Origin of the sequence: Actinoplanes philippinensis, from assembly GCF_900113015.1 — a bacterium.
Lineage (GTDB): Bacteria > Actinomycetota > Actinomycetes > Mycobacteriales > Micromonosporaceae > Actinoplanes > Actinoplanes philippinensis.
This window is the reverse complement of the sequence record NZ_FONV01000029.1, coordinates 1-57,671: the sequence shown is the minus strand read 5'-3', so window position 1 is coordinate 57,671 and position 57,671 is coordinate 1. Positions and strand designations below refer to the sequence as shown.

The window sequence follows — 57,671 nt, the reverse complement described above, 5'->3', positions numbered from 1 at the left end:
CGGAGGCGCCGTCGTCGGCCCGCCCGGTCAGCTCTCCCACGGAGATCTGAAGTGCCCGGGCCAGCGCTTCCCGCGCGGACCGCCGTTCCAGCGGGGCGACCCCGTTCTCGATCTGCGCGACGTACCCCTGACTGAACCCGGCCAGATCCGCGAGCACCCGCTGACTGAGCCCACGCCGCAGCCGCCAGCGCCGCAGCCGTGCCCCCACATGCTCCATCCGTTGATCACCCACGCCCAGCAAACAGCGCCACCCCACCCCGCCGACGGACTCCATGTCCGTCAATCCGCGGCGCGAAGGGGGGCGAGCTGGTCGCCGTTGAGTGATCGCGGGCGGTTTTCCGGCGGATTCGGCCCGGCTCGGTGACTCTGGGATGCTGTGAGAAGATCACTCTGCGCGTTCGTCTGCGCGCTTCTGCTGGCCCCCGCGACGCCCGCCGACGCCGCGCCTCCGGCCGCTGCCTATGTCATCCGGCCCGGCGACACCCTGACGTCGATCTCCCGGAGGTACGACGTACGCGTAACCGATCTGCGCAGGTGGAACAGCCTGCCCCGGGGCGAGCCGCTGCGTGTGGACGGCCTGTTGCGCCTGACCGCCCCCGAGCAGCCTCTGCCGGAGTGGAGCACCCGGGTGCTGACGGTGACCGCCGCCGAGGCCAATGGGGATCCGGCCAAGGAGTGTCCGGTTCCGGCGACGGATCTGCGCAAGATCTGGGTGCGCTATCTGGGGTTCGACGGGAACGCCCACGACGGCTACGTGATCATGCACTACACGCTGGCGGAGGGGGTTCAGCGGGCGTTCGGCCGGCTGTACGAGTGGCGGTTCCCGATCATGGCGATGCAACCGATGGTCGTCGAGGACAAGTCGGTGCTGACGTCCGGTTACGAGTGCCGCTTCGTGGCGGGCACCACCCGGTGGTCGCAGCATTCGTACGGCCTGGCGATCGACATCAACCCGCGCCAGAATCCGATGATCCGCGGTGACTATCTGGACCCGCCGAACAGCCGTACGTGGCTGGCGCGGGAGCACTACTGGCCGGGGATGATGCACGAGGACGGGGCGGTGCCGGCGTTCACGGCGGAGGGCTTCTACTGGGGTGGCAAGTGGAAGACGCTCCTCGACTACATGCATTTCAGCACAAATGACCGGTGAAGAGCCGGTTCAAGATCTCGGATCGGAGGGTACGAGGACGGTGACCGTATCCGCCGGAAAGAGGAGATCAGATGAGTGCCGTCGCCAACCCGGCCACCGTCGCCGAGTGCCTGCGTGTCGGGGCCGGGTTCTCGCAGGGTGACCGTAACTGGATCGTGGAGCAGTTCGGCACGCTGGACGCCCGGCTGGCCGCCTTCCACGCCGACAGCACCGAACTCGAGGTCTCGGTGAAGGACCGGGAGGCCCGCGGCCAGAAGGTCACCCTGGAGTGCTGGGTCAGCGGAGGCGACAAGATCGTCACCACGTCGTCGGAGGAGGACCTGCACGCCGCGATCATGGACGTTCGCGACGATCTGCGCCGCCGGCTGAACGACGCCAAGACCAAGCAGGAGCCGCGCCACAACCGTCATCTGCGTGAGATCCCTCAGCCCGCCGACCTCGAGGTGTGAGCGTCGAGGTGTGAGATCGGCATGGCCCCCGGCCGTGGCCCGATGAGGCCCGGCCGGGGGTCGTCGCCATTTCGGAGAATGGCGTCGTGAATCCGGAGAGTGATGGTCGAACGTGCCGCCCCGAATCGGCCGTGCGCCCACCGCGAAGTTCCTGACTTTTGTTTCTCCGCGATTGCGAAAACGAATGGTAGGTGGTGCGGCGGATTCGTGAAGTGGCTGGTGACCAAGGCCACCTGACTCGACAGTCGTCGAGGTGCTCGTCGCGAAACCACCCCGAAATGGTCACCCAGGAACGATCCGCCGATCGTCGAGCAAATAGACGTGAAAAAGGTCCGCCCTCGCCGGTGAAAGGCGAGAGCGGACCGATCTGTCAGGAGACTGCGGGAGCCGGATCCGGCGGCGGCGTGGACGCGGCCGGCGCGGGAACGGAAGTCGGCGGCGTGGACGAGGGCGGCGGAGGCGCGTCCGGTCCCGGAGGCGCCGATGGCGACGCCGGCGGACTGTCCGACAGCTGCTCCCGGAGATAGATCCAGAGCACGGCGATCATCGCGGCGACCGGTACCGCCAGCAGAGCGCCGACGATGCCGTAGAGGCTGCTCCCGAGGGTGACCGCCAGCAGCACCACTCCGGCGTGCAGGCCGAGGCCCCGGCTCTGCACCATCGGCTGGAAGACGTTCCCCTCCAGCTGCTGAACCACGATGATGATGGCCAGCACGATCAGCGCGTCGGTCCAGCCGTCGGTGACGAAGGTGATGACGACGGCCACGAACCCGGCGAACAGGGCGCCGACGATCGGGACGAAGGCGGTCACGAAGGTGAGCACCGCCAGCGGCAGGGCGAGGTCGACGCCGAGGACCGCCAGGCCGATGCCGATGAGCACGGCGTCGAGCAGGCCCACCAGCGCCTGGGAGCGGACGAACGAGCCCAGCACCTCCCAGCAGCGGCCGGCGACGGTGGGCAGGTCGGTGGCGAGCCGGCCGGGCACCTGACGGCTGAGCCAGGGCAGGAAACGCGGCCCGTCCTTGAGGAAGAAGAACATCAGGAACAGCGCGAGCACGGTGTTGATCAGGCCGTTGAACACCGAGCTGACCCCGCTGAGGGTGGCCGTCGCGATGCTGCCGACGCTGGCCTGGAGTTTCTGAGTGGCGGTGTCGAGGTATCCGGTGATGTCCTCGTTGCTGATGTTCAGCGGTGGCCCGGCGGCCCAGCTCTGCAGCTCCCGGATGCCGGCGCTGACCTGGTCGGCCAGCTCGGGCGCCTTGGCGGCGACCGGGGCCGCGATGCCGATGAAGGTGCCGATCGCGACCACCAGGAAGAGGAGCGTCACCAGGCCTGCGGCGAGGGCGGGCGGCCACCTGTGCTTGCGCAGGAACCGGACCGGCGGCCAGGTCAGGGTGGTCAGCAGCAGCGCGATCACGACCGGCCAGATCACCGACCAGGCGCCGCCCAGCATCCGCCACGCGACCCAGCCGCCCAGCAGGACCAGGAGCAGCTGCAGCGAGATGCTCGCCGATGTCCGCAGCGCGCTCCGCGTCTTTCTCGAATTCAAGCCGGTGCCCATGTGATCACCCTAGAAGCACCGGTCGCGGGCTGCGCGCCGGGACGCGCAGCCCGTACCCCTCAAAGGTTGTGGGCGAACCTGATCAGATCGCCGGTCCGGAACTGACCGGTCGCCGCCGCGATCGGGGGTGCCGGGCGGAAGCCCGGGTTGACCGAGAGATGGCTGTTCTTGTCGGCGTCGAGGATGCCGAGGATCACCTCGGTGACGATCCGGCCGCCGACCGGTCCGAGGCGCTCGCCGGCGTGGGTCAGTTCGGCCTCCTTGAGGATGTAGAACCAGAGCGGCGCCTTGCCCGTCCAGCCGGGATCGGCCGGTTCGGGCAGCCCCAGCTGCGTGTTGGTGAGCGGGGTGATGCCCATCCGCGCGGCGACGTCCTGGCCGGCGGGCAGGCCGAGACGGCTGCCGCGGATCAGGTTGCGTTCGGCCAGTGACGGCGTGCCGTCGTCGACGACGGTCGTGGGCAGGTTGAAGAGCGGCAGCGAGAGCTTTCCGTCGATGCGGCGGGCGGCATTGCGCGCCGCGGAGGGCTTTCCGGGTACGTCGAAGAAGTGCCACCAGTCGATCTCGAGGCGAGCCGGCAGCGGCCGGTTGCCCCGCAGGTCGGCGCCGGGCTGACCGAAGATGGCGGCCACCGAGGGCCGCTGCTCCCGCTGGTTGAGCAGGTAGGCGGCGCGCACCATGCTGTGCCCGAACCGGTAGGCGGCGACCGAGTACTCGATCGGCATCATCGGCCGGTGCGGGTTCTTGGGCTTGTAGTGCTCCCGCTTGACCTTGCCCTTGTTGTCCAGGAACCGGCCGACCACCTCGGGCCCGGCGATCTTCTCCAGGAAGTCGTGCACGATGATCCACTGGAAGTGCCAGCGGGTGATCCGCTGCGCCTCGGCCAGGTTGCTCGCCAGACCGGTCGCGAGCACCCGGTTGTGGAACTTCGCGAACGCCAGGTGCAGCTGCGCGACGATCAGGTTCTCGTCGTTGCGGGCGTCGCCGATGATCGCGCTGCCGTCGTCCCGGCGCGGCAGGTCGTCGACGCCGTTCGCGTTGCGGACGATCTTCATCCGGGTACGGTCGGCCTCGTACAGCCCGGGGTCGGTGGCCGGCCCGCGCCCGTAGAGCGAGCCGAGGTCGAAGAGCGGCGTGTCGAAGTTGGTCAGCCCGTGCGGGTCGGCCTGGGCGTCCGGCAGGGGGGTGCGGTCCAGTGTCATGTCGTGGTCGATGAACTGGCCGAGGAACGTGAAACCGGCCGGGATCCGGGGGTTGTCGAGGTCGGCGGTGTTCGGTGTGGCGGGCTCGCCCATCTGCGCGGCGAGCGACTTGAGGAGCCGTTCCGGCGGCTGGTAGGCGTCCGCCTGTTTGAACATGACGCCGAAGCGGCCCTCCTTGTCGCGGCCCGCCTTGACCGCGATGTCGCTGCCCCGGTTGCCGGCGACGGCGTGCTTCCAGTCGGCGGGCGCGGCGGCGTCCGGGGCGGCGTGTGCCGGCGTGGCGATCCCGGCACCGGCCGTGCCCACGGTCGCCGCGACCGCCGCGGTGCCGGCGAGCAGGGTACGGCGTTCGATGTTCATGTCAGCCATGCATCCGGAAGTTAGCCAGATGTCCGGATCAATGCGACATCCTTCGACCCGATCGGATGGCGGGTTCCCACCGTCGCGGGAGCCACCCGAATCCGCCGCCGCCCCCGCGCGTTGAGAGGGGTGAGCCCCGCTCAGGACGCCTTCGGCGTGATCTTCCCGACCGTGATGTCCCGGGTGCACAGCCGTACGCCAGGGTCGTGGATGGTGAGCTGGACGGCGTCGCCCGCGCCCTGCAGCTTGAAGTAGATCTGGTTGAGCCCGCGCCGTACCTCGAACTCGTGCGCTCCCTCGCCCAGCCGCAGCGTCACCGTCGAGTCGCCGGAGCTCAGGTATCCGACGTAGACCCACCACTCCCAGTCGGGAGCGGGCGCCCGCAGCGGGATCCGGGTGCCGGCGCCGAACCCGGCCTGGTGACCGCATCCGTCGTCGGGCCCCTCGACGATGTCGATGCCCTGCACGGTCGCCGGCCGGATCCGGCCGGCCTCGTCGAACATGGACGGCGTCTCGGCCTCGGTCACGAAGACCGGTTGCAACGGCGCCGCCCGGAAGAAGTGCGATTGGAGGTTGTCCGGGTGGAAATAGCCGGCGACCACCTGGTACGGCACGGTGTCCTCGACCAGCCGGGTGCCCGGAGGGGCGGTGACGAGGGCGGCCTGCGCCGTCTCCAGGTAGTTCTTCGCGTGCTTGGTCTGCCAGTTGTCGTTGAACCGGGCGATGCTGGTCAGCGTGCCCATCGACACGGTCACCGCGGCGATGACCGCGACGACCAGCCCGACCGCGTAGGCGCCCGGCTCCCGCAGCGGCGGCGGCACCGTCCACGTCGCGTCGTCGGGCCGAGCCCGGTCGCGCAGCCCCAGCAGCGCCACGCCGACACACAGCGCCGCGAGCACCACCACCTCCGCCACATACCGCGGGACGAGGGCGCCGAGAGTGCCGAGCGCGCCGCCGAGCCGGGTCACCACGAACAGGGTGGTGACCATGGCGACGTACGTGAACAGCAGCAGCCACGCCCGGCCGGCCGACGCGCGGGCCCGGACCGTCACCACGATCAGGGCCACCAGCGCCGCCCAGGCCAGCCACACCCCCACGTCCGGCGGGTCGACCAGGGGCGGGCCGTCGCCGGCGTACTCCCACACCCACGGTCCGCCGAACAGCCCGGGCACGAGAGTGGCGCCGATCAGGTCGACCACGAAGGTCACCACACCGGTCGGCGAGCCGGGCTGCTGCAACTCCGCGCGGGGCAGCGAGACGTAGTACGGCACGTACGCGCCGGCCACCGCGGCCAGGGCCAGCCAGCCGGGCCAGAACCGGCGGATCGCCGACCGGATGCTCGCCCAGGCCGGCCCGCTGCTCAGCAGGAAGACGGTCAGCAGGAAGACGAGCGGGATGATCAGCAGCGCCTTGGTGTCGAAGGCCAGGCCGAACAGCACCGCCAGCACCAGGCTGATCACGTGCCGATGACGGCCGGTCCGCGCATACCGCACCTGCGCGCCGATGGCGAGCACCATGGCCAGCTGCACCGGCAGCATCAGCAGCCCGACCATCCACAGTGAGCTGACCTCCAGGGTCAGCGGGCTGAACAGGAGCATGCAGAGCGGCACCAGCAGGGCCCACCCGGGGCGCAGCAGGGTCCGCAGCAGACGGTAGAACGCCACACTGAGCGTGGCCTGGGCGGCGACGAGCATCAGCAGCCACGGCCAGCCCTCCAGTCCGTCGACCCGGACGAGCAGCCAGGCCACCAGCAGGCCGCCGGGCATCAGGTGGTCGTTGAAGACGCCGAGCAGGAAGTCCGGGGTGAGTCCGGTGTCGATGGCGCGGTTCGCGATCACGAACTCGTCCTGCGAGAACCAGCCCCGGTCGGCGATCGCGGCCCGCCACGCCACCGACGCCAGGATCAGGGCGATCGCCACCGCCCGGACCGGGTCGGACCGGACCCAGCGCCCGAGCCGGCCGGGCTCCTCCGCCACCGGCGCCTCGGGGGAACGTTCAGCCACTTCGGGCTCTGCCTTCGACATGATCGATAGAGTGCCACACGTCGATGACCAGCAGTGACCCGATCAGGTGGCCGTTCGGATGATGCCCAGAGAGGCGGAACGGCCGACCGTCGCCACCCGGATTGTCCACAGTCGATCCGGCGGAAAGACCGAGGGCCCGCATTCCCCTCACTAGGGAATGCGGGCCCTCGGGCGATCGGAATCGATCAGCCGGCGGACTTCTCCACGCTGACCGGCTCGGTGATCTCCTCGTGCTTGCCACCCGCCGCGTGCTTCGCCGGCACGGGCTTGCGGGCGGTGGTGACCATCCACAGGCCGATGATCAGCAGGAGCGCGCCGAACACGGCGGCGCCGATCGGCAGGTAACGGCTGATCAGCAGCACCTGGGACTTGTTGGCGCCCGCCGACTCGACACTGTTGGTCACGGTCTCGTCGGTGTACGAGAAGTCACCCTCGAGCAGCGCGGTGGGCTGGCCGACGTTCGGCACCAGCTTCTTGCTCTGCTGCTCCTGGACCTTGACGAACGTGCCGCTGACCGGCTCCACCCAGATGGTGCGGGTGTTGGAGTAGACGACCTGGCCGCTGGTGGCGTCCGGGGTCGCGAACGCGCCGAGCAGCGACTTGATCCGGTCCGCCGAGAACGCCAGCGGAGTCTCCGGGATGACCTGCACGAACTTGTACGTCTCCAGGCCCTGGATGTCCTCGGTGCCCTTGTACTCGATCGGGAACGCCTTCTTCACGTCACGGTCGAAGTACTGGTACGTGGTCTGCTCGGTCCCGAACGGGAACTTGTAGAGCTGACCGGTGAAGGTCACGGGATCGGGCGTCGAAGCGGTGCTGCCCTGGACCTTCGCGACATCGTCGAGCTGCTGGCCGGGCCAGTTGACGGCGGCCGCGGTCTTCCGGTCGACGGCGAGACGTGCCTCGTACGCGGTGAGGACCTTGTTCTGCTCGACCCAGGTCCCGGTGCCGTACGCCTTCCAGATGACGGTGTTGTCATCGATGGTGCCGCCGTCGAGCTCTTTGTCGGTGGTGTCCGCCAGCGGCTGGATCTCCGTGGTGGAGCGGACCGTGCCCGTCTCGATCTTGACGACCGGGTTGGCGCCACCCTCGGTGTAGAGGAACCGCGCGTTCTTGGCCTCGGCCACACTGGGCTTGAGGCAGTCCTCGGTGACCTGCGGCGTGCACAGCTTGAGGTCATAGGGCAGCCGGGCCGCCGACGGCGCCACGTAGAACGCCACCCCCGCGGCCACCACCACCGCGAAGAAGCCGATGCCGAACAGCACGGCACCCAGACGAGCTTTCACTGATCCTCCCATTCAGACGGCCGACTGCTATCCCTTAAGAGTGAGCCCGTCGCCGATAATGACCGGAGGTTACTCGTCGGTTACATGGTTACGGAACCCTTGGACGGCACATGTCTGCACCGATTTCAACGCCCACCCTGCACCGTGTCCCGGCTCTCGACGCGGTGCGCGTCATCGGCTCGGTGGCCGTTGTCGGGCACCATGTCGGGTTCGCCACCGGCATCAACACCGGGGGTGGAGTCTGGGGCGGCTGGCTCTCCCGTCTGGACGCGGGTGTGGCGGTGTTCTTCGTGCTCTCCGGCTTCCTGCTCTTCCGTCCCTGGGTCCATGCGAAAGCGGCCGGCAAGGCGGCTCCGGACCCCCTGCGGTACCTGTGGCGCCGGGCCATGCGGATCCTCCCGGCCTACTGGGTGACCGTGGTGGTCTGCCTGCTCGTGCTGCCCCGCAACGCGAACGCCACCAACGCCGACTGGATCCGGCACTTCACGCTCACCCAGATCTATGAGGCCGGCAACCTCCGGCACGGCCTCAGCCAGACCTGGAGCCTCGCCACCGAGGTGGTCTTCTACCTGCTGCTCCCGGTCTTCGGGGTGTACCTGACGTCCGGCCGGCACCGGTCCGGCCGGCCCTGGACGATCGTCGCCGGCTCGGTGCTGGTCACCGGGGCATGGGTCGGGCTGATCGCGGGCGGGGTGCTCGCCCCGACGCCGCACACCATGTGGCTGCCCGCCTACGGCCTGTGGTTCGGCGCCGGCATGCTGCTCGCCGCCGTGCACGTCGGCCTGCGGGACGGCCGGATGGCCCGGTGGGGCTTCCTCGACGGCATGGCCGCCGCCCCGCTGGCCTGCTGGACGGCGGCGTTCGCGGTCTTCGCCATCGCCACCACCCCGGTCGCCGGCCCGCACGACCTGGCCGAGCCGACCCCCGGTGAGTTCGCCGTCAAGCTGGTGCTCTACATGCTGCTCGCGGTCCTGATCGTGGTGCCGCTCGCGTTCGGCCCGCAGACCCGCACCAAGCAGGCTCTCAGCGGCGGCACCGTCAAGTGGCTCGGCGCGGTCTCCTACGGCCTGTTCCTGTGGCACCCCTTCGTCATCGAGTCGATCTACTGGGTCACCGGCCGCCCGGAGTTCTCCGGGTCGTTCGCCGGCACCCTCGCCCTCACCCTCGCCGGTGGGCTGCTGCTCGCCGCCCTCTGCTATTACCTGGTGGAGAGCCCCTGTCAGCGCTTGAGCCACCGCTGGCCGCGGAAGCCCGGGCCGACCAGCACCGAGAGCCAGAGGAGCACCGCGGAGGCCAGCGCGGTCAGCTGAGGCAGCGCCGCGGTGTGCCCGCCGATGGTCAGCGCCAGCCAGCCGGCCAGCGCGAAGAGGGCCACCGGCAGCAGCCGGCCGGCGAGCAGGCTCAGCCGGCTGAGCCGCCTGCGGTCGTGCGTTCCGAAGTACGGCCGCAGCACCCTCAGCATCAGCACGGCGGCTCCGATGATCAGCGCCAGACCGGCCGCCGCGGTGCCGCCGACCAGCAGCAGCGCCACCCCGCCGAAGAGCGCGGGCACGACCCGATGGCGCCGCCGGCCAGGCACCCCGGCCGGCGTCGTCGCGGCGGGCGCGCGGGAGCCGGGCAGCCGGCCGGAGCCGGCCAGCGCCGCCACCACGACCACGCCGAGCAGCAGCAGCGCGCCGCCGCTCATCGTGGCCGTGTAGATCCGGTCCGGACCGAACCGGAGGACCACCTCGCCGGACGCGCCGGCCGGGACCAGCCACGCCTGCTGCCAGCCGTCGACCTTGATCACCGGCAGCTCCTCGCCGTCGATGCTGGCCGACCAGCCGGCGTTGGCGTTCTCCCGCAGCGCCAGCACCCGCTCGCCCACATACATGCCCAGATGCAGCCGCCGCAGGGTGGCGCCCCACGCGTCGATCCGGACCGGCGTCCTCACCGACGTGGTGGTGGCGAAGCCGACCGGCTTGATCTGCTGTTTCGCGGCCGGGCCGGCGCTGTGCGGGGTGAGAGCCACCTGCGTCGGCACGGCCACCGCCGACGCGGTCGCCAGCACCCGGGTCTCGCCGGCGTCGATCCGCAGCGTCTTCTTGGCGTCGGGGCCGCAGACCAGGGCGTCCACCTCGCGCAGCTGGACCAGGTCACGCCGGCTGGCGATCAGCGAGGTCTGCCGGATCGACCCGGCGACGGTGACCCGCGGCCCGCTGCCGCAGCCGAGGTCGACCTTGGCGGTCGCCACGTTCAGGTCCGGCGCGGTGTCCGGCAGGGCGGTGAGCTCGCTGACCGCGACCGGCAGGTTGTGCTGGGAGTTGCGGTACGGGTCGTAGCTCGCCGCCGACACCGAGTCGGAGATCAGCACGGTGAGCTCGTCGGTGGTCATCGGCGGCGCGAAGGCCAGGACGCCCTCCGCGTTGAGGAATCCGGTCCGGATGTCGCCGTCCCCGATCGCCGTCACCTTCCACGGCTGGGCCGCGGCCGTGCCCGCGGTGAGCGTGAGCCGCACCCCGGAGACCTCCCGCCGGGCCGGCCAGACCAGCCGCAGCCAGGGCTCCCGGTCCTCGTCGGCGGCATACCACGCGGTGCCGGGATCACCGTCGGCCACCGCTCCCGGCCTGGCGGCGGGCTCCGGCACGCCGATGCTGGACGCGGTGACGGCCGGCCGGATCCGGCGCGCGACGGCGGCCTTCCCGCCCGCGTCGAGCAGCGCGTCGAGCGCCGCTCCCGGGCGCGGCCGGGCCTGGACGGCCAGGTCGTAGTCGGCCGCGACCGGCTGGGTGGTGGCGCGGTTGATCTCGGTGCCGTCCTCGGACGCGCGGGCCAGGTCGGGGTTGCAGGCGGCCTGGCCGCTGTCGGAGAAGTAGCACGCGGGCACGCTCGGCGCCGCGGTGAACACCATGCCCGGCGCCGTGCCGGTGACCGGGGAGCCGGGGACCCGCAGGGTCCGTTCCGCGGTCACCCCGGGGAACGCCAGCTCGGTGATGCCGACCCCGCCGAAGCCGATCCGCCGGTCCAGCACCTCGTCGAAGGTGATCCGGACCCGGTCGGTGGGCAGGGTGGCGCCCAGTGGCACGGTGGTCGTGATGCTGGTGTCGACGGCCCGGCTGACCGGCGGATGGTCACCGGAGGTCACGGTGATCCGGGTCGGCACCGAGTCGGTGCCCTCGTCGAAGCGCAGGCTCACCGAGCTGATCACCCGCGGGGCGTTGAACCGCACCTCGAACCACTGCTCGGTGGCGATCGTGCCGGGCGCGGACCGCCAGGAGGTGGCCGGGTCGCCGTCCATCGCCGCGTACGGCTGATAGCCCGGCCGTGCCCCGCTCAGCGGCTGGGCGTCCGAGAAGGCGCTGGAGGCGGTGATCGACTTGACGCCCCGGTACTCGGCGACGGTCTCGTGGCCCTCGGCCCATTCCGGCAGGTAGTCACGGGCCGGTGTGCCCAGCCGCGCCTGATCGGAGGCCCGCATGGTGGCCGAGGCGCTGTCGTGCGAGCGGCCGAAAGCGATCTCCCGCCGGCGCAGGCCGTCGGTGACGATCACCGGGCCGTCCGGGGTCGCCTCGGTGCGGTCCCCGGCGAGCACCGTCGGGCCCTCCGGAAGCACCCCGGCGGTGGCCGCGTCCAGGACCGACTCCGGGCCGCCGACCAGGGTGGTCAGGCCGGCCGCGTCGTACGCCACCACGGGCTCGGCCGGCTCGTCGACGGCCCAGATCTCCAGGGTCCGCACCTTCACGTCGAGCCCGTTGTCGATGTAGATGCCCGGCAACTGGCCACCGCCCACGTACGGCCCGAAGGACGTGACCGGGCGCAGGCCCGGTGATCGGGAGAGCGCCTGCTTGACGATGACCGGCTGGGTGGCGCCGGACCGGCCGTACGCCAGGTCCGATCGCAGCAGCAGGTAGCGCACCCCGGAGCGGCGCAGGTACTCGGCCAGGCCTGCCGAGCCGGCGCCGCTGGTGAGGGTCTGCTCGATGGTGTCCAGCACCCGGATGGTCTCCGGCGGGGTCAGCGGGATCGAGCTGCGCACACCCCACCGCTTGTCCATCAGCGGCTGGGTGATCTCGTCGCTCGGGCTGCCCCACAGGTATCGGGGGAACCGGGACCCGGGCACCACCAGCACGTGCTCCTGGTCGAGGTTGTTGTCGAGCCAGTCGGTCGCCTCCCGCCAGTAGCCGGGGACCTCCTTGAAGCTGCCCTGCGCGGCCAGCCCGCCGCCGAGCGCCGGCGCGGCGACCGCGGCGATCGCGAGCAGGGCGATGCCGCCGACCCCGGCGGCGCGCAGCTGGGCGAGCCGCAGCCGCGGGCGGGGCACGGTGGCGGCGGCCCGGCTGACGACGGTCAGCAGGTGGGCCAGGCCGAGGGTCAGCGGCAGCCGGATCACCACGTCGAACTTGTGCACGTTGCGCAGCGGGGCGCCGGCCGCGTCCAGAAAAGCCTGCTGCGATTCCGAAAAGAGCCCGGCCACGCTGCCGATGTGTCCGAGACCGACGAGGGCGAGCCCGCACAGCAGACCGGTGACCAGGAACCAGCGGTGCGGCATGCCACGACGGGCCAGGCCGGCCACGCCCAGGCCGGCGACGACCAGGGTGGCCAGGATCAGGCTTTGCTCGGTGGCGATCCGCCAGCCTGCCGTCCACGGCGGCCCGAACGAGCTGGAGAGGTAGGCGTGCCAGTGCGACGCTCCGCGCAGCACCGAGACCATGTCGGTCGGCGCCGTCGTCACGCTCGCGGTCTCGATGTAGTCCAGGAACGGGGGGCTGTAACGGCCCAGCACGAGCAGCGGGCCCAGCCACCAGGCGGTGGCGCAGGCGACCGCCACACCCCAGGCCAGCAGCGCCTTCACCCGCAGGCCGAAGGGCCGCAGCCCGAGCAGCCACAGGCCGGCCAGCGGCACGACGGCCAGCACCGCCGTCGCGTTGACACCACCGGCGCAGGCCACCGCGAGCGCCGAGCGGGTCACCGACCGGGCCACCGATCGGCCGTGCGCGAGGCCGACGAGCGGGATCAGCACCCACGGCGCGACGGCGCTGGGCCACGCCTCGACCGAGATCGGGCCCAGCTCGGTGATCATCCGCGGGGAGAGCGCGAAGGCCACACCGGCGACGAGCCGCGTCCACTCCGAGCCGATGCCGAGCCGCTCGGCCAGCTTCACCACGCCGGTGCAGGCGACCGTCATGACCACCGACCACCAGAGCCGCTGGATCACCCAGGCCGGCAGCGCGATCGACTTGCCCGCCAGGAAGAACGCGCCCATCGGCCAGAGGTAGCCGTACGCCTGGTTCTGCAGCTGTCCGAACGTCCCGTTCGGGTCCCAGACGCTCAGGGCCCGGCCCAGCCACCCCGCCGGGTCGACCACGAGATCGACCTTGGTGTCGATGACGATCTGGCCCGGGTCCTGCAGGAACGCGAGCGCCGTCAATCCCAGGCACACCGCGATCAGGCGCATCCGCCACACGGCGGCGGGGGCGGCTCCGCCCACCGGAGCTGGCGCGGACTCTGCCCGTGGGTGGCGCATTTTTCTCCCTGTTCCGCCATTGCGGAGTTACTGGACAGCCCCATAGTGTGACGCGACCCGCGAATATTACTCGCTAGTAGAGGTGACAGTGGACATACCGGCCGCCGGAAATCGGCACGTTCTGTTCCTCAACTGGCGGGACACTCGTAATCCCCACGGTGGCGGATCAGAAGTCTACGTGGAGAAGATCGCCGCGGAACTGATCCGCCGGGGGCACCGGGTCACGCTCTTCTGCGCAGCTCACAGCGATGGCCCGGCGGACGAGGTGACCGCGGCGGGGCTTCGCGTCGTGCGTCGCGGTGGGCGCCACACCGTCTATCTTCAGGCCGCGCTGCTCTATCTGATCGGCGTTCTCGGCTTCGGGCCGCTGAGCCGCCGGCACGGTGGCCGCCCCGACGTGATCGTCGATGTCGGTAACGGTTTGCCGTTCCTTTCTCCTCTCTGGGCGTTCTGTCCGGTCATCGCCCTTGTGCACCACGTGCACCGGGAGCAGTGGCCGGTGGTGCTGACTCCGCGGCTCGCCCGGATCGGCTGGTGGATCGAGTCGTGGCTGGCGCCGCGGGTGTACCGCCACTGCCGCTACGTGACCGTCTCCGCCGCCACCCGCGACGAGCTGGCGGTGCTCGGCGTCGACCCGCGCCGGGTGTCGATCATCCACAACGGCACGCCGGAGATGAGGCCGGCGGCGCCGGTGGCCCGTACCCCGGATCCGTCCCTGGTCGTGGTGGGCCGGCTGGTCCCGCACAAGCGGGTCGAGATGGCGCTGGACGCGGTGGCCGGCCTCGCCGGCGAGTTCCCCGGCCTGACCCTGACGGTCGCCGGGCAGGGCTGGTGGGAGGACGAGCTGAAGGAGTACGCCGTCACGCTCGGGATCGCCGACCGGGTGCGGTTCGCCGGTTTCGTCAGCGACGAGGAGAAGCGGGTCCTGATGAGCCGGGCGTGGGTCGCGCTGACCCCGTCGCTCAAGGAGGGCTGGGGCCTGACCATCGTCGAGGCCGGCGCGGTCGGCACGCCGAACATCGCCTTCCGGGGCGCCGGTGGCGTGGAGGAGTCCCTGGTGGACGGGAAGACCGGGCTGCTGGCCGACGATCCGGCCGACTTCATCGCGAAGGTACGGTCACTGCTCGCCGACGATGCTCTGCGCGCCGAGATGGGCAGCGCGGCACGGGTGCACGCGGATCACTTCACCTGGCCGGCGGCGGGGGAGAAATTCGCCGCCCTCGTGGAGCGGCCGGTGATGGTCCCGGCGGCAGCGCCGGGACCACGCACTCACCTGGTGCCGTAGACGCCCGTCGTCAGGGACGCCTCGTCGATGCCGGCCGCGGCCTCGGTCGGCGAGCTGATGACGCTCGCCGCCAGGGCCGCGGTGCCGAGGATCCCCAGTGCCAGGGCCGCGACCCCGGCGAGGACGAGCGGTAGGGTCTTGCGCATTCGTGACTCCTCCTGTGGACCATGTGCTCTGCGTGCGCGGGACGCTACCACGTAGTAACTTCCCTGCGAAGGGTGTTCTCGTACAGATCCAGATCGGTCCCGTCGTGCACCAACCGTAGTCCGGTCAGAGAGGTGACCGGGACCGCGGGAGCGCCCACGACCCGCTGCACCACCACCCACCGCACCCCCAGATCGGCCAGCGGAGCACCGGTGGTGAGGGCTTGCCGGATCGCGGCGGCCCGGCGGTCCTCGCCGCCCACCACGATCCGCCCGACCACCAGCCGGTCGTCGGTCAGCACCTCGGCGTCGAGACAGCGGGGCAGCGGGTCCAGCACGGTCCGGCCGTGGTTCCAGGGATAACGGTGATAGGCGGCCAGCGGCAGCGACACCACCGGACCGGGATCGGCGGCCACCAGGCGCGCGACCACCGCGAAGTCCGCCGGGTAGGCCACCGGCCGCAGCCGGTTCCCGGCGCCGAACGCCAGATCCGGCTGCAGCGCCACCGGCAGCAACAGCACGGCGCCGAGCACCACCCGCCCGGCGGTGCGGTCCGCGATCCGGGCCGCGGCACGCTCGGCGCCGAGCGCCACCGCGAGACAGAGCAGGAGGGTGTACGGCATGACGAACTTCTGCCCGTCCCGCAGCAGTCCCGCCCCGGGCACCGTCTCGACCAGCCACGCCAGCCCGTCGCGCACACCCGGAACCGCCCCGAGCAGCGCCACCGCGAATCCGCCCGCAGCCACCGCCGCCAGCCGCGTGGCGGCGCCGACCGGCCAGCGTCGCCACAGCTCGCGCATCCCGAACCCGGCGAGCGCCAGCAGCGCCAGCGTCCCGGCCGGGGCCAGCACCGACGCCCGGCTCGGCAGCACGGTCTGCGCGTTCCACGTCCCGCCGGTGCCGAGCAGCGCGCCCAGCGCCCCGGTCCAGTCGTTCCCGCGGGCGGCGAACGCGGCCACCCCGTCCGGGTCGCTGCGCGCGTCCGCGTCGGTCAGCGCGACCGCCAGCAGCCACGGCACGTTGACCAGCAGCGTCATCCCGGCCGCGAGCCAGGACGTGGCCAGCGCCGCGACCGTGGCCAGCGCGATCAGCCCACCGGTCGGCGTGATCGCGGCGAGCGCCGCCCAGCCGGCCAGCGGCAGCAGCGCCCGGCGGTCCCCGGCACGCACCCGCAGCGCGGCGGCGGCCAGCCAGGGCAGTGCGGCGTACGCCAGCAGCAGACCCCACTGCCCGAGCAACAGCCGCTCGGCCAGGTACGGCGTCCATGCGTAGGCGACCGCCGCCACCAGCCGGGCGCCGGTCCGCTCGGCCGGGACCAGCCGGCCCGCGCCGACCGCGGCGAGCATCAGGATCGCCGCCAGCGCCAGCCGCTGCAGCAGCCAGCCCGGCACAACCTGGGTGGCCAGCGAGACCAGCGCGTCGAGCGGGACCGCCCGGGGCAGGGTCGCCGACGGCAGCACCAGATCCCACCGCAGCGGCTGCCGCGGCACGAACACCATGTCGTAGGAGAGCACGTAGCCCGGCGCGGCCAGCGGAGCCAGCACGAGCACCGTGACGATCAGCGCCGTGACCGGCAGAGCGAGCCGTCGCAGGGCGGACCTCCTCATCCTCGGTCGCTCCCCTAGTGTGATCCACGTACCCGGGCACGGAGAAGCAGGGACGAGCATGGCGAAGCTGAGCGGTATCGGCACGGCGGGACTGGCGGTCACCGTCGCCGGTGTGCTCGCCAACGCGCTGGCGTATGTCGTGCCCGTGATCGGCGCGCGCCGCCTGACCGCGGCCGACCTGAGTGTGCTGGCCACGCTGCTCGCGATGACCGCGATCGTCGGGGTGGCGAGCACCGGCCTGCAGATCGCGGTGGCCGTGCACCGGGCCCGTGTCGGCCCGTCCCCGGCCGGCCGGTCGGCCCTGCTCACGGTGCTGGCGGCGGCCGGTGTGCTGGTGGCGGTGCTCCCGGTCGCGGTGGTGGTGCTGCGCCTGCCGGCCATGGCGACGGCGCTGGCCGCGGCGTCCACCGTGGGCGTGGTGGCGGCCGGGCGGTGGCTCGGCGAGATGCAGGGCGACGAGCGGTTCCTGCCGCTCGCCGCGGGGCTGGCCGTGGTGGCCGGCGGCCGGTACGGCGGGGTGGTGCTGGGCCTGGCCGCCGGCGCGAGCCTGACCACCTCGCTGCTGATCGGCGCGGCGACGGTGCTCCTCGCCCTGCCGGTGCTGCACCTGCTGGCCCGGCGCCCGGGGACACGCGTGTCCGGTGATCCCCTGGCCGTCCGGGCGGTCTTCACGGCGGGCGCCGCCACCCTCGCGACGCTCGTCGTGTCGTACGCCGATCTGCTCCTGTCCCGTCGTTTTCTTCCCCCCGACGTCTCGGGCGCCTACGCGGTCGGCACCGTCCTGACCAAGGGCGCGCTCTGGGCGCCGCAGGTGGTCACGGTGCTGGCGCTGCCCCGGCTGGCGCAGGGCGATCGGCGCACGCTGCGTCTCGGCCTGCTGCTCGTCGGCGCGTGCGGGGCGTTCCTGGTGACCGCCGCCGCGCTCGCCGGTGGCCTGGCGTTCCGGCTCGCCGGTGGCGCGGCCTACGACGGCCTGGGCCGCTACGCGCCGATCTTCGCGGCCACCGGCGCCTGTTACGGGCTGGTGTTCATGCTGATCAACGCGCAGGTGGCGGCGGGCGCCCGGTGGCCGTCGGCGCCGCTGTGGGTGGTCACCGCGCTGCTGGTCGCCGCGGTCTGGTTGATCGTCCCGCACACACTGGTGGCCGTGGCGTGGGCCGCCCTCGGAGCAGCCGCGGCCGCCCTGGTGGTGACGAGCGTGCTGGTAACGGTACGACTCCGGACATCCGTTACCGAAAGGCAATCTGAGGGTGCGATTCTCTCCGTCGAGTGACAGCGGACGGGGGTCTGGGCATTGCGTACGGTGACGCGTCGCGTCCTTTTCGGCGGCGTGGCCGCAGCCATGGCCGCCGGAGCGCTGGTGACGGCCGTGGCCTGGTCCGACGACTCCGGCGACGAGGTGGGCAGGTTCGCTCCGGAGCAGCTGACCGCCATGTTCCAGGAGTACGGCGACACCTCCGGCACCTGGCTGGGCGCCGACCGGACCGCCTCGGTGCCGCTCTCCGGTGACCGCACCCTCTGGCTGTTCTCCGACACCTTCCTGGGCAGCCCCGGCGAGGACGGCTCCCGGCCCCGCGCCTCCGGCCTGATCAGCAACTCGGCGATCGTCCAGGAGAACGGCAGGCTGGGCCGTCTCCACTACGGCGGCATCGCGTCCGACCCGGCCGCTCTCGTGCCGTCGCCGGCCGCCGGCGAGTTCACCTGGATCGGCGACGGGGCGGCCTTCGGCGGGCGGGTGCAGGTGCTCGCCAACTCGTACCGGCGCTCCGGCGCCGGCCCCCTGGACCACAAGCTGACCGGGACGGTGCTGGCCGACTTCACCGAGAGCAGCCTGACCCCCGGCCCGGTGCGCAAGCTGCCGCTCGGCGACCGGATCTCGTGGGGCTCCGAGATCCTCTCCGAGGGCGGGCGCTACTACATCTACGGCACCGAGGGCTCCGGCGCGATGAAGTTCGCGCACGTGGCCCGGACCAGCACCCCCGACCTGGCCGGGGCCTGGGAGTTCTGGACGGGCGGTGGCTGGTCCGCCACCGAGGCCGACTCGGCGCGCCTGCTCAGCGGCGTGGGCACCAACTACGGCGTCCGCCGGGTGGGCGATCAGTACGTGCTGGTCACCCACGAGAACAACCTGATCTTCAGCGCCGACTTCGTGGCGTACACGGCGGACTCCCCGACCGGGCCGTTCCAGGGGCCGCACTATCTGTTCCGCGCGCCCGAGGTGGCCCAGGGCAACATCGTGTACGACGCCGACCTGCACCTCGAGCTGTCGCGCAAGGGGCGGCTGCTCGTGTCGTACAACGTCAACAACCTCGACGAGGCGGTCACCTACGCCGACGCGAGCATCTACCGGCCGCGGTTCGCCGAGGTCACGTGGCCCCCGGCCGGGACCGGGCGCGGCCCGGCGGCGCCCCAGGGGCTGACCGCCGCCGTCGGTGGCGCCGGCACGGCGAGCCTGGCCTGGCAGCCGGTCGCCGGGCAGGGCGTCTCCTACGAGGTGTACCGGCGGGACGTCACCGCCGGGCAGACCCATTTCGTCCGCCTGCCCGACGGCCCCGGCGCGGCCACGACGTTCCGCTCGGAGTTCCTGACCGACGGCCACGACTACGAGTTCGCCGTCTCCGCCGTCTCGTTGCGGGGCGAGAGCGCGCTGTCCACGGCCGCCGCGATGCGGGCGACGGTGCCGCCGCCGGACGCTCCGGGCGTCGTCGAGGTCCGGGCTCTGCCCGACGGCCGGGTCACCGTGCACTGGGGGCAGATCCCGTTCGTCCAGCTCGTCAAGGTCTTCCACCGCGACGTCACCGGCGGCCAGGAGAAGCCCGCGGAGGCCGGCGCCTTCCCCGGGGTGAGCGCCACCATCGGCCCGCTGACGCACGGCCACGAGTACGAGATCACCGTGGTGGCCGTGGGTGGCGGCGGGGACAGCCCACCGTCCCGGGGGGTGCGGGTCACGCCCCGGGTGACCCCGCCGCCGGCGCCCGCGATGCCCACGGCCGAGGCCCGCCCCGACGGGTCGGTGCACCTGACCTGGCCCGCAGTGGCGCCGGACCTCACCTACCAGGTGTTCACCCGCGAGGTCGGCGTCGCCGACTGGGGGCTGCCCGGCCCCACCGGCCGGACCAGCTTCGACACCGTGCCGCTGCGGCACGGCCGCGAGTACGAACTGGCCGTCGCCGCCGTCAACTCCGGGGGCGCGGGCGAGAAGTCGCTGCCGATCCGGATCCGTGCGGTGGTGGCCGCCCCGGCCGCGGCGCCGGAGCGGCTGCGAGCCGAGGCGGAACTGGGCTCGGTCGAGCTGACCTGGAAGCCCACCGGCGCCGAGTGGTACAAGATCTCCCGCCGCGACCTCACCGCCGGCGAGACGGAGCTGGCCGAGGACGAGATCGCCGTCAAGGGCGGCAGCGCTGTCGTGCACCACCTGGCCGACGGTCACGAGTACGAGTTCGCGGTCGCCGCGGTCAACGACGGCGGCTCGGGCCCACGCTCGGCGACGGTGCGGGTGCGGCTGCCGTCCGCCGTGCCCAGCAAGGTCAGCGCCCGCAGCGACCGGGCCGGCGAGGTCACCGTCGTGTGGACCGAGATCCGGCGCGGGCTGACCTACCGGGTGCAGCTGCGGGACACGACGGCGGGGGAGCAGTGGCGCACCGACCCGTTCCCGGTCACCGGCGCCCGCTACCAGACGGCGCTGCTGACCGCCGGCCACCGCTACGAGTTCCGGCTCCAGCTGCCCGACGGCACCCTGTCGGCGACGGCGGCCACGACCGTACGGTGACGCCCGCCACTCACAACGTCCGGCCGGGTGAGGTGACCTCCGGGTAATCGTCGACGCACCTTCAAGTGACCACGTGGAAACCGGGGCTTTCTAGGTTTGACGGGCGAGCTGAACATAAAGGGGTGTCCGTGGCTGCCGATGTCACCCAGGTGAGAACCGTGTGCGGGTACTGCGGCGTCGGCTGCGGGATGGTGCTCGACGTGGCGCGCCAGGACGACGGCCCGCTGAAGGTGATCAAGGCGAGCGGCGACCGGGGGCACCCGGCCAACGCGGGCCGCCTCTGCACCAAGGGCGCGACCAGCGCCGAGCTCCTCGCCGCGCCCGGCCGGCTGGACACCGCGCTGGTCCGTCCCGCCCGCGGGGCCGCCCCCGCGCCGCTGGCAGTGGACGCGGCGATCAGCGAGACCGCCCGGCGGCTGCGCGCGATCGTCGACGAGCACGGCCCGGACGCCTTCGCCATGTACGTCTCCGGCCAGATGACCCTGGAGGCGCAGTACCTCGCCAACAAGCTGGTCAAAGGCTTCATCGGGACCAACAACATCGAGTCCAACTCGCGGCTCTGCATGGCGAGCGCGGGCACCGGATACAAACTGTCGCTCGGCGCCGACGGGCCGCCCGGCTCCTACGACGACCTGGACCACGCCGACGTGTTCCTGGTGATCGGCTCGAACATGGCCGACTGCCACCCGATCCTCTTCCTGCGCATGATGGAGCGGGTCAAGGCCGGCGCCAAGCTGATCGTCGTCGACCCGCGGCGCACCGCCACCGCCGAGAAGGCCGACCTCTTCCTGCAGATCCGGCCCGGCGCCGACCTCGCGCTGCTCAACGGCCTGCTCGGGCTGATCACGCCGGACCTCGGCTTCATCGAGGCGTGGACCGAGGGCTGGGAGGCGATGCCGGAGTTCCTGGCCGACTACCCACCGGACCGGGTTGCCGAGCTGACCGGGCTCGCCGAGGCCGACATCCGGACCGCGGCCGCGTGGATCGGCGCGGCCGGCAACTGGGTCAGCCTCTGGACCATGGGCCTCAACCAGAGCACCCACGGCACCTGGAACACCAACGCCCTGATCAACCTGCATCTGGCGACCGGCGCGATCTGCCGTACCGGCAGCGGCCCGTTCTCGCTCACCGGCCAGCCCAACGCGATGGGCGGGCGCGAGATGGGCTACATGGGCCCGGGGCTGCCCGGCCAGCGGTCCGTGCTGGTCCCGGCCGACCGTGAGTTCACCGAGAAGGTCTGGGGCGTGCCGGCCGGCACGCTGCGCACCGAGGTCGGCAAGGGCACCGTCGACATGTTCGAGCAGATGGCCGCCGGGCGGATCAAGGCCTGCTGGATCATCTGCACCAACCCGGTCGCCTCGGTCGGCAACCGGCGCACCGTCATCGCCGGTCTCGAAGCCGCCGAGCTGGTGATCACCCAGGACGCGTTCGCCGAGACCGAGACGAACGCCTACGCCGACATCGCGCTGCCCGCGGCCATGTGGTCCGAGGCCGACGGCATCATGATCAATTCGGAGCGCAACCTCACCCTGGTCCACCCGGTGGTCCCGGCCCCGGGCGGGGCGCTGCCCGACTGGCAGATCATCGCCCGCGTCGCGGCCGAGATGGGTTACGGCCCGGCCTTCGGCTACGGCTCGGCCGAGGAGATCCTCGAGGAGATCACCACCTTCGCCAACCCACAGACGGGGTACGACCTGCGCGGCGTCACCTACGAGAGGCTCGCCCGCGGCCCGGTCCAGTGGCCGGCCGCCCCCGGAGGCCCCGACCGGAACCCGATCCGCTACCGCACCGCCGACGGCGGCCTGCGGTTCGCCACCCCCAGCGGGAGGGCCGTCTTCCACGCCCGCCCGCACACCGACCCGGCCGAGATGCCCGACGACGACTACCCGTTCGTCCTCAACACCGGCCGCCTCCAGCACCAGTGGCACACCATGACCAAGACCGGGAAGATCGCGAAGCTGAACCGGCTCAACCCGGAACCGTTCCTGGAGATCAACGCGATCGACGCGGAGCGGCACGAGATCGCGGCCGGCGACCTGGTGGAGATCGCGTCCCGCCGCGGCCGGGCCGTGCTGCCCGCCGTCGTCACCGGCCGCGTCCAGCCGGGCGCCTGCTTCGCGCCGATCCACTGGAACGACCTGTTCGGCGAGTACGTCAGCGTCAACGCCGTGACCAGCGACGCCGTCGACCCGATCTCCTTCCAGCCGGAGCTGAAGGTGTGCGCGGTCGCCCTCACCCGGGTCGCCGCCGCCCCTGCCCCCGTCCCGGCCGGCCCCGGGCGCCCGGGCGTGCTCGGCGGGCACTCCATCGCCGAAGCGGCTCTCTCCGTCGAGGCGAACGCCGTGCTCGCCCGGCTCGGGCTGGACCCCGCCCCGCCCGTGCTCGACGAGGGTCAGCGGCGCTACCTGGCCGGGTTCCTCGCCGGCGCCACGCTGCGGCCCGAACCGGCGGCGCTCCCGGCGAACGCGCCGTTCGACGCGGCCACGGCCATGTGGGTCAACGGGCTGCTCGCGGGAGTGCTGTCACCCGTACCATCGCCGGCCCTTGATCGTGAAGCGAAGCCCGCGGCGGGCCGCCTGCAGGTGCTGTGGGCGTCACAGACCGGCAACGCCGAGGACTTCGCGCGGACCGTGGCCGGGCGTCTCGCCGAGACCGGGCGGCAGGTCAGCGTCCTCGGCATGGACGGGCCCGCCGCCGACCTGCTCGATCCCGGCGCCGACGTGCTGGTGGTGACGAGCACCTTCGGCGACGGCGACGCGCCGGACAACGGGAGCACCTTCTGGGACTCGCTGACCGGCGACAGCGCGCCGCGGCTCGACGGGCAGCGCTACGCCGTGCTGGCCTTCGGCGACTCCAGTTACGACGACTTCTGCGGGCACGGCCGGCGTCTCGACGAACGGCTCGCCGAGCTGGGCGCGGTCCGGCTGGCCCCGCGCGCCGACTGCGAGCCGGACTTCGAGGAGACCGCCGACGGCTGGCTCGCCACCGTTCTCGCCGCGCTGACCCCCACGGCTTCCCCAGCCTCGGCCGCGACACCGGCCGCACCCGTCGCCGCCGCGCCGGCCAGGGACGCGCCGGCCAAGGCCGCGCCGGTGACCGCCGCGCTGGTCGGCAACCGGCTGCTCAGCGGGCCCGGCTCGGCCAAGGAGGTCCGGCAGTTCACCTTCGACACCGGCGGGCTCCTCGACTACCGGGCCGGCGACGCGCTCGGGGTCTGGCCGGTCAACGGCGACGACCTGGTCACCGAATGGCTGGAGGTGACCGGCCTGGCCGCGGACACCACTGTCACGATCGACCGGGTCGGCGACGTGTCCTTGGCCGAGGCCCTCACCCGGCACCTCGACATCACCCGGATCACCACCGACCTGCTGCGGTTCGTCGCCGACCGCAGCGGCTCCGGCCACCTCAAGACCCTGCTGCGCGCCGGCAACAAGGGTGAGCTGGCCAAGTGGACGTGGGGCCGGCAGGCGGTCGACGTCCTCGCCGAGCACCCGGTCGACGCGGACGCCCGCGAGCTGGCCGGCGTGCTCAAGAGGCTGCAGCCCCGGCACTACTCGATCAGCTCCACCCCGGTCACCGACCCCGGCCTGGTCAGCCTCACCGTCTCGGTGGTCCGCTTCGACAACCATCGCGGCCGCTCCCGCAAGGGCGTCTGCTCCACCCATCTGGCCGACGCCCCGGCCGGCGCCGAGGCTCCGGTCTTCGTGCAGAGAGCGCCGCACTTCCGGGTCCCCGCCGACCCCAACACCCCGATGATCATGGTGGGCCCGGGCACCGGCGTCGCGCCGTTCCTCGGCTTCCTGCACGAGCGGCAGGTCACCGGCGCCCCCGGCGGCAACTGGCTGTTCTTCGGCGAGCAGCGCAGCGCCACCGACTTCTACTACGCCGAGGAGCTCGAGGCCCTGCGCGCGGACGGCATCCTCAGCCGCTTCGACACGGCGTTCTCCCGCGACCAGCGCTCCAAGATCTACGTCCAGGACCGGATGCGGGAGAAGGGCGCGATGCTGTGGGCCTGGCTCCAGGCCGGGGCCTGCCTCTACGTTTGCGGCGACGCCAGCCGGATGGCCCGCGACGTGGACCGCGCCCTGCACGACATCGCCGTCAACCACGGCCGCCTCACCGAGGAGGCCGCCACCGCATACCTGAAGCAGCTCGCCACCGACAAGCGGTACGTGCGCGACGTCTACTAGCTCGCGGCCGGGCTCAGGTGCTCGGCCAGCACGCCGAGATGCGTCCGGCGGGCCTCGGCCCAGCGCTGCCGGCCGGCCTCGGTGATCTCGACGAATACCTGACGCCGGTCGGCCTGGCAGCTGGTCCGTTCGGCCAGGCCGCCGTTCACCAGGCGGCTCACCGTACGGGAGAGGGCGCTCTGGCTGAGATACATCTGCTCCGCGAGATCCTGCATGCGCCGCTGCTCACACTCCTGGGTGGTGAGACGGTCGAGCGTCTCGTACTCACTGAGGGTGAGCCCGTGGGTGTCGTGCAGCACCCGCTCGAGATGGCATGCGACCTCGTTGTAAGAGTTCAGGAGCGATCGCCAGCGCTCGACGAGATCAGTTTCCGGCTCCATGCCGGGCATCCTACTCCCGCTCACAGTTTCATGCACCCGAAATATATGTGTCGACATGGATTGCGTGGACATTAGATGCGCACGCATATAACGTCGCTCCCGTGACTGTCACCGAATCCCTGACCCCGTCCACCACCGAGCCCTCCGGCGCCGGTCAGCGCTGGACCCCACGGCTCTGGGGTGTGCTCGCGGTGTTGTGCGCGGTTCTCTTCCTCGACGGCCTCGACGTCTCGATGGTCGGGGTGGCGCTCCCCTCGATCGGATCCGAGCTCGGCCTCTCCACCACCTCCCTGCAGTGGATCGTCAACGGCTACGTGCTCGGCTACGGCGGCCTGCTGCTCCTCGGCGGGCGTACCGCCGACCTGCTCGGCCGCCGCCGGGTCTTCCTCGTCGCGCTCGGCGTCTTCGCCGTCGCCTCACTCGTCGGCGGCCTCGTCGACGACGGCACCACCCTGATCGCCACCCGGTTCATCAAGGGCCTGGCCGCCGCCTTCACGGCGCCCACCGCGATGAGCATCCTCACCACCACGTTCGCCGAGGGCCCGGCCCGCAACCGGGCGCTGTCGATCTTCACGGTCTTCGGCGCCAGCGGATACTCCTCCGGCCTCATCCTCGGCGGCCTGCTCACCAGCCTCGGCTGGCGGTGGACCTTCCTCGTCCCGGTCCCGCTCGCCGTGGCAGCGCTGATCGCCGGCATCGCCCTCATCCCACGCGACCGCCCCGCCGCCGACGGCGGCCACGACGTGATCGGCGCCCTCACCCTGGTCGGCGGCATGCTCCTCGCGGTGTACGCGGTGGTCACCGCACCACAGAGCGGCCTCACCCCGGCCACCGTCGCGATCGCCGCTCTCGCCGTGCTCCTGCTCGCCGCGTTCGTGCTGGCCGAGAGCCGGGTCCGGCACCCCCTGGTCCGGCTCAGCATCTTCCGGATCGGGTCGATCGTCCGGGCCAACGCCAGCATGGTCGCGCTGCTCGGCTCGTACGTCAGCTTCCAGTTCATGATGACCCTCTACCTGCAGGACGTGCTCCACTGGGCGCCGCTGCGGATGGCCCTCGCCCTGCTCCCGGCCGGCCTGCTGGTCGCCTTCGGCTCCCCGTTCATGGGCCGGCTCATCGACCGGTACGGCACCGGCCCGCTCATCGTCACCGCGATGACCTCACTCAGCGCCGGCTACCTGTGGTTCCTCGCCACCGCCGGCTCCCGCCCCGGATACCTGCTCACCGTGCTCCCCGCGATGCTCCTGCTCGGCGGCGGCTTCGCCTTCGGCTTCAGCTCGATCATGGCGCAGGCCACCGACGGCATCGACGACTCGGAACAGGGCCTCGCCTCCGGCCTGGTCCAGTCCTCCGGCCAGGTCGGCACCGCCCTGGTCCTGGCCGTCGTCACCGCCCTGGTGTCCACGGCGACCACCGCGGCGGCCGGCGATTTCAATCCGTTCCGGCCCGGCGTCAACCTGGTCACCGGGGTCGCGGTGGCCGGCCTGCTGCTGAACGCCGTCATGCTGGCCACCGCGCGCCTCCGCCGCCCGGTCCCGGCGGCCGTCGGCTGACCCCGGTCCCGGCCGCGGCTGGCTGACCCCAATCCCGGCCGCCGCCGGCTGACCCCGGCCCCGGCCGCGGCTGGCTGCCCCGGTCTCGGCCGCTGTCGGCTGACCCCGGCCCTCGGCGCCGCCCGCAAGCCCCTTGATCAACACCGGGGCTCCCGGGCGGCGCCGTGCAGGAGCCGGCCCGGCCCGACGGCGCTTCCGCCCCCGGGCCGGTCAGGCCATCCGGCTGATGGCGTCCCGGAGCCGGGCCAGATCGCGGCGGCGCTGCTCCATGGTGGTGGCCACCCCGACCAGCAGCAGACCACCGACCGCGAGCGGAACCCACCGGGGCAGCAGATCCCAGAACTGGATCAACTCGTGCAGGGCCACGAGCAGCAGCGTCCCACCACCGGTGACGACCGGCGCCTGCAGCCGGGCCCGCGCGCCCGCCAGCAGCACCAGCAGCGCGCCCACACCGAGGAGCAGCCGGCGCGGGTAGTGCGGTTCGTCGGCGGTGCTGTTCGCGATCACCACGAGCGTCGGCAGGAACGCGGCGCCCAGCGCGGCGCCGTACGCGCTCCAGGACGGCAGATCGGGCCGTCCCCGGCGGGCGAACCACCCGGCGGCCAGCGCCAGTACGGCCGCCGGCAGGGTGTAGACCTCGGTGGTCCCGACGTCCCGCGACACCAGCAGCAGCCACCAGCCGATCAGCCCGGCCACACCCGCCGCGACAGCGTGACCGAACCGTACCCGCCGCGTCTCGCCCGGCCGCAGCGCCCGGACCGTCAGCACCAGCGCCCACAGCTTGCAGACCAGCGCCGCCCAGCCGAGGCTCTCGGTGAGAAAGACCGCCACCAGCGCGGACCCGTGCCCGACGACGAACGGCGCCCAGGCCTCCCGCGGCCTCCGCCCCGCGAGGACCGCTTCCAGGCCCACCACCAGGGCCGCCGCGGCGAGCACGAACAGCGGCGGCCCGGCGATCCCCACCGAGGTCAGATCAGCAAGGGTGTACGCGACGACGACCACCGAAACGGCCGCGCCCCACCACCCCGTGACCCGGTCGGGCTCCACCAGCCCCCGCCACCCGGCGACCCCGCCCGCCACCAGCACCAGGACGAACGCCGCCAGCGTGGCCCCGTGCCCCGCCGCAGACCCGGCCACCCCGGCCGCCCCCAGCGCCCCGAAGAGCGCCGCGGCCGGACCGCGCGCCGAGTCCCGCCCCGGCGTCGACGCCATGGCGAGCAGCCCGGCCAGCCCGGTGACCAGCCCCGCGATCGGCACCGCCGGCCAGTCCGCCCCACCGGCCGCGAAGACCATCGGCACGAGCACCGCCCCGAACGGCACCGCCACCCACCCGGCCACCCACCGAGCCGACCGTGGCACCCGGCCTCCGGACGGGCCCGGCCCGGCGGACGCCGGTGACGTCCCGTCCGCCGGGTGTCCCACGTCGAGCCCGCCTGCATCGCCCGGGCCGGAGTCATCGCCCGGACCCGCGCCGACGGGCGACGGCTCGCCGGGTGCGGAGTGGATGGTCGCGGAGTCCGAAGTGGCGCGCCGGGAGATCAGGATTGCGCCGGCGGCCGAGGCCGCGATCCCCGCCATCGTGAGGGCGACGACGCTGGACCAGGCGACCGGTGACTGCCGCGGCGGGATGTCCGACCAGATGTCGCCGAGCGCGGTCCACGGTTCGAGGAGCACGACCGCCAGGTCGGTGGCGGTGAACGCGTGCACCGCCAGCCCCGGCTGCACCGCCGCGACGGCGCCCGCTGTGGACCGGGTGTGCCGGATCGGCAGCAGGGCGACGACGAGCAGCAGGGCCGCCGCCGAGTACAGCACGGCCGGATCGTCGCCGGCCGCCGCCCACACCGGCGCGAACGCCGTCACGACCAGCGCGACCCCCAGCGACTGCGGCCCGTAGACGGGCACCAGCCGGTAGATCGCGTACACCACGAGACAGAGTGCCACCGCCACACCGAGCGTCACGCGCACCTGCACGGTTGCCGGAACGCCCGCGGCGAACAGCGCCGTCCACACCGCGACGGGAACCGCGATCAGCCCGGCGATCATTGCTCCGGCGCCCACGTCGGCACGGCGCGGCGCGTTCCGCAGACCCAGAGCGGCGCCCACCCCGAACACCGCGATCAGCCCGAACACCGCCGCCGCGACCTCGGCCCGGCCGAACCCGGTGATCACCGCGTGCATCAGCGCGGCCAGGCAGACCACGCCCCGGTATCCGGTGTCCTCCATCGTCCGCGACCGCGCCGCCAGCCCCAGCGCGACCACCGCGACGACGAGCCCGGCGACGGTCGCGGCCCACCAGGTCAGCCCGAACGCCCCCGGGACGATCAACCCCACCGCGGCGAGGGCGGTCAGGCCCAGGTTCGCGTGCGCGCGGCGGGGCAGCATCAGCGCGTACGCCGAAGCCGTCACGACCGCCGCGACCACCAGATCGGGTTCCGCCCCGGCGACGCCTCCACCCATCGGCGCGCCGAACACCGGCCGAGCCGCCTCCACGCTGCGCACGGCCCCCGCCATCGCGGCCACCAGCACGGCGATGCCCGGCGCCAGGCCCACCAGGAGCGCTCCCACCAAGGCCCCGAACCCGACCTCCCCCGGCACCCGCCGCAGCCAGGAGGCCCCGGCCGCCTCCCCGAGCCGTCCGCCGGCCGTCCCCGGCCGGCCATCGCTTCCACCCGTGCCCGGCGAATCGGCGGCCGAGGCCCCGGAATCGCCGGCCGAGGAGGCAGACGCGCCGGCCGGGGAGCCGGAAGCGCCGGGCGACGAAGCAGGCGCGCCGGAGGCGGCCGTGGTGGAGGGCCTTCTGGTGGTGGCAGCAGGGGAGCCGGAGACGGCCGTGGCCGAGGACGGTGTGGCGGCAGGAGGCAAGCCGGAAGGTGGCGCCGGGTGGGATGCGGCCGCAGCCGCCGGCGGTGTGGCGTCGGCGAGAGGGGAAGTGGTGGCGGACGGATCACCGGCGGGGGAGAGCGGCGGATCGCCGGCGGGGGAGAGCGGCGTGGCAAGGCTGACCGGGCGGGCGCGAGGCAGCACGGCGGCCACCGCCGCGAGGACGAGGGCCACGAGAGCGAGCCGCGCGGCCAGGGAATCGGAGCCCGGAACAGGCAGGGTCCAGGCCCAGCGGGCGCCCGCCAACCCCGCCACGACGACGAGCAGACCCGCGGCCGACGCCTGGCCGTGGCGTTCCCGGGTCAGGAGCGTCCAGGTGAGCAGCAGGGCCGGCGGCAGGAGCAGGGTCAGGCCGGCGAGCGCGGCCGGGCCCGGTTCGACGGCGACGGCGAGCGCGCGGAGGGCGAGCAGGCCACCCGTGCCGCCGGCGACCACGGCGCACAGGTAGGCGAGGACACCGCCACGGTCGGCCGTGAAACGGGCCGGGCGCGTGCGGAGGGCGGCCAGGTCGAGAGCGGCCGTGCCGGTGCACGCCAGGGACCATCCGACGAGGCCGGCGTCGCTGGTGGCGGCGACGAGCGGGAGCACCGGCTGGGCCATGAGCAGCGCCGCGATCCGTGGGCCGCGGAGTCCGGTCGTCGCCGCGTAGCCGAGGGCCACCGCCGCGGCGACGGCGAGCACCGTGGCCGCGTACGCCCAGGGATCCCAGCGGCCCACCCCCAGGAACCCGACCGCCCACGCCGCGAAACCGTCCAGAAGGATCATGAGCAGGCCGACGGCCGCAAGGGTCTCCCCGGCGCCGGTCAGGCCGCGCCGGACCGCGAACGGTGGCACCGCGAGGATCGCGACGGTGGCGCCGGCGAGCAGCAGCGCCCGCCCGGTGACGCCGACCTGCGCCCAGGCGACGGCGGTGAAGACGGCCGCCGCCACCACCAGCAGCAGGCCGCCGAGCGTGAACAGGACGTTCTGCACGGTCAGCGAGCTGAGGCGCGGCTCGGCGGGCGCCGGGAAGGAGACCGGCGCGGGGAGGCCGACCGGTGCGGGCCCGGCCGCGGCGACCGGGATCGGCGCCGGTCCGGATGAGGGCACGGATCCGGGTGTACGGCCGGCGACCACCCGGGCCGCGACCTGGTTCCGGGTGGCCCGCATGTCGTGCAGCCGCCGGTCCAGCGCCGAGACCCGGGCGCGGGCGTCGTGCAGCCGCTGGGTGAGGTCCGCGACGTCGGCACGCGCGTTCCGGAGCTCCCCGGTGAGGCCGGCGATGTGCCCGTCCAGCCGGATGACCTCCGCGGCGTCCGGGTCGGGGCCCGCGCCGCACCCGGGACAACCGTCCGGGAGGGCCGCGGTGGCGCCGCATCGAGGACAGGGATACGAGGTGGTCACGGTCGTCCTCGGGAAGAGCGGGCAGGGAAGGCCAGCTTCGCGCATCGGCGCAAGCCCGGGAGCCGCTCTTTCCGCCCCCGGGTGAACCCCGTCGCGCCCGTGCCGGTACTCCCTGACGAGAACCGCCGCACCGAGGAGGCATCCACGTGAGCGCCGCCGACCTGATCCTGATGGCCGACCGGATCCACACCCTGTCCGGTGACCGGGCCCCGACCGCGATCGCGACAGCCGGCGGCGTGATCACCGCGCTCGGCGACCGTGCCGACGCCCGCGACTGGCGTGGCCCGCACACCGAGGTGATCGACCTGGGCCGCGCCACGATCACCCCGGGACTGGTGGACGGCCACTTCCACCCGGTCATGGGCATCGGGCTCACGCGTGGCGTGGATCTGTCGTCCGTCCGTACCCTCGAAGGGTTGAGATCGGCCTTGCGGGCCGCGGACGTGGCGCCGGGCGGATGGCTGGAGGGCTGGGGTCTCGATCCGAACGCCTTCGAGGGCGCCCCGATCACCCACGCGCCCCTGATCGAGGCCGTCGGCCCGGACGTCCCGGTGTTCCTGCTGCTCTTCGACGCGCACTCGGCGCTGGTCAGCCCCCGCGCGCTGGCCATGGCCGGGGTCGGCGGCCCGCGGGCGTTCACGTCCGGCGCGAGCGTGGCCTGTGACGCGGACGGCGTGCCGACCGGGCACCTGCTCGAGATGGAGGCCCTCGACCTGGTCCGCACGCTGCTGCCGGACGACGCGCCGGCCGAGCGCCGGGCCCGGCTGGCCGGTCTGCTGCGGCGGATGGCGGCGTGCGGGCTGACCGCGGCGAACGGGATGGACTTCGAAGGCGACTCGCTGGAGCTGTTCCGTTCGCTGGAGGACGACGGGGAGCTGCCGGTCCGCTGGCGGTTCGCGCCGTTCGTGATGCCCGGAACCGGCCGTGACGGGCTGGATGCGGTGATCGCCCAGCAGCGGCTCGGCGGCCGTCGCTGGCGGGTCGAGGGCGCCAAGTTCATGATCGACGGGACGGTCGACGGCGGCACCGCCTGGCTCGACGAACCGGACACCCACGGCGAGTCGACCGCCTGCCTCTGGCCCGACCCCCGCGACTACACGGCCGCCGCCACCGTCCTGGCCGGACACGGGATCCCGCTGGTCACGCACGCCATCGGCGACGCCGGCATCCGGTACGTGCTGGACACCTACGCCGCCCTCGCCCGGACACCGGGCCGGCCCTCCCGCGTGCCGCACCGGATCGAACACCTGGAGACCATGCCGTCGGAGCTGATCGGGCGGTTCGCCGCACTCGACGTGACAGCCGGCATGCAGCCCACCCACTGCACCGGCTACACCCGCGCCGACCACAGCGACAACTGGTCGGCCCGGCTCGGCAAACGCCGCGCCGACCGCGCCTTCCGGGCTCGTGACCTGCGCGAAAACGGCGCCCGGCTGGCGCTCGGCTCGGACTGGCCGATCGCGGCGTTCGACCCGCGCGCCATCATGGCGGCCGCCCGCCTGCGCCGCCCCGCCGGCGAGCCACACGTCGAACCGGTCCTGCCGGAACAGGCTCTCACCGCCCGGATGGCACTGGAGGGCTACACCAGCGAGGCCGCCGCAGCGGCCGGGCTGGCCGGCAGGTCCGGCCGGCTCCGCCCCGGCCACCACGCCGACCTGACGGTCTTCGACCTCGACCCGCTGACGGCGGCCCCCGACGAGTTCGCCGAGTCCCCGATCCCCTTGACCGTCACCGACGGATCGATCACCCACCGGACCCGCTGACCGCCGCTGCGCCCGTCACCGCCCGCCCGGCTTCGGATCAGCCGTACGGGTGGGCGTTCGCTGCGGTGCCCGGCGCCGGTGAGGAGCCCACCAGTTGGCGCGACCCAGCGCCGCGACCAGGGCGGGAGCGAGCACGCCCCGCACGATGGTCGCGTCGATGATGATGCCGAGCGCCAGGGCGGTGGCCAGGATCTTCACCTCGGTGGTGGGCACCTGGGCGAGTGAGATGAAGGCCAGGAACAGGATCAGCGCGGCCGAGGTGACGAGCCGGCCGGTGCGGGCGACGCCGTGGACGGTGGCCTCGTCGGTGGCGTGGCCGTTGTCGTGTTCCTCCCGGATCCGCGACAGGAGGAACACCTCGTAGTCCATGGACAGCCCGAACAGGAAGGCGAACACCGCGATCGGGACCCAGGTGGTGATCGCGGCGGCGGCGCGCTGGTCGAACAGGAGTTCCGTGCCGTGCCCGTCCTGCCAGATCCACACCGTGATGCCGTACGCCGCGCCGAGCGAGATCGCATTGAGTATCAGGGCCTTGATCGGCAGGACGATCGAACGCAGCGCCCGCATCAGCAGCAGCGTGGTCACCACGACGATCAGCGTGATCACCCAGCCCGCGTTGCCGTAGACGGCGTCGACGAAGTCGGCGTCTCCGGCCGGCAGACCGCCGACCCGGGCCCCGGTTGCCTCGGCGGCCGCCCGGACCCGGGCCGCGGCCGCAGCCCCCTTCTCGGTGGAGGTGTCGGCGCTGGTCCACACGTCGACCAGGGATTCACCGGTGGGGCCGGCCGGCCAGGTCATCGCGGCGGCCACACCGGGCAGCCCGGTCACCGCCTCGCCGGCCACGGCGGGGTCGCGGGTGAGGATCTCCACCGGGGTGGTCAGGCCCGCGCCCAGGCCGGCGGTGTCGAGCCGGGTGACCGCGGTGCCGGCGTCACCGCCGGTGGAGGCGAGCGAGGCGTTGGTCGGCTGGCCGAGCCGGATCGTCGACACCGGAGTTGCCAGGGCCACTAACACGGTCACGGCCGCTGTCACCGAGATCCACCGGTGCCGGACGACGGCCGTGCCGATGCGCCGCCACAGCCGGCTCTCCGGATCGGTGCCACGCCGGTGCGGCCAGTCCAGTCGCCGGCCGGCCACCAGCAGCAGCGCCGGCAGCAGGGTGAGCGCGGCCAGGACGCTGATCGCCGGGATCAGCAGGCCGGTGAAGCCGACACTGCGCAGAAACGGCACCGGCAGGGCGATCAAGGCGGCCAGGCTCACGGCGACGGTGACTCCGGAGAAGAACACCGAGCGGCCGGCGGTGGCCAGCGCGCGGTTGACGGCCTGCTCCGGTGAGGCGCCGTGGCCGAGTTCCGCACGCCACCGGGTGACGATCAGCAGTGCGTAGTCGATGGCCACGCCGAGCCCGATCAGCGCTAGCAGGAACTGCACGATGAAGGAGATGTCGGTCAGACCGGTCAGACCCCAGACGATCAGGAAGGTGGTGAGAATCGAGCCGGCCGCGATCAGCAACGGCATCAGTGCCAAGGCCGAGCCGAACACCACCAGCAGTACGATCAGCGCCCCGGCGCCGCCGAAGATCGTCTCGACCAGCACGTCCGCGCCCTGGTCGCCGCCGCTCTGCGCGACCAGCGCATCTTTGCCGGTCACCGTGACCTGCTGTTGTGCGGCCACCTCGGTCAGGATCGGCAGGGCGGCGGCGTACGGCTCCGGCCCCGGCGTGATGCGTGGGTAGACCACGACGACACCGGTGTGTCCGTCGGCGGAGAGCAGCGACGCCTGGTCGGCATACGACAACACCCGTGCTCCCGGCAGCGCCTGCTCGACCGCTGCGGCCACCCGGCGCGCCCGCTCCGGTGCCGGGTGGGCATCGATGAGCAGCACCGGGGCCGCGTCACCGCCCGAACCGAAGGTCTCCTTGATGACCCGGTTGGTCTCGTACCCACGTTGGCCGGGCAGCGAGAAGTCGTACGTCAGAGCGGCTGTGGCCCGGGGCGCGGCGAAGCCACCGGCCAGAGCCGTCACCATCCAGGCGAGCAGAACCCACCAACGGTGCAGGACGACGAACCGGGTCAGACGTTCCATCGACTCAAGGTATCAGGCACCTGATAGTTGGGCGAGCTTCTACCATCGGCCGGTGAGTGTCGAACCGACCTGGCCCGGCCCGGCGCCCGAGGACATCGCCGTCTGGACCCTGGTGCAGGCCAGTCACGTCGTCGCCCGCCGGTTCCGGGAAGCGTTGGGTGAAGCCGGCCTCACCCCCACCCAGTTCGGTGTCCTGCTCGAGTTGGACCTGCGTCCCGGCCTCGCCAACGGTGAGGTCGCCCGAGCCGTTCTGGTCACTCCTCAGTCGATGAGTGATCTGCTGGTCTCCCTGCAGCGTCTGGGCTACATCGAGCGTGATGCCTCCGCCGGGCACGGCCGCCGGGTCCCGGCCCAGCTCACCGCCGATGGCCGCGCCGCGTTGCGACGATGCGCGACCGCCGTCGAACTCGTCGAGACCTCGCTGGGCCTCGACCGTGAGCAGGCGGCCCAGCTCAATGCTCTCCTGCGCCTCGTGCTCGCCACCGCGACCTGAGCCGGCGACGGATGCCGGTCCGGCTGGCCGAGGTCGCCGATGTGGGGGAGCGGCGGGCCGTGCTGCGGGCGTTCCCCGCCGAGGTGCCGCACGGGGTGCCGTTCTTCGTCCGGATCGGGTTGGTCGCCACCGGTACGGCGGACGAGTTCGAAGCAGCCGCGGATCGAGTGGCCGTCTTTGAAATCATCACTATTACGCCGAAGCGCATAAATGATATCTAGCCTGTAAGAATGGCTCTCTCAATCCATCGCAAATTCACCTATCCCGCCGCTCTCGTGCTTTCCGCGGGGCTCGGCCTGTCCACGGTCGCGGGTGTCCCGTCACCGGCGAGCGCGGCGCCTGTCATCGCGGGTGTGCCGGAGCCCCCGGATCGGTCGGAGAAACTGAAGAAGGCGCTGATCACCGAGGCCGACGTCCCCGACGGCTACGTCAAGCAGGACATGGAGGGCTTCGAGTCGATCCTGGCCGAGATGATCACCGCGCAGGACCCGGATGCCAGCGCCTGCGACGGGCTGTCCGCCCTGTCCGGCGGCGACGGGACGAGCGCCGCCGCGACCAGCGACGAGACGGACAGCGACGCCGCCGCGACCAGCGACGACGCGACCACCTCCACCCTCTCGATCACGGGCCCCTCGACGCCGCCCGCCCAGGGCCCGGCCCCCGCCGAGCCGGTCAAGGGCAGCCCGCCGGCAGTGGTCGGCCCGCCCTCCGCGCCCGCCCCGGTCCCGGGTGAGCCCGGTGCGACCGCCGGCGTCGTCTTCCTCCACGAGGACACCAACGCGGTGGCGTTCGAGGCGTTGGCCGTCGTCGGTGAGGACGCCGCGCTCGCAACGATCGACCAGGTGCAGGAGGTTCTGGAGGACTGCCCGGACATCGAGATCGAGACGGTCCAGGTGACGAGCCGGCCGCTGGCGTGGAACCCGCCGCTCGGCGACGAGTCGGTCACCGGCAGCGTGCGTGTGCAGGCCCGGTTCTTCGGCATCGACATCTCGGCGGACGTCAAGTTCGCGCAGGTCGCCTACCGCGACGTGGCGCTGACGGTCGGCCTCGTCGGTGCGGCCGACCCGAAGGACCGCGAGTTCAAGAAGATCACCCGCGCCGCGGTGCGCCGGCTGGTCACCACGTCCGGCGTGACCACCGCTGCTTGATCCCATCCCGATCCTGAGGGCGGGCATCCACGGGGATGGCCGCCCTCACTGCAAGGTTTCCGTACTGAAAGCCCCGGTGACCTGCCACGACACGGCGATGGTGATCGCTCTCACTTTCCTGGTGCTGATGCCCTGCACCGCGCCCTGCAGCCCCCGCCGCGACCTCCGGGACGACACCGCCCGGCGCCGATGGTGCGCCAAGATACTGCGCGGCGGTCGATGGCCCGCCGGCGATCGAGCGGGAGGAATCCGCGTGGAGGGGCGTGACGGCGGGCGGCCGGTGGATCCGGTGTCCGGGGAGCAGCGCAGGCCCTCACGGGCGGACAGCCTGCGGCTCACCCGGATGCCACAGATCCCGCGGGCCACGCCGATTCCGGGCCAGGGCGGTGGTCCGGCAGGTCCGCCGGCTCCCGCTCAGCGTGTTCCCAACCCGGAGGGGGTACGGTCGAAGCGCCCCGCCCAGCGCCGGCACCTCTGGATCGCCGCCGGTACGGCGTTGCTGCTCGCCGTCCCGATCGCCCTGCTCGGCGCCGACCGCCTCCGCGACCGCGCCCCGGCGTCGGCGGCGCCCCCGCCCGTGGAGTCCGCACCCGAGCCGGCCGTCTCCACCCCGCTCGCGTCGATCCCGGTGATCCCCGAGCCGGTCGCCACCGCCCCGTCGTCTCCGGCCTCGGCGCCGGCGTCGTCGTCGGCCACCGCCCCGGCATCGAGCGCCCCCGCCCCGAAACCCGGCGTGACCGGCCGCGCGAACCCGTCCGGCGCGAATCTGGCGCTGCAGGGCACGGCCACCGCGTCGGCTTCCGAGGGCGACCCGTGGCAACCGGCGAACGCCATCGACGGCGATCCGTCGACGCGCTGGTCGAGCGGTTTCTCCGATCCCCAGTGGATCCGGGTCGACCTGGGCCGCAACTGGCAGATCTCCGAGGTGGTCCTGGTCTGGGAGCACGCCTACGGCACCGCATACCGCGTGGAGACGTCGATCGACGGCAAGACCTGGAAGCGTGTCTTCGCCACCACGACGGGCACCGGCGGCACGGTCGGGATCAGCGAGAAGACCGTTGCCCGCTACCTCCGCATGTACGGCACGAAGCGCGTCAGCAGCTACGGATACTCCCTCCTGGAGCTCCAGATCCGCTGACCGGGTCACGACACGGGGGACCCCGGCGCCGGCCTGCACCCGGAGCCGCGATCCCCCACCGTAGCGCGCCCGACGATCACCTCGCACATGTCACCGTACGTAGTGGACTGTCGAAATGGTCGCCGGTCCACCCTCTGTGACCATCGATGGGTCCCCCTCCAGGGGTGCTCCGGAATATTTTTTCGGGCACTTAGTGCACGTGCTCTGAGCTGCGGTTTTGATGCCTTGTGGAGGGGTGATTCGGGATCCTTCCGGCATGAGCCGTTGAACCCCTCGGCGCCCTCGGCCCGTATGGCCCCCCAACCGACGGCATGGACGTTCAACGACGAGGAGTGATTATGAGGGCGCGCTCGTACCGACGTAACAACCCGGACAACCGGCGGAAGACGATCGGCGCGGCTGTGATCGCCGGAGTGCTCGTGGTGAGCGGGGTGGTCGGCGTCCAGCTGGCCAACGCCAGCACCGAGAAGGCCGGCGCCGGGGCGAAGGCCGCCGCCGACGTGATCACCGTCAACGGCCAGCAGTTCGACGTCTCCCAGTGCACCGAGCTTCAGATCGAGGGCGCGGACGTGATCTGCGACGGCGAGAAGCTCGCCCCGGTCGAGCAGCAGGCGCCCGGCGAGGCTGCCCAGGAGGCGGCTGTCGCTCTCGAGGCGGCGTGCGACACGTTCGCCGCCGATGTGGCCGCCGCCGCGGGTGAGGCCGGCGCCGAGGACGCCGCCGACGCCGCCGAGCAGGCCGCCGAGGACCCGGCCGCCGCCAAGGCCGAGAACCGGGCCCTCGCCAAGAAGTACGTCAAGATCTTGAAGGCGGCCAAGAAGGAGGCCGCCAGGAAGAACAAGGACAAGAACAAGGACAAGGGCGCTGCCGGCGAGAAGGGCGCTGCCGGGGAGAAGGGTGCCGCTGGGGAGAAGGGTGCCGCCGGGGAGAAGGGCGCTGCCGGGGAGAAGGGCGCCGCTGAGCAGGCCGCCGACGCGGCCGCCGCGGTGACCGACGCTCAGCAGGCGTTCCTGCAGTCCTGCCTGGCCCTGGCCGACGCCAAGGCGGTGGCCGCCGCTGCGGGCGCCGACGATGCGGGTGCCGGCGCCGACGACCAGGGCGCCGAGGACCAGGGTGCTGAGGAAGGTGCCGCTGACCAGGGCGCCGACGAGAAGGGCGCGGCCGGCGAGGGCGCCGCTGACGAGAAGGGCGCTGCCGAGGAGGCCGCCGGCCAGAAGGCGGGCACCAAGCGGGGCTGACCCCGCGGCACTCCAGAAACCGTGACGGTGGTCCGGGCGACGAGGCGGCGCCCGAACCACCGTCACACTCGTTTGCGGGCCGCGGCGCGGCTCGGCTCGGTGACCAGCGGCTTCAGCCCGGCGGCCGCGCAACGGCCCGGTGTTCTCGCCTGCCTTGCGCGGACCGCCACGGTTCTGTTCGTGGCCGTACCGAATGGTGGTTGAGGTCTGAGGCGAACGGCGACCGGACCGGGGCGTTGGGCCCTGTGGCGCGCGGTGCCGCGGCGGTTGACTGTGGGTGCGGCGCTGATCGGCGCCGCGGTCAAGAGGGAACAGCAGAAGGACCGCAGATGATCCCCGCCGTGACCGGGTTGCCGCCCGGTCGCGGCAGCCCTCGTTTCACAGGTTTCCCGAGGCTCTGGCCTTCGCGGCCCTCTGGCATCTAACATTTCAGTTGTGGAGAGCATCGGACGGCACCTGTTGAGGGACGCCGCCTACGGGCGGCTGCGCGGCGCGATCGTCGACGGCACGCTGGCGCCCGGGACGGCGCTGCGCCCGGACGACCTGGCCGAGCGGCTGGGCCTGTCGCGGGCGCCGATCCGCGACGCGATCGCGCGGCTGACCAGCGAGGGGCTCGTCGAGACCAAGCCGCAGAGCTACACCCGGGTCACCGAGGTGGTGGCCAAGGACGTCGAGGACGCGGCGGCCGTGCTCGGCGCGATGCACGATCTCGCGGTGCGCCACGTCGCCGCGACGATCGGGCCGGAGCGGGTGGCGGCGATGCGTGCGGCCAATGCCCGGTTCGCCGCCGCGGTCGCCGACGGCGACGTCGAGGCGGCTCTCGCCGCGGACGACGAGGTGCACGCGATTCCGCTCGCCGCTTACGGCAACGCCGCGGCGTCGGGCACGGTCGAGAGATACACCTCGCTGGTACGCCGTGCCGAGCGTCTCCTTTTCACGTCTCCGCAGGCGGGCCGTTCCGTCCGTCTGCACGACGACCTGATCTCCGCGCTGGCCGCCCATGACGTGGCCCGCGCCACCGCGGTGAACGCGGAGATCTGGGGCCACCTTCACCCGCTGACCGAGGGGCTCTCATGAGTGTTTCCGACTTTCCCCGTCATCCGCTGCTGTTCGGCCCGTCGCCGGTGCACCGGCTCGACCGTCTGACCCGTCACCTGGGTGGCGCCGAGATCTGGGCGAAGCGGGAGGACTGCAACTCCGGTATCGCGTACGGCGGCAACAAGACCCGCAAGCTCGAATACCTGGTGGCCGACGCGATCGCGCAGGGCGCCGACACGCTGGTGTCGATCGGTGGCGTCCAGTCGAACCACACCCGGCAGGTCGCCGCGGTCGCCGCCGCCACCGGCCTCAGGTGCGTGCTCGTCCAGGAGAGCTGGGTGGACTGGCCGGACAGCGTCTACGACAAGGTCGGCAACATCCTGATCAGCCGGCTCGCGGGCGCGGACGTGCGGCTGGTCAAGGCCGGGTTCGGCATCGGGTTCAAGGAGAGCTGGGAGGCGGCGCTCGCCGACGTCGTCGCCTCCGGCGGCACACCCTATGCGATTCCGGCGGGCGCGTCCGATCACCGTCTCGGCGGGCTGGGGTTCGCCAATTGGGCGTACGAGGTGATCGCGCAGGAGGAGCAGCTCGGGGTCTTCTTCGACACGATCATCGTGTGCTCGGTGACCGGGAGCACGCAGGCCGGGATGATCGCCGGGTTCGCGGCGGCGGGTGGGCGCCCGCGGCGGGTGATCGGGATCGACGGCTCCGCCAAGCCGGCCGAGACCCACGAGCAGGTGGCCCGGATCGCCCGCAGCACGGCCGCGCTGATCGGCGCCCGCGAGCCGGCCGACGACGAGATCGTCCTGGACGACCGCTACCACGCCGGCACCTACGGCATCCCGGACGAGACGACCCTCGACGCGATGCGGCTCGCCGCCCGCACCGAGGGCATGGTCACCGACCCGGTCTACGAGGGCAAGTCGATGGCCGGACTGATCGACCTGGTCACCCGGGGCGAGATCAGCCGCGACTCCACGGTCCTCTACGCCCATCTCGGCGGGCAGCCGGCGCTCAACGGATACGCCGCCCTGTTCTCCTGACGGCGTCACCGGGTGACTCCGAAGATTCAGAAAATGGGCAGGCCGGTATCGCGAAAGCTGTCTATCTTTGCGGGATGCCGGTTCGTCATGCGGTTCCCGGGGATGCGGCCGCCCTCGCGATGGTGCACGTCCGTACGTGGCAGGCGGCCTACGCCGGGCTGATCCCGCAGGACTACCTGGACTCGCTCGACCCGGCCCAGCGCGAACCGGGTTGGCGGCAGTGGCTGGCGGGTCTCCGGCCGCCCGCTGCCATCCTGGTGCAGGCGGAGGCCGGGGCGCCGCCGGTCGGGTTCGTGGCGATCCAGCCGAGCCGTGACCCCGGCGCGGACCGGGCGGTGACGGGGGAGATCACCGCGATCTACCTGTTGCCGTCGCATCAGGGGACCGGCGCCGGGCGGGAGCTGATGGCGGCGGCGACGGATCACCTGGTGGCGGCCGGGTTCCGGCGCGCGACCCTGTGGGTGCTGGAGACCAACACCGCAGCCAGGCGGTTCTACGAGGCGGCGGGGTGGGCGCCGGACGGCGCGTCGAAGGTGGACTCGTCGTGGGGGTTCCCGCTGGACGAGGTGCGCTACGGCCGTACCCTCGCGGAGGTTTGATCGTCAGAAGGGCGCATCAGGGTTTGCGGCCGACCGCCCCGTAGATCGCCACCTGGTCGGCCGGTGGTCGCTGGTGGGCCGGGACCTCCGGGAGCCACTCGGAGACCGGGACGATGCCCGGGCCGATCAGGCCCAGGCCGACGAAGTACTCGGCGAACTCGGCGCGGGTGCGCGGGTGCGCGTCGGACCGGCCCTGGGCGATCATCTGGCGCGCGACCGCGGCCGTCTCCCGGTCGCTGTAGTCGAGGGTGAAGTTGGACGCGGCCAGATAGCTGCCGGACGGCAGGGCGGACAGCAGCTCCCGGACGACGTCGCGGGCCTGCTCGTGGTCGGCGATGAAGTGCAGCACCGCGATCAGCACCAGCGCGACCGGCCGGTCCAGGTCGAGCGCCTCCTTGAGCTGCGGGTGGCCGAGGATCCCCCGCGGATCGCGCAGATCGGCCTCCAGATAGCGGGTGACGCCCTCCGGGCTGCTGGTGAGCAGGGCGCGGGCGTGTGCGCCGACCATCGGATCGTTGTCGACGTAGACGACCCGGGCGTGCGGGACCCGGCGCTGGGCGATCTCGTGGGTGTTGTCGGCGGTGGGCAGGCCGGTGCCGATGTCGAGGAACTGGTCGACCCGTGCCTCCTCGGCGAGGAAGCGCACCGCACGCTGCAGGAACGAGCGATTCTCCCGGACCGAGAGCCGGACCGTCGGGTGGGCCCGCTCGATCATGTCGCCGGACTCGCGGTCGGCCGCGAAGTTGTCCTTGCCGCCCAGCCAGTAGTTGTACCGGCGGGCCGGATGCGCCGTCGACGTGTCCAGCCCGGGCGGCGCCGTCTCGTCCACCACAGGTGCCCCCTGATCCGTGTCGATGTCTCGCGACCTTACCGTAGATCCATTGTGGAGCGGAGGTTTCTTGTGCGTTGCACCGTGATGACTTCCGGCCTAGTGTGCCGGTATCCCCTTTCTTCGACGCTCATCGATTCCCCCGATGGTGTGTCGAAGCGCTTCGACATCCCCGAGGAGCACCCGTGCACCGACTCCGTCTCACCCTCGCCCTGCTGCTCGCCGCCGTCCTGATGCTGCTCGGCCAGGCCCCCGCCCGGGCCGCGGTGTGGTCGTCGTCCGCCCAGTGGGGCAACTGGTCCAGCGGCGGCTACACGCTCTACAACAACATCTGGGGCAGCGGCGCCGGCCCGCAGACCATCTGGGCCAACTCGACGAGCAACTGGGGCGTCTGGGCCAACCACCCGAACACCGGCGGCATCAAGTCGTACCCGAACGCCAGCCGCAGCGTCGGCATCAGGCTCAGTGCCCTGCGCAGCGCCACCAGCAGCTTCAACGTGACGGTGCCGTCCAGTGGCGCCTACACCACGGCCTACGACATCTGGGCCAACGGCACCACGTACGAGATCATGCTCTGGATGAACAAGACCGGGGCGGTCGGGCCGCTCGGCACGTTCCAGACCGCCGTCACGGTCGGTGGTCACAGCTGGAACGTCTACTCCGGGTCCAACGGCGCCAACCAGGTGTTCTCCTTCGTGCGGACGAGCAACACCAGCGCCGGCACCGTCGACATCCGCGCGGTCCTCAACTGGATCCGGTCCCGCGGCTGGTACGGCGACGTCACGCTCAGCACGATCCAGTTCGGCTACGAGATCACCTCGTCGAGCGGCGGCAAGGACTTCGTGACCAACAGTTACTCGGCCTCGGCCAGCTGACACACAGTTCAGCCATAGCCTCCGATGTTTGCATGGTGGGCGTAACACCCACCGAGCGGCATATCGGAGGAAAAGTGAGCCAACAGCACGAGCCGTCCTATCAGGGGCGTCCACTTCCCAACCCGGACGAGGAGGTCTTCGACCAGGGTCTCGGGTTCGACCTGGACACCCTGATGGGCCGGCGGCAGATCCTGCGGGCGTTCGGCATCGGCGCGATGGGCCTGGGCCTGGCCGCCTGCACGTCCCCGTCCTCGTCGTCCTCGGCGTCGACCGCCACGTCCGCCACGTCCGCCGCCGTCTCGTCGGAGGAGATCCCCGACGAGACGGCCGGGCCGTACCCGGGTGACGGCTCCAACGGCCCCGACGTGCTCGAACAGAGCGGCATCGTGCGCAGCGACATCCGGTCCAGCTTCGGCGACGCGGACGGCGCCGCCGAGGGTGTGCCGATGACGCTCGAACTGACGATCAAGGACCTGGCCAACGGCGGCGCCGCGTTCGCCGGGGTGGCCGTCTACGTCTGGCACTGCGACCGCGCCGGCCGGTACTCGATGTACTCCGAGGGCGTCACCGAGGAGAACTATCTGCGTGGCGTCCAGATCGCCGACGACTCCGGGAAGGTCGAATTCACCAGCATCTTCCCGGCCTGTTACACCGGGCGCTGGCCGCACATCCACTTCGAGGTCTACCCCGACCAGGCGAGCATCACCGACTCCACGAAGGCGATCGCCACCTCGCAGGTCGCCATCCCGAAGGAGTACTGCGACACCGTCTATCAGCAGAAGGGGTACGAGTCGTCGGTCACCAACCTGGCCCAGCTGACCCTCGCGACCGACAACGTCTTCGGTGACGACTCCGGCGCCAAGCAGCTGGCGACCGTCACCGGCGACGTGGCGAGCGGGTATGCGGTGTCGCTCTCGGTCGGCGTGGACACCGGCACCACCCCGGCCGCCGGGGCTGCTCCTCCCGGCGGGGATCAAGGCCCGCCCGGCGGTGGCCCCGGCGGCACGCCACCGTCCGGCCCGCCGCCCGCCTGATCTCCCGGCGGCCCGGGTCCGTCCCCGGGCCGCCGTCCGGCACGTCCTTGTTCCGGAAATCGTTCAGAACCTTGACAGAGAATCGGCGTCGATGGATGAATGTGTTCGACCCTGTGTGAGCCCGTTCGGTCTTGCGGGGTTCCGGTGTCCTCCCGGTTCATGTTCGTCCGTCCTCAGCCTCCGATGTCCGGCATGTCCGCCGAGACCAGGCGGTTCATGTCACTCGGTGTGCTCGTTCCCCTGGGGAGTCCGATGCGCCGATTCGTCGCCCGTACCTCTGCGGTGCTCGCCTTGGCCGCCGCCGGCCTGGCCGGTGTCGCCGCACCCGCGGCCGCCGTCGTTCCCAAGACGCCGCCGCTCACCACGCCCTGGACCAGCCAGGTCTCCACCACCAGCCCGCTGCCGGAGTACCCGCGGCCGCAGATGACCCGCCCGGACTGGCAGTCGCTGAACGGCGAGTGGCAGTTCCTCAACCCGGCGACCGACTCCGCCGGGAACGTCGACCGCAACGCGGCGCCGCCGATCGGGCAGACCCTGCCGGAGCGGATCCTCGTGCCGTACCCGGTCGAGTCGGCGCTGTCCGGGATCATGCGCAACGACAACCGCGACCTGATGTTCTACCGGCGGACCTTCACCGTGCCGTCGAACTGGGCCGGGCGGCGGGTGCAGCTGCACTTCGGCGCCGTCGACTACGAGACCACCGTGTGGGTCAACGGCGTGCAGGTGACCACCCACAAGGGTGGTTACGACAGGTTCGAGGTGGACGTCACGCCGCAGCTCAACGGCGGGACCAACGAGATCGTGGTGCGCGTCTACGACCCGACCGACGGCCGTGGCGAGGAGCAGCCGTCCGGCAAGCAGGTGAACAACCCGAGCGGCATCTTCTACACGCCGACGTCGGGCATCTGGCAGACCGTCTGGCTGGAGCCGACCCCGGTGTCGTCGATCTACTCGGTCGACATCTACCCGAACATCACGGCCGGCACCGTACGGGTGCGCGTGTTCACCCGCGGCGGCGTCACCGGGCACAGCGTGTTCGCCGAGTCGCTGGCCGGATCCACCGTGGTGGGCAGCGCCACCGGCGGGTTCACCGACTTCACCGTCCCGGTGCCGAACCCGCGGCTGTGGTCGCCCGACGACCCGTACCTCTACCACCTGCGGGTCAGCCTGCGCAACGCGAGCGGGACCACCGTCGACCAGGTGACCAGCTACTTCGGCATGCGCGAGGTCGGCACCAAGCTGGTCAACGGCGTGCTGCGGCCCACCCTCAACGGCGAGTTCGTCTTCCAGGCCGGCACCCTCGACCAGGGGTTCTGGCCGGACGGGCTCTACACCGCGCCGACCGACGCGGCGCTCGCCTTCGACCTGCAGAAGCACAAGGACCTGGGTTTCAACATGGTCCGCAAGCACATCAAGGTGGAGCCCGCCCGCTGGTATTACCACGCGGACCGGCTCGGGCTGCTGGTCTGGCAGGACATCCCGTCCGGCGGTGACGACACGAAGTCGGCGGCCCAGGTCGCCCAGTTCGAGACCGAGGCGCGGGAGATCGTCGACGAGCACCGCTTCTCGCCGGCGGTGATCACGTATGTGCCGTTCAACGAGGGCTGGGGCGAGTGGAACCTGGCCGAGACCCAGCGGATCACCCGGAACCTGAAGAGCTATGACCCGACGCGGCTGATGAACGCGCACTCCGGTTTCAACTGCTGCGCCTCCAAGGGCGACCCGGGCACCGGGGACATCATCGACTGGCATGTCTACACCGGGCCGGACGCGCCGTCGCCGTCGTCGTCCCGGGTGTCGATCCTCGGTGAGTTCGGCGGTCTCGGGCTGCGGACGCCGGGGCACGAGTACAGCCCGAACGGCCAGTTCTTCGCCTACGAGCAGATGTCCGGCAACGCGCAGCTCAACGACCGGTTCACCGGGATGATCCGGGACTCGGAACGGCTGATCACCAGCAAGGGGCTGTCCGGTTTCGTCTACACCGAGATCACCGACGTGGAGGGCGAGTACAACGGCCTGCTCACGTACGACCGTCAGGTGCAGAAGGTGGACACCGTCCAGGTACGGACCGCGCTGACGAACCTGATCCGGGCCTCCCGGAACCAGAACGCGGCGGCGCCCCTGAGTCTCGGGCACGTACGGTCGTTCCAGGTCACCACACCCGGATACACCGATCGTCACCTCCGGCACGCGAACTCGCTGGCGCGGACCGACGTGATCAGTGGTGACGGCGCACGGCAGGACGCGTCGTTCCGTACCGTGGCCGGGTTGTCCGATCCCCGGTGCTACTCGTTCGAGTCGGTGAACTTCCCCGGCCGGTACCTGCGGCACGCCGACAGCCTGGTGCGCCTGGACGCCGACACCGGTGGGACGTTCGCGGCCGACGCCACGTGGTGCAGCCGGCCGGGCCTGGCGGCCGGCGGGATCTCCTTCGAGGCGGCGAACCAGCCCGGCCGGTACCTGCGGCACGCCAATGACCAGGTCCGCATCGACGCGAACACCGGTGGCTCGTTCGCCGCCGACGCCACCTGGAACGTGTCGAACCCGGCGCTGTGGCGAAGCTCGGTGCTGCTGCCGTACGACGTGCGCCGGTCGCTGCAGGTCACCACCTGGGGTTACACCGGCCGGTACCTGCGGCATGCCGACAGCCTGGGCTGGACCGAGGCGGTGGGCCCGGACAGCAGCGCGTTGCTCAAGGCCGACGCCACGTTCACGCTGCGCCGGGGCCTGGCCGACTCGTCGTGCTACACGTTCGAGTCGGTCAACGTCCCCGGTCAGTACCTGCGGCACGCCGCCAGCCGGATCCGGCTCGCGGCGAACGACGGGTCGGCGCTGTTCGCGGCCGACGCCACGTTCTGTGCCCGGCCGGGCCTCGGCGGGACCGGCGTGACGTTCGAGTCGATCAACTTCCCGGGCCGCTACCTGCGGCACTTCGACGCCCAGGCCTGGATCGCCGCCGGCGCCGGAACCGGGTTCGACCGGCCGCTGACGCTCAGCGCGGACAGCAGCTGGACCGTCGCGAACCCCTGGACGCCGTAACCGCACGTCCCGTCCGGCCGGTCGTCGGAGTGGCGTCCCACCGATGTGGGGACAGCGCCGACGACCGGCCGGACACCCCGGACGGCCGCCCGTGTCTCCCGCGGGCGGCCGTTCACCGTTCCCGTGGGAGCGTGCACGGAGTCGCACAAGAGTCTTTTCGGACTGGTCCCAGGAACGTGTCGAAGCGGTAAAATGAACGACCATGGGAGCGCTCCCAAACTTGCTCCCATGCCGGCCGGCGACTCCGCCGGGCGGCTCCGACGGCGACGGGGGAGGACCTGTTGCGCTACGGGCATTTCGACGATGAGCAGCGCGAGTACGTCATCGAGCGACCGGACACACCGCTGCCGTGGATCAATTACCTCGGCACCGACGCCTATTTCGGCATCGTGTCCAACACCGCGGGTGGCTACTCGTTCTACCGTGACGCCCGTCTGCGGCGGCTGACCCGTTACCGCTACAACAACGCGCCACTCGACGTGGGTGGCCGTTACGTCTATGTCCGTGACGATGTGAGCGGCGACTACTGGTCGCCGTCCTGGCAGCCCACTCCGGAACGCGAGCTGGACGACTACGAGTGCCGGCACGGGTTGTCGTACACGAAGATCGGCTCCTCGCGCCGCGGCATCCGGGCCGAGACGCTCTACTTCGCCCCGCTCGGCGAGACGCTCGAGGTCTGGCGGGTCCGGGTGACGAACGAGCGGACCGACGACGCCGAGATCTCGCTGTTCTCGTCGGTGGAGTTCTGCCTGTGGGACGCGCAGGACGACGCCACCAACTACCAGCGCAACTTCAACACCGGCCAGGTCGAGGTCGTCGACGGGGTGATCTACCACAAGACCGAGTACCGGGAGCGCCGCGACCACTTCGCCTACTTCGCCTGCTCGGAGCCGCTCGCCGGGTTCGACACGCAGCGGGAGGCGTTCCTCGGGGCGTACCGCGGCTGGGATCGCCCGGCCGTGGTGGAGAGCGGTCTCTCGAAGGACTCGATCGCTCACGGCTGGCAGCCGATCGGCAGCCACCACGTGAAACTGCGGCTCGTCCCGGGCGAGACCCGCGAGGTCGTCTTCGTCCTCGGCTACGCCGAGAATCCCAAGGACGACAAGTTCGACCCGCCGGGATCGCAGACGATCAACAAGACCAGGGTGCGGCCGGTCATCTCCCGGTGGCTGCGGCCCGAGGTCGTCGATCAGGGGTACGCCGACCTGCGCGCCTACTGGGACGGGCTGCTGAACGGCCTGCACGTGACCACGCCGGACGGCGACACGAACCGCATGGTCAACGTGTGGAACGCCTACCAGTGCCTGGTCACCTTCAACATGAGCCGGTCGACGTCGCTCTACGAGACGGGCATCGGCCGCGGCATGGGCTTCCGCGACTCCAACCAGGATCTGCTCGGTTTCGTGCACATGATCCCGGAGCGGGCCCGCGAGCGGATCCTGGACATCGCCGCCACGCAGAAGGAGGACGGCGGGGCCTACCACCAGTACCAGCCGCTGACCAAGCGCGGCAACAACGACATCGGCGACGGCTTCAACGACGACCCGCTGTGGCTGATCCTGGGCGTCGCGGCATACCTCAAGGAGACCGGCGACCACACGTTCCTGGACGAGCCGGTGCCGTTCGACAACGTGCCGGGCAGCGAGGTGCCGCTCTACGAGCACCTGCGCCGCTCGCTGAAGTACACGCTGGACCGGCTCGGCCCGCACGGTCTGCCGCTGATCGGCCGGGCCGACTGGAACGACTGCCTGAACCTGAACTGCTTCTCCGACACCCCGGGCGAGCCGTTCCAGACCACCGAGAACGCGTCCGGCGGGGTCGCCGAGTCGGTGTTCATCGCCGGCCTGTTCGTGCTGGCCGCCAAGGAGCTCGCGGTGATCGCCGGGCTGCGCGGGCAGGACGGCGAGGAGGTCGTCTACCGGGCGGCCGCCGAGAAGATGGCCGGCACGATCACCGAGCACGGGTGGGACGGGGCCTGGTTCCGCCGGGCGTACGACTTCTACGGCAACGTGATCGGCTCGGGCGAGAACGACGAGGGCCAGATCTTCGTCGAGCCGCAGGGCATGTGCGTGCTCGGCGGGGTGGGCCTGGAGGACGGCCTGGCGGTGAAGGCGCTGGACAGCGTGGCCGACCGGCTGGCCACCCCGCACGGGATCGTGCTCCAGCAGCCGGCCTACTCCAGCTACCGCATCGAGCTGGGCGAGATCTCGTCGTACCCGCCGGGGTACAAGGAGAACGCCGGCATCTTCTGCCACACCAACCCGTGGATCATGATCGCCGAGACGATGGTCGGCAACGGGGACCGGGCGTTCGACTACTACCGGCGGCTCAACCCGTCGGCCCGCGAGGAGATCAGCGAGACGCACCGCACCGAGCCGTACGTCTACGCCCAGATGATCGCCGGCCGGGACGCGCCGACCCACGGCGAGGCCAAGAACTCGTGGCTGACCGGCACCGCGGCCTGGAACTTCGTGGCGATCAGCCAGTGGATCCTGGGCATCCGGCCGGACTTCGGCGGCCTGCGGATCGACCCGGTGCTGCCGGACGGCTGGCCGGGCTTCACCGCCACCCGCGGGTTCCGGGGCGCCACCTACGAGATCAGCGTGACCGGCAGCGGCCGGGTCACCCATCTGCTCGTCGACGGCGAGCGGGTCGAGGGCAACCTCGTCACACCGGCCGCGCCGGGCTCGGTGGTCCGGGTGGAGGCGGTCCTGGGCTGAGGAAGTCCACGCCGGACCGTTACCTTCGGAGCGGTCGAACGGCGTGTCGCGAGCCGGATGCGCACCGTACCGTGTGGAGGGTCGGACAGTGCCGTCGGCGGGTATGGAGGGGCACCCGGCTCGCGGAGGAACCAGTGAACGAGTGGTCGAGGAACGTCCCGTACAGCCCGATCCCGGCCCGGTTGCGCAGCCGCCGCCGGCCGGTGATCTGGCTGTTCGTCGGTGTGCTGCTGATGGTCGGCGCGGTCCGGCTGATCGGCGAGCACAAGCCGGCCACCGCCGGTGTGCTCGGGTTCGCCGGCGGGGTGACGATCCTGGTCCAGACCGGCAAGCTGATCTCCCGTACCCGGACGTTGCGGGGCCGTCCCCGGCTGGCGGCCCGCCGCGGCTGGACCTACCGCGCCGAGGACGCCGCGCTGCCCGCGTCGACCCGGCTGGAGCAGTTCCTGCGCAACCCGCCACCCGCGTTCGCGGTGCTCTCCGGCACCGCGAACGGGGTGGAGTTCGTCGTCTTCGACCAGCACCACGACATCGGCGGCCACGACACCTTCTACCTGGCGCGGCTGCCCCGCCCGCTGCCGGTCGGCCGGGTGTCGATCGCCGGCGGGGAGCTGGTCAGCGGCGACACCGGCACGCCCGAGGTGACCGCCCTGTTCACCCCGGAGGTGCTGCGGCGGATCGAGGAGGCGCTGCCCGGCTGCGGTTACGTGGTGACCGGCGAGTGGGTCAACACGCCGGTCGCCGCGCTGCTCAGCCCCCGCCCGCGGGAGATCGAGCAGCGCATCGACGCGATGACCACGGTCGCCGCGATCCTGTCCGACGCCGCCGACGAGCTGACCTCAGCGGGGTGACTCCACCCCGGTCCGCTGCCGGCCCAGCCCGTCGATCTCGATCTCCACGACGTCACCCGGCTCGAGGTAGGGGAAACGGCCGGACAGCGCCACCCCCTCCGGGGTGCCCGTGTTGATCAGGTCGCCCGGCTCCAGCACGGTGAACTGCGACAGGTGCCAGATCAGGAACCCGACGTCGAAGATCATGTCGGCGGTGCTGGAGTCCTGCCGCGGCTCGCCGTTGACCCAGGACCGCAGCCGCAGCGGGAAACTCAGCTCGTCCGGCGTGACCAGCCACGGCCCGAGCGGGTTGAACGTCTCGCACGACTTGCCCTTGGACCACTGCCCACCCGAGCGGTTCAGCTGGAACTCCCGCTCCGACACGTCGTTGACCAGCACGTACCCCGCCACGCAGGCCAGCGCCTCGGCGGGCGACGACAGGTAGCGGGCGGTCCGGCCGATCACCACCCCCAGCTCCACCTCCCAGTCGGTGCGCTGTGACCCGGGCGGCAGCAGGATGTCGTCCTCCGGCCCGACGACCGTGTTCGGCGCCTTGTAGAAGACGATCGGCTCGGCCGGCGGCGCGGCGCCCGACTCGGCGGCGTGCGCCGCGTAGTTCTGCCCGATGCACAGGATCACGCCGGGCCGGGCGATCGGCGGACCCACCCGTCCACCGTCCACGTCCGCCGGGGGCAGCGCCCGCGGGTCGCCCTGGTAGCCGCCGGCGGCCAGGAACGCCGCGTCGATGTCGGCGGTCACCGGGGTCAGGTCGTAGAGCGAGCCTTCCGAGTACAGCACCGGGCGCTCGGCGCCGGGCGGGCCCACCCGCAGGTATCTCAACTGGAGCTCCCCTCGACAGACACGGGCACCGGCACCTCGGGATCGAGCAACCAGGCCGCGGCCAGATCACTCCACAGACCGCCGGGGATCCGGACCGACGCCATCGCCGCCGCGTCCGCCGCCTCCTCCGGTGACCGTATCCCGACCAGCACCGACGCGACCGCCGGGTGCCCGAGCGGGAACTGCAGGGCGGCGGCACGCAGCGGCACATCGTACCGGGCACAGATCCGCTCCATGGCCTGCGCCCGGGCCAGCACCCGCGGCGGGGCGGGCCGGTAGTCGTAGGTGGCGCCGGGGACCGGGGCGGCCAGCACACCCGAGTTGTAGACGCCGCCGACGATCACCGAGATGCCGCGGCGGTGGCACTCCGGCAGGAGGTCGGCGAGGCCGGACTGGTCCAGCAGCGAGTAGCGGCCGGCCAGCAGCAGGCAGTCGAAGTGCCCGGTACGGGCGAACGCGGTGAGCATCGCGGACTGGTTCATGCCCGCGGAGACGGCGCCGATCGTCCCCTCCCGCCGCAGGGCCGCCAGGGCGGGCAGCGCCTCGGTCACGGCCTGCTCGAAGTGGTCGTCCGGATCGTGCAGGTGCAGGAGGTCGACGCGGGGCAGGCCGAGGCGCTCCAGGCTCTCCCGGTGCGCGGAGCGGACGCCGGGGCCGGAGAAGTCCCAGCGCACACTGCCGCCGCCCTCCGCCCACATGCCCGCGGTCGCGGGCTTCTCGTCCACGACACGTCGGCCCACCTTCGTGGCCAGCGTGAAGCCGCTCCGCTCGCGCAGCGCCGCACCGGCACGCCGCTCGGACAGCCCGGCGCCGTACAGCGGCGCGGTGTCGAAGAAGCGGACCCCGCGGCGCCACGCCTCGTCGACGGCGGCCGCCGCCGTACGGTCCCCGACGGCCGAGTAGAGCCCACCGATCGGCGCCAGCCCCATGCCGAGCCGGGTCACGGTGACATCGGTGCCACCCAGGGGCACCCTCGCGAACGGATCCACAGACGGGTCCTTCCGTTGATCCCAGAGGATCCACGAACTGTTTAATGGCTGTCGATGCGGTAGTCAAGCCGACACGAGAAGTGACTCTTGCGGGGCCGCCTCAACAAAACCTCAAGATCGGCCGGTCGGCGTCGAAGAACACCGGTGTGCGCCGGCCCGGGGATCTCCTGACCGGCCGGGACGAGCGGTCCCGGCCGGTGCCGGCGCGTGTGGGTCGTACCGTGTCGGCTGGTTTTGCGATCCTGACGGTGATCTTCACGCTCGGCTACGTCTACGGCGGCGCGGTGGCCCGCACCGGTCTGATGCTGCTGTCCGGCATGGCCGCCGCGGTGGCGATCGCGGTCGGCCTGCGCCTGCACCGGGTGGCCGACCGTCGCCCATGGGTGCTGGTGATCATCGCGTTGCTGCTGCTCACCGTGGCCAACGCGGGCTGGTTCCACGGGGCGCTGGCAGGTGTGCCCAAGCCGCCGGATCTGCTGGTGGTGCCACCGCAACTGGGTGGTTACGTGTTCATGCTGGCGGCCAGCCTGCTGATCGTGCTGCGGCACGCGCCCCGGGACGCGAGCGGCACGATCGACGCCGCGGTGTGGGGCATCGCCCTGGCCGCGCCGCTGTGGGAGTTCGCCTTCCGCCCGCACATGCTGGGCGCGGGCATCGGCTCCGCCGGTCTGTTCCTGGTGCTCACCCAGCTGCTGGTGCTGCTCGGGATCTGCGGCGCGCTGCTGCGGGTGGCCCGGACGAGCGAGGCCGGCCGGGCCTGCCTCAACTACCTGTTCGCGTCGCTGGGCTGCACGATCCTCGGCATCGCGGTGGTCAACATGGGGCCGGTGACCGGGGAGAACGCGTCCCTGCCGGCACTGTGCTTCGCGATCGGCTACCTGGCGCTCGGCGCCGCGGGGCTGCACCCGAGCGTGAAACAGCTCAGCGAGCCGGCCGTGAACCTGGCGCCGCCCACCCCGCGGCTGAAGCTCGGCTTCCTCGGCTCGGCGCTGCTGCTGATCCCGGTGTGCGGCGGCGTCGGCCAGTTGCTCGGGCAGCCGGCCGACGGACTGCTGCTGACGATCGCGCCGCTGCTCAGCGTCCCGCTGGTGCTGGTCCGGATCAGCCGGCTCAAACACGCCCTGATCCACCAGGCCACCCACGACGAGCTGACCGGGCTGGTGAACCGGCGGCACCTGTTCACCGAGATGCAGACGGCGATCGCCGCCCACGCCGGCGGCGCTCCCGGCGACCTGGCGCTGATCTACTGCGACCTGAACGGGTTCAAGCCGGTCAACGACGAGCACGGGCACGAGGCCGGCGACGCGATCCTGCGGACCACCGCCCGGCGGATCACCGTGGCGGTCCGGGCCGGTGACGTGGTGGCCCGGATCGGCGGCGACGAGTTCCTGATCTTCTGCGTGGACGCGGACGACGCGACGGCCCGGGCGCTCGGCGACCGGATCGCCCGGTCGATCGCCGAACCCGTGCCGTGGGGCGGCCGCGAGCTGGTCGTCACGGCCGCCGTCGGCGCGGTCACCCGGACCGAGCGCCGGATCGTCGCGCCCGACGAGATGCTCGCCGCCGCCGACGAGCGGATGTACGCCGACAAGCGCGCCTCAGCGCAGAGCCGGCAGCACCTTCGCCCCGAACGCGTCGATGAACGGCCGCAGGTCCTGCCCCACGTGGTGCAGGTAGATCCGGTCGAAGCCGAGAGCCGCATAGCCTCGTAGCCACTCGGCGTGCCGTTCCAGGTCGGCGGAGATGTTCACGACCTTCGCCACCTGCTCGACGGTGACCTGCTCGGACACCACGTCGAACTCCTCCGCGGTGGCCAGGTCCCAGCAGACCGGCGGGACGAAGATGTTGCTGCGCCACTGGTCGTGCGCGATCGTCTCGGCCTCCGCCTCGGACCCGGCCCAGCTCAGGTGCACCTGCAGGCAGACCGGGCCACGGCCGCCGGCGTCCCGGTAGGCGGCGATCATGTCGCGCAGGTGCTCCTCGGGGGCGTTGACGGTGACCAGGCCGTCGGCCCACTCGGCGCACCAGGCGGCGGTGGCGGTGCTGACCGCGGCGCCGATCAGCGGCGGGGTGACCTCGGGCCGGGTCCAGAGCCGGGCCCGGTCGACGGTGATCAGCCCGTCGCGGGAGACCTCCTGCCCGTCCAGCAGGTCACGGATCACGTCGACGGACTCGCGCAGGCGGGCGTTGCGGACCTCCTTGCGCGGCCACTTCGCCCCGGTGATGTGCTCGTTGCTGAACTCGCCGGAGCCCAGCGCCGCCCAGAACCGGCCCGGGAACATGCTCGCCAGCGTGCCGATCGCCTGCGCGATGATCGCCGGGTGGTACCGCTGACCGGGAGCGTTGACCACCCCGAACGACAGGTTCGTGGCCTGCAGCGCGGCGCCCAGCCAGGACCAGGCGAAACCCGACTGGCCCTGGCGGGCGCTCCACGGCGAGAAGTGGTCGGAACACATGGCGGCGTCGAACCCGGCGCGCTCGGCCGCGATCATCGCGTCCAGTAGCGCGCCGGGCGGGATCTGCTCGTGGGAGGCGTGGATGCCGTACTCGGTCATGGACCGCCTACATACCCACTACGCGGGCGCCATGACCAGGATTCCCAGGCACATCTCGTCGCTGGTCCCCTCGCCCCACACCACGTACCGCGGGGGGAGTTTCTGCAGTTGCGGCAGCTGCTTGCGCAGCGCCGCGTCGTGGGTGCAGGTCACCCGGACGGTGTCACCCTTGGCGACCTGGATGGGCTTCGCCAGGGGTACGAGCGCCTGGTCGTCGAAGTTGTACTGCGGAATGTCCAGCAGGGTCTGCGCCTTCGCCGTCCCCGGGTTCAGCTCGACCTTGATCGCCCGCCCCAGCAGGTGCATGTGCCCGGCCGCCATGTAGACCGTGCCACCCTCCTCGATCGGCTGGTCGCAGCTCTGCGTGTTGCCCGACTTCGGCACGCCGCCGCCGTTGCACCACTGGTTCAGCTGCTTGACCGTCTCCGCCGACTCGGCGCCGAACCGGGTGCCGACATCGGCGACCGCGGTGTCCCGGTCGCAGAGCCGGCCCGACTCGCCCGGCGCGCAGGGCAGCTCGATCGGGGCCATCACCAGCCCGGTCTCCAGCGGCTTCAGCCCGGGCGCGGAGGAGAGGCGCATCTGCATGCCGGACGCGTCCGAGCCGGGGCCGCCGTCACCCGCGCCGAGCAGGTTGTAGTGCACCTGCATGACGAGCTTGCTGCCGGGCGGCATGGTGAACCCGAACCCGGCCGGCATCAGCGTCTCGCCCGCGCCCGGCGCCCAGTGCGCCACCCAGGCCGTCTGGCCCTCCACACCGCTGTCGCCGAAACAGGTCCAGCCCTCACCGGGCGTCCCGGCGTCCACCTTCTCGGCGGCTTTCGCCTGCTCCGGGTCGAGCCGGTAGAAGATCGCGTGGTGCACGATCGCCGCGTTCTGCGGGCGGAACTGGCTGCCGGTCAGATAGGCCGCCTCGGTCAGCCCCGGGTCGACCAGGAAGCACCGGTACTCATCGGTGCCGCCGTTCGGCGCGGCCGGTGTGTACGGCGTCGTCAGCCCCACCTCGACGAACCGCTCACCCTGACGGAGCGGACCGGCCGGCGGCGCGGAGCCGGAGGCGCTGTGACCGGTGTGCGGACTGGACGGCGGCGCCTGCGCGGCCGGCTCCGGGTCGTCGGTGCCGCACGCCGCCAGCAGCAGCGTGGCGGCGAGAGCGGCAGCGGTGGCGGGACGGGCGAACCTCATTGCTGGCCTCCCCGGGGCCGGATGACGAGTCCGCCTCATCCTTTCAACCGCCACCCGCACTCGCCTATAAGTGGTAACCCGGACGAGACCCTACGAATGGATCATCAGGGTGGTATCAGGGTCCTACACTTGGGCGCGGCTCCTCTGCCTGCGTCGGCTGAGGCGGCGGGACCGGCCGCTCCGCGGGGCCACCGTCGTCGCGCGCCATGAAGAGCGCCGAGCCGCAGAAGAGAATCATCATGACCACGGCCAGCACGCCGAGCCCGATCCACAACGCGGTGCGCGACGCGGGCCGGAGCGGCGCCGGTGGTGCCGCCGGGCCCGGCGGGAAGACCGCGGGCGGCGTCACCCGCGGCAGGTCGGTCTGGGTGTCGGCGGCGGCCACGATGCTCTCCGGGTCGCCGAGGCGGTCCAGGATCGTCCGGACCTCGGCCTCCGTCCCGGCGCCCGACTCGGCCCGCGCGATCTCGATGTGCTCGCGCAGGTCGCCGAGCAGCTCCTCGCGGCGCCCGGCCGGCAGGCGGCTCGCGGCCCGCTCCACCCGCGCCAGATAGGCGGCGACGAGCTCGTCGGTCTGGGTCATCTCAACTCTCCGTTCCCAGGATGCGGTCCACACCGCTGCGGAAGGTGACCCACTCGGTGCGGAAGTGGGTGAGAGCCGCTTCGCCGTCCGCCGTGAGGGTGTAATAGCGCCGTGGCGGGCCGGCCGGAGCCTCACGCCAGGTGGTCGCGATCCGCCCGTTGCGCCGCAGCCGCGACAGCAGCGGATACATCGTCCCCTCGCTGGTGGTCATGCCCAGACCGGTGCTGAGCTGCTGCACCAGCTCGACCCCGTAGAGCTCGCGCTTGTCGAGAAGCGCGAGCACGCAGTACTCGATGGTGCCCCGGCGCAGGGCCGTGGTCAGTGCCGCTTCGTCTGTCACGCTGACAAGGTACCTTGCGTCGCAAGGTACCTGCAACAACGGGAGGGGCCGCCGTGGCGACCCCTCCCGAAGATCAGCTGGTGATACGGAACGTGGCGTCGGCCTTCTCGGTGGCGGTGCTGATCGGGTCGATGCGCAGCAGGTAGTCGTAGTGGCGCAGGTACCGGGTCGGGTAGTTGTACGACTGGAACGACACCCAGGAGCTGTCGGCCAGCCCGGCCACCTGCTTGAACGTCGCGTCCGCGGCGAACGTCGCGGTGCCGTCGTTCGCCGCGAGCTGCCCGTCGTAGGCGTAGTGCCGCAGGTAGTAGCCGGGGTAGTTGACCGACTCGAAGGACACGTACCCCGAGCTGTTGGCCAGGCCGGGCACGATCCGGAACTGGGAGTCGCGCAGCGGGCTCACGTTCGCGTCGATCCGTACGTCGAAGTTGGCGTGCCGGACGTAGCGGGTCTGGTTGTTGTACGACTGGATCCGCTTGAGCGTCGTGGTGCTAGTGTGCTGCGCCGGAAATTCGCCTCATAAGTAGGTGTAGCGTGGCGGGATGCCAAGGACTGGACGTCCCACTGCCCCATTGACGCTGTCAG

The 57,671-nt window shown here is 72.0% G+C and carries 42 protein-coding genes (1 of these 42 running past the window's edge); 23 read left to right on the top strand and 19 right to left on the bottom strand.

What is annotated here, in order from left to right; all coding sequences use genetic code 11:
- Positions 1-217, bottom strand: partial view of a helix-turn-helix domain-containing protein gene (locus tag BM290_RS44090; RefSeq protein WP_177320157.1) — the 5' end (the start) only. It extends 956 nt beyond the left edge of the window; only the first 217 of its 1,173 coding nucleotides appear in the window; the start codon lies at positions 215-217; its stop codon lies off the left edge, out of view.
- Between the two features lie 159 nt (positions 218-376).
- Here BM290_RS44090 and BM290_RS44085 point away from each other — a divergent pair, with 159 nt between their 5' ends.
- Both BM290_RS44085 and BM290_RS44080 read left to right on the top strand, forming a co-directional pair.
- A complete protein-coding gene (locus BM290_RS44085; RefSeq protein WP_093621978.1) occupies positions 377-1,150 on the top strand; it encodes a M15 family metallopeptidase in 774 nt (257 codons plus the stop codon).
- 71 nt (positions 1,151-1,221) lie between these two features.
- Positions 1,222-1,599, top strand: a complete 378-nt coding sequence (locus tag BM290_RS44080; RefSeq protein WP_093621977.1) for an HPF/RaiA family ribosome-associated protein — start codon at positions 1,222-1,224, stop codon at positions 1,597-1,599.
- Between the two features lie 370 nt (positions 1,600-1,969).
- Here the strand turns inward: BM290_RS44080 and BM290_RS44075 are convergent, their stop codons facing one another.
- The 4 genes from BM290_RS44075 to pgfA all read right to left on the bottom strand — a co-directional run bounded on the left by BM290_RS44075 (position 1,970) and on the right by pgfA (position 8,032).
- Positions 1,970-3,160: an AI-2E family transporter gene (locus BM290_RS44075; protein ID WP_093621976.1), complete on the bottom strand. Its 1,191-nt coding sequence runs from the start codon at positions 3,158-3,160 to the stop codon at positions 1,970-1,972.
- A 59-nt stretch (positions 3,161-3,219) separates the two neighbouring features.
- Complete coding sequence (locus tag BM290_RS44070; protein ID WP_093621975.1) at positions 3,220-4,731, bottom strand: peroxidase family protein; 1,512 nt, start codon at positions 4,729-4,731, stop codon at positions 3,220-3,222.
- 131 nt (positions 4,732-4,862) lie between these two features.
- Positions 4,863-6,746: a hypothetical protein gene (locus tag BM290_RS44065; RefSeq protein WP_093621974.1), complete on the bottom strand. Its 1,884-nt coding sequence runs from the start codon at positions 6,744-6,746 to the stop codon at positions 4,863-4,865.
- A gap of 185 nt (positions 6,747-6,931) precedes the next feature.
- Positions 6,932-8,032 carry a cell envelope lipid trafficking protein PgfA gene (pgfA, locus tag BM290_RS44060; protein ID WP_177320156.1) on the bottom strand — a complete coding sequence of 367 codons (1,101 nt, stop codon included), beginning with the start codon at positions 8,030-8,032 and terminating at the stop codon, positions 6,932-6,934.
- A gap of 110 nt (positions 8,033-8,142) precedes the next feature.
- Here pgfA and BM290_RS44055 point away from each other — a divergent pair, with 110 nt between their 5' ends.
- Positions 8,143-9,342, top strand: coding sequence for an acyltransferase family protein (locus BM290_RS44055; RefSeq protein WP_093621972.1), 1,200 nt, complete (start codon positions 8,143-8,145; stop codon positions 9,340-9,342).
- Here BM290_RS44055 and BM290_RS44050 read toward each other — a convergent pair.
- A complete protein-coding gene (locus BM290_RS44050; RefSeq protein ID WP_177320155.1) occupies positions 9,252-13,466 on the bottom strand; it encodes an alpha-(1->3)-arabinofuranosyltransferase in 4,215 nt (1,404 codons plus the stop codon). The genes BM290_RS44055 and BM290_RS44050 overlap by 91 nt on opposite strands.
- Before the next feature lie 157 nt (positions 13,467-13,623).
- On the opposite strand from BM290_RS44050, the gene BM290_RS44045 reads away from it, so the two are divergent.
- Positions 13,624-14,820, top strand: coding sequence for a glycosyltransferase family 4 protein (locus BM290_RS44045; RefSeq protein ID WP_093621970.1), 1,197 nt, complete (start codon positions 13,624-13,626; stop codon positions 14,818-14,820).
- Here BM290_RS44045 and BM290_RS48905 read toward each other — a convergent pair.
- Positions 14,805-14,966 (bottom strand): hypothetical protein, encoded by a 162-nt coding sequence (locus BM290_RS48905; RefSeq protein ID WP_177320154.1) that lies wholly within the window; start codon positions 14,964-14,966, stop codon positions 14,805-14,807. The two genes, BM290_RS44045 and BM290_RS48905, sit on opposite strands and share 16 nt — an antisense overlap.
- A 44-nt stretch (positions 14,967-15,010) precedes the next feature.
- Positions 15,011-16,570 carry an MmpA family trehalose lipid delivery protein gene (locus BM290_RS44040; RefSeq protein WP_093621969.1) on the bottom strand — a complete coding sequence of 520 codons (1,560 nt, stop codon included), beginning with the start codon at positions 16,568-16,570 and terminating at the stop codon, positions 15,011-15,013.
- 58 nt (positions 16,571-16,628) lie between these two features.
- Here BM290_RS44040 and BM290_RS44035 point away from each other — a divergent pair, with 58 nt between their 5' ends.
- The 3 genes from BM290_RS44035 to BM290_RS44025 all read left to right on the top strand — a co-directional run bounded on the left by BM290_RS44035 (position 16,629) and on the right by BM290_RS44025 (position 24,529).
- Positions 16,629-17,843 (top strand): polysaccharide biosynthesis protein, encoded by a 1,215-nt coding sequence (locus BM290_RS44035; protein ID WP_177320153.1) that lies wholly within the window; start codon positions 16,629-16,631, stop codon positions 17,841-17,843.
- 30 nt (positions 17,844-17,873) lie between these two features.
- Positions 17,874-20,339, top strand: coding sequence for a fibronectin type III domain-containing protein (locus BM290_RS44030; RefSeq protein WP_143134174.1), 2,466 nt, complete (start codon positions 17,874-17,876; stop codon positions 20,337-20,339).
- A 128-nt stretch (positions 20,340-20,467) separates the two neighbouring features.
- Positions 20,468-24,529: a bifunctional nitrate reductase/sulfite reductase flavoprotein subunit alpha gene (locus BM290_RS44025; protein ID WP_093621988.1), complete on the top strand. Its 4,062-nt coding sequence runs from the start codon at positions 20,468-20,470 to the stop codon at positions 24,527-24,529.
- Here BM290_RS44025 and BM290_RS44020 read toward each other — a convergent pair.
- The gene (locus tag BM290_RS44020) at positions 24,526-24,909 is read right to left on the bottom strand and encodes a MarR family winged helix-turn-helix transcriptional regulator (RefSeq protein ID WP_093621967.1); all 384 of its coding nucleotides are present in this window, start codon (positions 24,907-24,909) and stop codon (positions 24,526-24,528) included. The two genes, BM290_RS44025 and BM290_RS44020, sit on opposite strands and share 4 nt — an antisense overlap.
- Positions 24,910-25,010: 101 nt before the next feature.
- On the opposite strand from BM290_RS44020, the gene BM290_RS44015 reads away from it, so the two are divergent.
- Positions 25,011-26,459, top strand: a complete 1,449-nt coding sequence (locus BM290_RS44015) for an MFS transporter (protein ID WP_093621966.1) — start codon at positions 25,011-25,013, stop codon at positions 26,457-26,459.
- A gap of 210 nt (positions 26,460-26,669) precedes the next feature.
- Here BM290_RS44015 and BM290_RS44010 read toward each other — a convergent pair whose 3' ends face one another.
- Complete coding sequence (locus tag BM290_RS44010; protein ID WP_093621965.1) at positions 26,670-30,722, bottom strand: SCO7613 C-terminal domain-containing membrane protein; 4,053 nt, start codon at positions 30,720-30,722, stop codon at positions 26,670-26,672.
- Between the two features lie 146 nt (positions 30,723-30,868).
- Here BM290_RS44010 and BM290_RS44005 point away from each other — a divergent pair, with 146 nt between their 5' ends.
- A complete protein-coding gene (locus tag BM290_RS44005) occupies positions 30,869-32,485 on the top strand; it encodes an amidohydrolase (protein WP_239144109.1) in 1,617 nt (538 codons plus the stop codon).
- Between the two features lie 15 nt (positions 32,486-32,500).
- Here BM290_RS44005 and BM290_RS44000 read toward each other — a convergent pair whose 3' ends face one another.
- Positions 32,501-34,570 carry an MMPL family transporter gene (locus tag BM290_RS44000; RefSeq protein WP_093621964.1) on the bottom strand — a complete coding sequence of 690 codons (2,070 nt, stop codon included), beginning with the start codon at positions 34,568-34,570 and terminating at the stop codon, positions 32,501-32,503.
- Positions 34,571-34,622: 52 nt separating this feature from the next.
- Here BM290_RS44000 and BM290_RS43995 point away from each other — a divergent pair, with 52 nt between their 5' ends.
- The 8 genes from BM290_RS43995 to BM290_RS43960 all read left to right on the top strand — a co-directional run bounded on the left by BM290_RS43995 (position 34,623) and on the right by BM290_RS43960 (position 41,267).
- The gene (locus tag BM290_RS43995; RefSeq protein WP_177320152.1) at positions 34,623-35,063 is read left to right on the top strand and encodes a MarR family winged helix-turn-helix transcriptional regulator; all 441 of its coding nucleotides are present in this window, start codon (positions 34,623-34,625) and stop codon (positions 35,061-35,063) included.
- Positions 35,064-35,074: 11 nt separating this feature from the next.
- Positions 35,075-35,284 (top strand): hypothetical protein, encoded by a 210-nt coding sequence (locus BM290_RS43990; protein ID WP_093621962.1) that lies wholly within the window; start codon positions 35,075-35,077, stop codon positions 35,282-35,284.
- Between the two features lie 9 nt (positions 35,285-35,293).
- Entirely contained in the window at positions 35,294-36,211 is a 918-nt protein-coding gene (locus BM290_RS43985) for a hypothetical protein (protein WP_093621961.1), read from the top strand.
- Between the two features lie 253 nt (positions 36,212-36,464).
- Complete coding sequence (locus BM290_RS43980) at positions 36,465-37,349, top strand: discoidin domain-containing protein (RefSeq protein ID WP_093621960.1); 885 nt, start codon at positions 36,465-36,467, stop codon at positions 37,347-37,349.
- A 338-nt stretch (positions 37,350-37,687) separates the two neighbouring features.
- Positions 37,688-38,587, top strand: coding sequence for a hypothetical protein (locus BM290_RS43975; protein ID WP_239144110.1), 900 nt, complete (start codon positions 37,688-37,690; stop codon positions 38,585-38,587).
- A 435-nt stretch (positions 38,588-39,022) separates the two neighbouring features.
- Complete coding sequence (locus BM290_RS43970; protein WP_093621958.1) at positions 39,023-39,664, top strand: GntR family transcriptional regulator; 642 nt, start codon at positions 39,023-39,025, stop codon at positions 39,662-39,664.
- Positions 39,661-40,668 carry a 1-aminocyclopropane-1-carboxylate deaminase gene (locus tag BM290_RS43965; protein ID WP_093621957.1) on the top strand — a complete coding sequence of 336 codons (1,008 nt, stop codon included), beginning with the start codon at positions 39,661-39,663 and terminating at the stop codon, positions 40,666-40,668. Before BM290_RS43970 ends, BM290_RS43965 begins: the two co-directional genes overlap by 4 nt.
- A gap of 74 nt (positions 40,669-40,742) precedes the next feature.
- Positions 40,743-41,267: a GNAT family N-acetyltransferase gene (locus BM290_RS43960; RefSeq protein ID WP_093621956.1), complete on the top strand. Its 525-nt coding sequence runs from the start codon at positions 40,743-40,745 to the stop codon at positions 41,265-41,267.
- 16 nt (positions 41,268-41,283) lie between these two features.
- Here the strand turns inward: BM290_RS43960 and BM290_RS43955 are convergent, their stop codons facing one another.
- Positions 41,284-42,099 carry an SAM-dependent methyltransferase gene (locus BM290_RS43955; protein WP_239144111.1) on the bottom strand — a complete coding sequence of 272 codons (816 nt, stop codon included), beginning with the start codon at positions 42,097-42,099 and terminating at the stop codon, positions 41,284-41,286.
- 182 nt (positions 42,100-42,281) lie between these two features.
- On the opposite strand from BM290_RS43955, the gene BM290_RS43950 reads away from it, so the two are divergent.
- The 5 genes from BM290_RS43950 to BM290_RS43930 all read left to right on the top strand — a co-directional run bounded on the left by BM290_RS43950 (position 42,282) and on the right by BM290_RS43930 (position 50,615).
- The gene (locus BM290_RS43950) at positions 42,282-42,971 is read left to right on the top strand and encodes a GH12 family glycosyl hydrolase domain-containing protein (protein ID WP_093621955.1); all 690 of its coding nucleotides are present in this window, start codon (positions 42,282-42,284) and stop codon (positions 42,969-42,971) included.
- A gap of 74 nt (positions 42,972-43,045) precedes the next feature.
- Positions 43,046-44,005 (top strand): intradiol ring-cleavage dioxygenase, encoded by a 960-nt coding sequence (locus BM290_RS43945; RefSeq protein WP_239144112.1) that lies wholly within the window; start codon positions 43,046-43,048, stop codon positions 44,003-44,005.
- A 252-nt stretch (positions 44,006-44,257) separates the two neighbouring features.
- Complete coding sequence (locus BM290_RS43940; protein ID WP_093621985.1) at positions 44,258-47,044, top strand: AbfB domain-containing protein; 2,787 nt, start codon at positions 44,258-44,260, stop codon at positions 47,042-47,044.
- Between the two features lie 281 nt (positions 47,045-47,325).
- The gene (locus tag BM290_RS43935) at positions 47,326-49,764 is read left to right on the top strand and encodes a glycoside hydrolase family 94 protein (RefSeq protein ID WP_093621953.1); all 2,439 of its coding nucleotides are present in this window, start codon (positions 47,326-47,328) and stop codon (positions 49,762-49,764) included.
- Positions 49,765-49,898: 134 nt separating this feature from the next.
- Entirely contained in the window at positions 49,899-50,615 is a 717-nt protein-coding gene (locus tag BM290_RS43930; RefSeq protein WP_093621952.1) for a hypothetical protein, read from the top strand.
- On the opposite strand, the gene BM290_RS43925 is transcribed toward BM290_RS43930, so the two are convergent.
- On the bottom strand, positions 50,604-51,434 hold the full coding sequence (locus BM290_RS43925) for a fumarylacetoacetate hydrolase family protein (protein WP_093621951.1): 831 nt from the start codon (positions 51,432-51,434) through the stop codon (positions 50,604-50,606). The genes BM290_RS43930 and BM290_RS43925 overlap by 12 nt on opposite strands.
- Entirely contained in the window at positions 51,431-52,423 is a 993-nt protein-coding gene (locus BM290_RS43920) for an aldo/keto reductase (RefSeq protein ID WP_239144113.1), read from the bottom strand. Before BM290_RS43920 ends, BM290_RS43925 begins: the two co-directional genes overlap by 4 nt.
- A 221-nt stretch (positions 52,424-52,644) precedes the next feature.
- Here BM290_RS43920 and BM290_RS43915 point away from each other — a divergent pair, with 221 nt between their 5' ends.
- On the top strand, positions 52,645-54,135 hold the full coding sequence (locus BM290_RS43915; protein ID WP_177320151.1) for a GGDEF domain-containing protein: 1,491 nt from the start codon (positions 52,645-52,647) through the stop codon (positions 54,133-54,135).
- On the opposite strand, the gene BM290_RS43910 is transcribed toward BM290_RS43915, so the two are convergent.
- From BM290_RS43910 to BM290_RS43890, 5 genes are all read right to left on the bottom strand, one after another.
- Positions 54,022-54,978, bottom strand: coding sequence for a TIGR03885 family FMN-dependent LLM class oxidoreductase (locus BM290_RS43910; RefSeq protein WP_093621949.1), 957 nt, complete (start codon positions 54,976-54,978; stop codon positions 54,022-54,024). The two genes, BM290_RS43915 and BM290_RS43910, sit on opposite strands and share 114 nt — an antisense overlap.
- Positions 54,979-54,996: 18 nt before the next feature.
- Positions 54,997-56,163 (bottom strand): monooxygenase, encoded by a 1,167-nt coding sequence (locus tag BM290_RS43905; protein WP_093621948.1) that lies wholly within the window; start codon positions 56,161-56,163, stop codon positions 54,997-54,999.
- Positions 56,164-56,278: 115 nt separating this feature from the next.
- Positions 56,279-56,746 (bottom strand): HAAS signaling domain-containing protein, encoded by a 468-nt coding sequence (locus tag BM290_RS43900; RefSeq protein ID WP_093621947.1) that lies wholly within the window; start codon positions 56,744-56,746, stop codon positions 56,279-56,281.
- Position 56,747: 1 nt separating this feature from the next.
- On the bottom strand, positions 56,748-57,086 hold the full coding sequence (locus tag BM290_RS43895) for a PadR family transcriptional regulator (RefSeq protein ID WP_093621946.1): 339 nt from the start codon (positions 57,084-57,086) through the stop codon (positions 56,748-56,750).
- A 73-nt stretch (positions 57,087-57,159) separates the two neighbouring features.
- Entirely contained in the window at positions 57,160-57,558 is a 399-nt protein-coding gene (locus tag BM290_RS43890) for an AbfB domain-containing protein (RefSeq protein WP_093621945.1), read from the bottom strand.
- Positions 57,559-57,671: the final 113 nt, after the last annotated feature.

Coding starts and splice junctions, on each gene's coding strand:
- BM290_RS44080 (WP_093621977.1), top strand. CDS start 1,222: ATGAGTGCCGTCGCCAACCCGGCCACCGTCGCCGAGTGCCTGCGTGTC.
- BM290_RS44075 (WP_093621976.1), bottom strand. CDS start 3,160: ATGGGCACCGGCTTGAATTCGAGAAAGACGCGGAGCGCGCTGCGGACA.
- BM290_RS44070 (WP_093621975.1), bottom strand. CDS start 4,731: ATGGCTGACATGAACATCGAACGCCGTACCCTGCTCGCCGGCACCGCG.
- BM290_RS44065 (WP_093621974.1), bottom strand. CDS start 6,746: ATGTCGAAGGCAGAGCCCGAAGTGGCTGAACGTTCCCCCGAGGCGCCG.
- BM290_RS44055 (WP_093621972.1), top strand. CDS start 8,143: ATGTCTGCACCGATTTCAACGCCCACCCTGCACCGTGTCCCGGCTCTC.
- BM290_RS44050 (WP_177320155.1), bottom strand. CDS start 13,466: ATGCGCCTGATCGCGGTGTGCCTGGGATTGACGGCGCTCGCGTTCCTG.
- BM290_RS48905 (WP_177320154.1), bottom strand. CDS start 14,966: ATGCGCAAGACCCTACCGCTCGTCCTCGCCGGGGTCGCGGCCCTGGCA.
- BM290_RS44040 (WP_093621969.1), bottom strand. CDS start 16,570: ATGAGGAGGTCCGCCCTGCGACGGCTCGCTCTGCCGGTCACGGCGCTG.
- BM290_RS44035 (WP_177320153.1), top strand. CDS start 16,629: ATGGCGAAGCTGAGCGGTATCGGCACGGCGGGACTGGCGGTCACCGTC.
- BM290_RS44020 (WP_093621967.1), bottom strand. CDS start 24,909: ATGGAGCCGGAAACTGATCTCGTCGAGCGCTGGCGATCGCTCCTGAAC.
- BM290_RS44000 (WP_093621964.1), bottom strand. CDS start 34,570: ATGGAACGTCTGACCCGGTTCGTCGTCCTGCACCGTTGGTGGGTTCTG.
- BM290_RS43990 (WP_093621962.1), top strand. CDS start 35,075: ATGCCGGTCCGGCTGGCCGAGGTCGCCGATGTGGGGGAGCGGCGGGCC.
- BM290_RS43985 (WP_093621961.1), top strand. CDS start 35,294: ATGGCTCTCTCAATCCATCGCAAATTCACCTATCCCGCCGCTCTCGTG.
- BM290_RS43975 (WP_239144110.1), top strand. CDS start 37,688: ATGAGGGCGCGCTCGTACCGACGTAACAACCCGGACAACCGGCGGAAG.
- BM290_RS43965 (WP_093621957.1), top strand. CDS start 39,661: ATGAGTGTTTCCGACTTTCCCCGTCATCCGCTGCTGTTCGGCCCGTCG.
- BM290_RS43960 (WP_093621956.1), top strand. CDS start 40,743: ATGCCGGTTCGTCATGCGGTTCCCGGGGATGCGGCCGCCCTCGCGATG.
- BM290_RS43940 (WP_093621985.1), top strand. CDS start 44,258: ATGCGCCGATTCGTCGCCCGTACCTCTGCGGTGCTCGCCTTGGCCGCC.
- BM290_RS43910 (WP_093621949.1), bottom strand. CDS start 54,978: ATGACCGAGTACGGCATCCACGCCTCCCACGAGCAGATCCCGCCCGGC.
- BM290_RS43905 (WP_093621948.1), bottom strand. CDS start 56,163: ATGAGGTTCGCCCGTCCCGCCACCGCTGCCGCTCTCGCCGCCACGCTG.
- BM290_RS43900 (WP_093621947.1), bottom strand. CDS start 56,746: ATGACCCAGACCGACGAGCTCGTCGCCGCCTATCTGGCGCGGGTGGAG.